Origin of the sequence: Treponema sp. OMZ 906, assembly GCF_024181185.1 — a bacterium.
In the GTDB taxonomy this organism is placed as follows: domain Bacteria; phylum Spirochaetota; class Spirochaetia; order Treponematales; family Treponemataceae; genus Treponema.
Window position 1 is genome coordinate 2,249,189 of record NZ_CP051196.1, and the last position, 57,671, is coordinate 2,306,859.

The following is a 57,671-nucleotide window of genomic DNA, read 5'->3' on the forward strand; positions in this document are numbered from 1 at the left end:
ATATACTATTCCGAAATCTGCTGTTTGTATAGGCCATCAACAGGAGTAAGAGAACGAATAGGATTCCTTAACAGATAATTTACTATCAATAAGTTTACCCCCAGCAGTATATGCGGGGGGGGTATCCCATAAAAATCAAACTTTTCATAATAACTTCTCCTTTTATTTTAGCATAACACTTGGATAAACCTTTGTCAAGTATCTTGTCTCATCGTAAAAAAATAACTATAATGCGTTTTTATTGTTGTGAACTATGTACAAAGAAACATCCCGTATTTATTTTGAAGATGATTACTGTGCGGTTGCGTATAAAGCAAGCGGCGAGCATTCCCAAACCTTTTTCGCGCCGCTTTTTCCGCATAAACCGTTTGTCACTCCAGTCAACCGGCTTGATACTCCCGTATCCGGTCTTCTACTGCTAGCTTTTTCTGCACAGGTACAAACGCTGTTTTCCCGCGCGTTTGAAGCCGGATCTGTGCAAAAAGAATATTGGGCAATATGCGAACGGTCTACAGTACACTCCGCAGCAGTATCGGAGCCGCAGCGGCTGGAGCATTGGCTCGGCTTTCATACCAAAACACAAAAAGCTTTTGTCGGCGCGGCTCCTATCGATATAACTCATGCAAATACAACTGCTGCCGATATCACAAAACCTAAAAAGCATAAGGAGCCGGCGCTTAAAAAAGCCGTTTTATATTGGACTTTATGCGGAGAAGGCGACCGGTACGACTTTATCCGTATCAGTCCGGAAACAGGGCGCACGCATCAGATTAGGGTACAGATGGCAGCCGCCGGACATCCCATCAAGGGAGATTTAAAATACGGAGCGCGGCGCAGTGAACCGAGCGGCGGCATACGGCTGCATTCCTACAAGCTCTCGTTTATCCATCCGGTTACGCACCAAAACATTACCGTTGAAGCGCCGCCGATGCAGCCCGATACCCTCTGGAAAGCTTGCATAGAGGCATGCACAAACAATACAGCGTTCACAAATAAAGGACACCATGAAGCAGGTACGGACACAACTGCCCCGGCTGCATTACCTACAAGCCATCAGATAGGCGCGGAGCGGCACCTGTGAAGCGGTCGAAGCAGGTAAGCGGGGCAGCCGCGTTTGAAGCTTACTACAACGCTCTTTTCGGCAACCGTTGGACGGCGCTTCGGGAAGCGCTCCTCCAAGAGACGCAGCCGGTGGCATTTTCGGTATGCGGCGGAAAGCCGTATTATCTTGACCGAGCGAGTATCTATGCGGCACAGGCGCTTCCGCCGATTGATGAGGGCAACTATTTGGATATGTGCGCCGCTCCGGGCGGCAAAACGCTGGTTCTCGCCTCCGGTATGGGACAGGAAGCGCAGATACAGGCAAACGAGTTGTCGCGGGCACGCCGAGCACGGCTGCTAACCGTAGTTGATGAACACCTGCCGCCGGACATAAGCGCCCGTATCGAAGTTACCGGCTATGACGCCGCTACCCTCCCCCGCTATCGGCAAGCCTATTACGACCGCATTTTGCTGGATGCGCCTTGTTCTTCGGAGCGCCATGTGATTACCGATGAAAAATACCTTGCCTGCTGGACACCTGCACGGATTAAAATGCTGGCACAGCGGCAATGGGCGCTCCTTTCGGCAGCTTTTCTGCTGCTTAAACCGGGCGGCTTTTTAGTATACGCCACCTGCGCGCTTGCCGATGAGGAAAACGACAGCGTTGTACAAAAGCTGTTAAAAAAATACGGAACCGAAGCTGCCATCCATAGCGGTACCGCAGCAATGGAATTTGGCGCGGCAAATCCCGAAACAATCGGCAAAAACAGTACACCGCCCATACTCGGCGAAAAAACGCTGTTTGGCAGCCGGTTTTTACCCGATACCTGCGGAGGAGCAGGCCCCTTGTATTTTTCGCTTATCGAAAAAGTGAATCACGAGAAGCTGTAAAAAACAGGTTCTTTTTAGGCCGCTCTCACAGCAAAGAAGGAATACCATGATAACAGAACAGACAGACCATAGTGAAAAAACCGGCATAGCCGATACGCCGCCGCAGGGACGCCCCATCAGAACCTTTGTACTGCGAAAGGGGCGGATTACTGAGGCTCAAAAAAAAGCGTATGCCGAATATGCGCCGCGCTGGTGCATCCCCTACAAAGCGCAGCAGCTTTCTTTTCCGGGGATTTTTGCGAATGAGCATCCGGTTATCATCGAAATAGGCTTCGGCATGGGGGTCGCAACAGCTGAAATCGCAGCACAGCATCCCGAAAACAACTATATCGGAATTGAAGTTTTTCAAGCAGGGGTCGGGAAGCTGTTAAACGAAATTGAACAGCGCGATCTTAAAAATATCCGCATTATCGAACACGACGCTATCGAAGTATTGGGAAATATGATTCCCGACGCCTCAATTGCAGGGTTCCATATCTTTTTTCCCGACCCGTGGCAAAAGAAAAAACATCACAAACGGCGGCTGCTCCATCGCCCGAGAACCGACCTGCTGGCTCAAAAACTGCAAGAAAACGGCTACCTTTACATGGTAACCGATTGGTACGACTATGCGGAGGACGCCTTTGCCGAACTTTCGGCCACCGAAGGGCTCCGTTCAAAATACGAAGGTTTCGCCCCTCCGCAGCCATGGCGTCCCAAAACCAAGTTTGAACAAAAAGGCCTCGATAAAGCGCACCCCATCACCGAGCTGATGTTTATCCGGACTAGGCAATGCGCACCCTTGCATGTTCCAATCGGACAAGTTATACTCGATCAATAATGGCATCTCCGATAATTAGAAAACACGTCACTATTCGTTTTTTGCATAGAACCGTACTTTTCCTCTTTACCGTTCTGATTGCCTTATTTGTTTTATTTATTTTGGGGAATGTTCAAAACTTTCTGGATTCAAGTCAGATTATTATTCTACGATTTCTGATAGCAGGCGGCATCTTACTGTTCTTAGTTGCTGTTTTTGCCTTTTTGTTTGAGATTAACTATAGTATTTATTTACGGAAACCCTACTACCTCGGTCGCTGCATTATCAGCGGTATCGCCTGCATATTCGGGCTGGCAATCGCAATCGTAGCTTCCGCTATTCTTCTACTTTCTAACGGTATCAATCAGGCATAAGGACATACAATGATTTTTCGGAAAAAACTGTACGCAGGAAGAGCAGCCGTATGCGCCCAAAATACACAGGAGCAGATCAAAACTGCCGTCGTTACCGCATACACACGCTTTTTGGAACTCAACAGATTGCATGAGAAAGACATCATTTCCCTACAATTTTCGATTACATCCGATATAACGGCAGCAAATCCTGCAACTTTATTGCGCTCCGCCGGTTATGCTTCTGCGACTGTGCTTTTTTGCAGTGCGGAACCGAATATCGACGGCAGTCCTCATGGTATAATCCGTTTTCTCTTTTATTACTATGGAAAAAAGAAAGCCGTACCGGTTTATTTGGGCGAGGCGGAAAAACTCAGGCCGGATCTGTTTAATCGCACAGTCTAGTGGATATTTCTGAAAACTATAGTTTTTTAGAAGTTCCCTTTACTTTCTTTAAGGACATTCTAGTTTTATGAGCATCAAGGAAAATAATACATCGATATGGGTTGTAAGCCGTGAATATGCCGGTTTTGCAGAAGCCGGAGGCGTAAAAAACGTTGTAAAATCGTTGGCAGAAGCAGCTGCCGATTCCGGTTTTGCGGTTACGGTATTTTTGCCCCATTACGGTAACAATAGCGAGGTCCTGGATAACTGTACAGGAGAAGTGAACATCCGTGTCGGCGACACATCGCATTTAGTGAGATATTTTGAACTTTTCAGGAAAAACATCCGTTTCATCTTTATCGACTCCGGCATTTTCACGGAAAAAAAAGATATTTATACCTACTGCACCGAAGAACTCGATTATTTTAGGGAAAAGCTGCACCGGCCCGATCTTAAAAAAGGAGACGGTTACGTAGACAGCCATGAAATGAATGTATTATTCCAAAAAGCAATCTATTGCTATGGGTTACGGCATCATATCGCTCCGCAGGTATTGCACTGCCATGATGCCCACACCGCTTTGCTGCCTGCGTTTATCTTCGCCCGCTGTACGGGTAGGCGGCTATTTAGGCATACACGCGCACTTATCACTATTCATAACGCAGGGGACGGCTACCGTCAAACCTTTTATTCATTTGAATATGCGGCACATTTAACCGACCTCCCCCGCAGAGTATTGGAATACGGCAAAATCGATTATACCGTCGAACCCTTTCTTGTCGGTTCCGACTTTGCCGATTTAACGACGGTTTCTCCGTGGTATGCGAAACAACTGATTTCGCCGGAACATTCGCCGTATTCCTATCTTTTTTCAAAAAGCCTTGCCGAAAGGCATATTCACATTACCGGTATCACCAACGGAATTGACTTTACAGCCTATAATCCTTGCAATACGGAATGTTCAGGGCTTCCCTTTGCATTCGACGTACAAAAAGAACAATTTGAAGGAAAATATGCCTGCCGTTCATTTTTATTGGATAAATTGCAGACGCAGACCTGTACAGCGCCACTGTATGATGGCATACAGCAATACGGCAGCATAGACCGACAGGAGAAAAATAAAACACTCTACCTGATGTATCACGGCCGGTTGGTTCGGCAAAAAGGCGTAGACGTATTACTCAAAGCAATTCCCCTTATACTGGAACACTCCCCTAGCCTGCGATTCATCGTAATGGGACAGGGAGACCCCGAGCTTGAAGCCGAAGCAATCGCTCTCGCTGCCGCGCTGCCCGGGAAATTTGTGTATTGCAAGGGATATAACCGGAAGGCTGCTCGGCTCATCACTGCCGCAGCGGACTTCATTGTTTTACCAAGCTTATTTGAACCATGCGGCTTGGAGGATCTTATCGCGCAAGTTTACGGCACTATCCCGATTGCAAACGCACAAGGGGGCTTACAGAAAATCATAGACGGAAAAACAGGCTTCTTATACAAGCTCCCGGACGGCGAAGAACAAAATACCGACATACATATTAAAATATTAACGGAGGCCATACTGAAACAAGCGGAACATTTTTTTACAAGCGATAAAACAAAACTCATCGATATTCCATATTTTAAAAATATTATTTTACAGGCATACACAGCACTCCATACGAAATTTTCTTGGAAGCATATTTTTGTCGAACAGTACCTAAAACTCTATTTCCCTAATAGGTGATTTTTTCTTGTTATTGAAAGCCCCTCATTTTATGCCGATATAGAAAGGGAGAACCAATCAACAAGGGAAAAAATGAAAAAAGAGATTATTATAAATTTTTTGAATAAGCATTGGGACGAGTTTACTACTTTATTATCCGGGATAACTAATGCGATGCCTAGCCGCACACTTATGGAGGAAATTCCCGATGACCTCTGCGAATTTACAAATTTACTTTCAAAAATACTTGCAGTGCGGCAAATGTACACAACTGATAAACAGAAGGGACTGTTAGAAAAAGCACAGCAATTTCGAAAAAATGACTCTTCCTATAACAGAGAAGAACACGCGTCAATTATCGTTAAAAACGGCCTTTTTATGGTACAGCCTCAGCAATACAATGAAACATTGGATAGCTCTTTTAAGACACTTGTCGATTCGGTTCTCTAGCAAAAAATAATAATTTATGAATAATAAAGTACCTCTAATAAGAAATATAACATTTAATAGGAAATGCAAAATATGAAAGACAAAAAAACTGAATTGGAACTTAAAAAAGTAGCTATGCCCATTCCAGCCAAACGACGATTCGGCGATAGAAAAGAAGGAAGACGTATCCGTTCGGTAGAGCCTATGACGGTAGTGGCTCCCTTTATTATGCCATCAAGAATAGGATCACAAAATTTATTTCAAGACAGCATCAATGTAGCGGCAATTGAACATTTCGTGCATAAAAAGAGGGCAGAAGGCCTTACCGGTTTCGGTATTATGCATGTAGTGATCGCTGCCTATGTACGAACTATATCTCAACGGCCGGGAATTAACCGATTTTTAAGTGGATTACGGCTTTATGCTCGCCATAATATAGAAGTTGTTATGGCTGTCAAGAAAGAGATGACGCTGGAAGCCGAAGAAACAATGATGAAGTTTTTCTTTGACCGAAGTGCAACCGTTACTGATGTATATAACGAGATGACCCATAAAATAGATGAATATCGAAATACGCGGAAAGAAAAAGAGAGTGCTTTTGATAAAATCGCACGTAAACTTGGATTTATGCCGAATTTTCAATTACGTGCAGCGATCGCGTTTCTGAACTGGCTCGATTTCCACAACTTGTTACCGGAAAGATTGAGACTGCTCAGTCCTTTTCACTGTTCTGTTGTATTCTCTTCTATGGGATCATTAGGTATCCGTCCTATATTTCACCATTTGTATAATTTCGGTAATGCCCCCGTATTTATTACTTTTAGTGCAATGCGGAGATCACAAGAAATTACGCGAGATGGCACGGTTACTAACATACGGAACCTCGACCTTACTGTTACAACCGATGAGCGCATCTGCGACGGATTTTACTATGCATCCGCTTTCCATGAATTGCATAAATATTTAGAGGAACCTGAATTGCTTGAACAGCCGCCCGAAAAGATTATCTACGATATAGAATAAAGCTGTACATGGATACTTGACACATGTAAAAAAATCGGATATAAGTTCTTTATTATTTTTGCCGTTGTAGCTCAGTCGGTAGAGCAAAGGACTGAAAATCCTTGTGTCGACAGTTCGATTCTGTCCGACGGCATTATTCTTTTCCTGTCTTTAGTTTGCTTTTAATAACTGCTTATTTTTAATCTCTATTCTTCAATATAAATAATACGGATATGTAAAAGCTGCTCGGTATTAGATCCTCAAAAGACTTCAGTTTTTTAGCGATTTTCACAAATGTGTATATGCTGTAAAAGAACGTGTGACAGATTACCGGCGTGATGAAGAAGCCGTCACTTCTGTTAAGGCGGCTTCTTCATCATATTATTTAATTACTATGATGCGCACGTCCGATAATAATCTTCCGTTGACTTTCAAGGCTCTGTTGAGGCCGCATATAAATTCTCGTCATAAAGATGATAAAGAATACCGCTGCAACGACAATACCGACGACATACGAAATCGTAATTCCCTGCATGCCGAGCCGAACCAGATTGAAACACTCCGGCGCATACATCAGATAGGTAACGGAAACAGCCGACATAAAGGTAGCAGGAATAACCGCGATCCAGCAGCGATTCCGGTTAGGATAGTTTGTCGCAAGGTAAGCGCCGCCCGTCCATAAAACAATCATCGCAAGCGTTTGATTTGACCATGAGAAATAGCGCCACACAACGTTGTAGTTGATAAGCGAAATGCAGTATCCGACCAGCAGTAGCGGCACCGCGATTGAAAGCCGTACCTTCAATTTCTTTTCGTCGAGTTTAAACCAGTCAAAAATAATCATACGAGCACTGCGGAACGCGGTATCGCCCGAAGTAATAGGACACGCAATAACGCCAACCATAGCGATTGCACCGCCGACCGTCCCAAGAAGGCCTGTACAGATGGAGTAAACCGATTTTGAATTACCACCGCCGATGTCGAGGAGAGCTTTAAGGCCGGTACCTGATCCGTCTTTGTTCCAAAAGAACGCGATTGCTGCCGACGCCCATACCATTGCGATGATACCTTCAGCAACCATTGCGCCGTAGAAAACCCAGCGTCCCTCTTTTTCATTCTTTAACGTACGCGAAACAATGGGAGACTGCGTTGCGTGGAAGCCTGAAATAGCGCCACACGCTACCGTAATAAACATCAACGGCCAAATAGGGCGCTGGTGTGCACTTGGGTAGAGGTTTTCGAGTGTCAGTTCCATCATAGGGCGGGTTCCGCTATTCAGCATTGTTGCAATCGAAACGCCGACAGCCATTAAAATAAGGAAAATGCCGAAAATCGGATAGAATCGTGCAATAACCTTATCGACTGGAAGAAGGGTCGCAAGGAAATAGTATACAAGGATGATAATTGTCCACACTTTTACATTCAGCCATTCCGGGGTCAGCAGCGCAAGCAATCCCGCCGGCCCCACCATAAATACGACACCGACCATAACGAGCAGCACCAAGCCGAATACACGCATGATATTCTGCATGGTATGACCTAAGTATTTACCGGTTATTTCGGTAATACTGGCGCCGTCATTACGTACTGAGAGCATACCGGAAAGATAATCGTGTACACCTCCGGCGAGCAACGTACCGCCGACAATCCAAAGATAAACGCTTGGTCCCCACAAAGCGCCGGAGATTGCGCCGAAGATCGGCCCTAAACCGGCAATATTCAAAAGCTGGATTAAAAAAGCTTTCGGTTTTGAAATCGGCACATAGTCTATTCCGTCAGGATTAGCCATAGCCGGAGTCCGATTGGCTTCATTCGGACTAAACACTTTTTCTACAAATGTACCGTACACTAAGTAACCGACAATGAGTGCTGCAATACACAGCAAAAACGTTACCATAAAGAGTACCCTCCTGTGAATTGGATTTATGAATGACCCGTGAGCTTGCATTACTATTGAGTCATTACATATAAAGTATAAATCCGTTTTTCTCGCTTGTAAATAAAAAAAGAAGAAAATATAATCCAAATATAAATCCCACACCGATCCGTTTTCATCCACCTTAATTCCTACACAGCTTCCACCATAATCCGCCGGCCTATATACAACACTGCTCCAATGTCGCTCTGTCGATCAAAGACGGAACAACCCCTACCCGCGTTGTCGAAAATCCGGCGGCATAAAGTGCATACGGCAATGCGTCAGACAAGCTTTTTTGTTCGGATAAAAAGACGGCCAATGCCGCAATAAAGGCATCGGCAGCTCCGGTTGTATCGATGGGTTTGAATATATCGACAGCTGGAAACCATCGCTCGTATTCGGAAGTTCGTACATAACAGCCATCGCTGTCGAGCGTTACGATAACCGTCTTGACGCCTTTTTTCAAAAACCATGCGGCTTTTTCTTCCAATGTTCCGGCAATGGGACACAGTCTGTATAATTCTTTACGGTTCGGAATAAAATAATCCAGTTCCGGTAAAAGTTCTTCCGCTATTTCTTTTACGGCGGAAGGTTTCAGCATAATTGCAACGTTATATTTTCGTGCGGTTTCAATCGTCTTTTTAACTGCTTCCATCGGTATTTCGGTTTGCAACAAACAAAAAACTGCATCGGTAAAGAGCTGTTCGCTGCGGTATATTGAATCTGCAGAAATCATTTCATTAGCACCGCCGTATAATACGATACCGCTTTCTCCATCACCTTGGATATGAATATAGGCTTTACCGGTAGAATGCTCTTCGTCTACATGCACAGCCGTTGCATCAACGCCGTTATCATGTAAGAGGTTCAAAATCATATCACCATCAAAGTCCCTTCCGACATTGCCGACCAGCGACACCTTGGCACCGAGCTTCGCCGCACCGACCGCTTGATTTATCCCCTTGCCGCCCGGTATTATCGAAACACTTTCAGCAGAAATGCTTTCTCCGGTCTGAGGATAATTGTTTACGGTAAGCAAGATATCCATATTGATACTGCCTACAACGATGATTCGTTTTTTACGCAAGGGTGCAGGCAGATCAATGCTTTTGTAATGATTACAAGTAAATGCTTCGGTATATGCCGGTATATCCGTTGCTTTCTTTTCGATTTTATCTATTAAATACCGGCATACAAAGACTCCGAAATGAAATAAGGAAAGCGGAATCGCCGATATGGGCGGAAAGGGTTTGATATATTCCGCATCGTCGATACAGATAACGGAAAGATCCTGCGGTATCCGGAATTTATGTACCGTTGCATACTCATACGCCGTTACCGCCGTATCCCAATCACAGCAAATAAGCGCAGAACAATTATGTACCGAAAGCGCTTCCTGAACATTTTTACATTCAACATATAAACAATGGTGATCGAATAGACACCGCTCAACGCCTTGCCGTATTGCATATTCTTGCATATCGGTTCCGTCATATACACAGCGTATTTTCGTATGTCCCAACCGTAGCAATATATCTGCTGCGGTATATCCCGCTTTTTGGTAGTCATAGAGCATACCGTTGAAACCGACGGCATCGGTATTCAGCGCTGCAAATGGAATACCGCTTTTATGCAGCACCGCTGCCGTTCCGACACTATCACCTTCTGCAACAATACCGGAAGTATCATTTTCTGCAGCAACTTCGACGGGTTCCCATAGAACCGCTTCTACCCTATTCTTACATAAGGCGGCGATGTGTTTTGATTCGCTTTCCGCAGAAGTAGAAAGACACACCTGCACTTGGTACCCTTGCCGCTCCGCTTCATGCAAAAAACCGTTTGAGATCGATTGCCGTTTTTTTATGCCCGACAGTACAAGCCCTAATAAAAAGCTTTTTGAATTCGTATTATTTTTAATAAAATCATAGGGAGTGTACCGGTATTCCTTAACGATCTTAAGCACTCGTTCGCGTGTTTCAAGCTTTATCCCTTTATCCTTTCCGTTGATAATTTTTGAAACCGTCGAAACTGAAACACCGGCAAGCTCGGCTATATCATTTATCGTCAAAGGGTACCTCTGCCGCCGAGGGGATTGAAGTTTGCGCTCCCTTACGGGTAACAACAATTGCTGCGACCTCAGTTGCATAACGGACGGCCTGCAGTAGCGAAGAACCGGACGCAAGTCGAACCGCAAGCGCAGCCGTAAAAGAATCACCGGCGGCTGTCGTATCGACAACGGGAACGGAACGAGCAGGTACAAGATGCTTTCCCTCCGATTCGGAATTTACAAAAGCACCTTTTTCGCCGAGTGTAACAATGACATTCTTTACACCTTTTGTACGCAGCATATCGGAAGCGCTTTCATAGTCCGAAACATCTTTACCTGTCAGTAATGAGAGTTCCGTCTCGTTCGGTTTGATAATATCAATGTATGCACAGAGTTCGGAGGGAAATACTTTCGGTGCAGGAGCGGGATCAAGAATAAATGTCTTGCCTAATTCTTTTGCCCTGCGGGCGGCGTACACTACCGTTTGTATCGGGATTTCCAGCTGACACAATATGATATCACAGCTGTGCAGCAAATCGTCGTTATCGGCGATATCTTTTTCGGACAGTGTTTTATTAGCACCGGGAACAACAACAATACTGTTATCGCCCGCATCGTTTACCGTTATCCACGCAAGTCCTGTTGCGCAATCGGTGCGTACTAAAAGACGGGAAACATCCACGCCTACAGACTGTAAGCTCTTCTTTTCGATTTCAGCATAGCGGTCTACGCCGACCGCTCCGAACATAACCGTTTGCGCACCTAACGAACCAGCTGCGTATGCTTGGTTTGCTCCTTTTCCGCCCGGTATCATATCGACAGTTTCCGCTAAAATCGTTTCGCCTGCTACCGGTATATGCGAAACACGAACTACCATATCGGCATTTAAACTGCCGATAACCAATATCTTTTTCATCTTCATGCTTCCTGTTATTTTATGTATACGCCATACAGCATTGCTCAAGCAGCCGGACAAAGCCTTCTCGATCGATATCCATACAAGCTGTAACATTCGGTTCTGGTCTGTTATTATTTACCCGCTTATCTGCAAGCGTCATACCGGCGGTATACTTTCCTTGCGTCTCGATAACAACATAGTAATCGCATACTTTAAACAACTCAGGTTTGATCAAATACGCAATAGTACACGCATCGTGGATAGGTGCGCCTTCAAATCCCAAATCAGAGTGAAAGCGGCCGAAGAAATCGAGCAACTCTGCAACCAGCACGGCAACCCGTTTTTCGGATTTACGCAGTCTTTCTATTTCTTCCGAAAAGATCATCGCTTTTTCGGTTACATCCAGTCCGCACATCACAATGGGAATACCGCACGAAAATACAATATGTGCCGCCTCGGGATCGACAAGGATATTAAATTCCGCTGCAGATGACCAATTACCGTGATCGATACCGCCGCCCATTAAACATATCTGCTTGAGATTTTTTTTCACATCGGGATATGCTAACAGCAAAATTGCAAGATTCGTCAACGGCCCTGTTACGACAAACGTTACCGGTTCGGAGCTTTCAGAGATAAGCCGGCGGTGCAGTTCCCATGCGGATTCAGGCACACCGGTATAATCCGTCTCCGGCAGAACCGGCCCATCCAACCCTGATTCACCGTGCACACTCGGTGCAACTTCCAATCTTCTGACGAGCGGATACGATGCCCCTTTTGCAAGCGGCGAAGCTTTTCCTAAAAACGAAATAATCTTGCGTGCATTAGTATATGTTTTTTCAATGGTTTGATTACCGGCGCTGACACTGACCCCCAACACTTTGAGCTTTTCGGATGCAAACGCCATGATCAATGCTATTGCATCATCATGCCCGGGATCGCAGTCAATTATAATCGGTATTTTATTGTCCATAGTTTTCTCCTTCAAGCAATTTGCGCTTTTCTACCGCGCTTCCGCCATGCTGAAAATACAATCAGTCCGATAACGGTTGAAATATAAGGAACGGTTTTTATGAATTCATCTGGGATGCTCATCGCCGCTAATACATTCGACAAGGCATCGGCAAAGCCGAAAAACAAGGCTGCAAACATCGTCGGCACCGGAGCCAACCGTCCCATTGCCGCAGCAGCCAACGCAATAAAACCGCGTCCCGCTACCATGCCCTTTGTAAAGGTGCTCATGTATGCCATCGAAAGGAATACACCGCCTAACGATGCCAACAATCCGCTGATAAGCAATGCGATAACTCTGGTCTTACGAATGGGTATCCCGACGGATTCAGCTGCATCGGGATTTTCGCCTACGCAGCGAATGTGCATGCCAAGCTTTGTTTTATACAGCAAAAACCAGACGGCAAATACCGTAAAGAACGCAATGTATGTCAACACGTTTTGCCCCGACAGAATGCTGCCTAACACGGGAATAGCGGCGATAACCGGTATAACCACTTTAGGAAACACCAATGAAACTAAGGAGGATGTACTGCCTTTATCGTGAATCAGCACATACATAATAAATACCGTTCCGCCTGCAGCCAATGTGTTTAACGCAATACCGGATAAAATGATGTCTGTTTTTAGATACAGCGCAAAGTAAGCCAGTAACACAGCAATTAATAAACCGCCGCCTAACGCAATTAAAAAGCCTATAAACAAACTGCCGGTTAAGCCGGTCCCCAGCGCTCCGAATGCCGCGGCAAAAAGCATAATGCCTTCCAATGCTATATTTGATGCACCTGAATTTTCCGCAACAACCGAAGCTTGTGCGGCAAACAATAGCGGAGTCGTAACACGCAAAACGGAATAAGCAAACTCCGCAGTTAAAATATAACTCAAAAAGTTATCCATCTAAGCCGCTCTCCTGTTGCATTTTAATGAGTGCTTTTTGTCGCCATTTACTTAAAAAGGCCTGAGCTGCGGCAAGCATTATAATAACACCTTGAATGATTGAAACCATTTCTGCAGTAACGTCCGTAGATGTCGCCATCTTATCGGCACCGATTTTTAAATACGCCAAAAAGAAAGCAGCAATCGGAATATAGTGCGGTTTATTTTTTGCAAGAATAGCGACAACGATACCGTCAAACCCATACCCCGGCAAGCTTTGCCATTGGAACCGGTCATACATTCCCAATACTTCAACCGAACCGCCGACGCCCGCAATAAAACCGCCGATAAGCTGTGAGTATGCGATAATTGCCGTCGTGTTTAAGCCGGCATAACGGGCAAAGCGGATATTCCTTCCGGTTTGCATCAGACGATACCCCCATGCCGTACGGCGGATAAACAATACGGTCAGCACTACTACGGCACACAATATCAACAGTCCGAAGTGCAATCGCATTCCGGGAATAAGACGTGCCAATTTTGCATTGGCAGGAATCAGGTACGTCGCCATAAATCCTGCCGACGGATCTTTAAAGGTCGTATTGGCAAAATATTTGGTTATGTAAAAGAATACATAATTCAACATTAAAGACGAAACCAACTCATTTGCATTCCATCGCTGCTTTAAAAAAGCCGGAACCCAGCAAACGACAGCGCCGCATAACCCGCCGATAATAATCGATACAAGCGGTGCAATAACAGGTGGCAGCGGTATAAGCAATGCGGTAAATACTGCAACGGCGCCACTCACATAAAACGCCCCTTCCGCACCCATATTAAACATATCTGCGCTGAACATAACGGCAACTGCAAGACCCGTAAAACTGAGCGGAATACATAACTCAAGTACGTTACCGAAACGGCGTGCCGATTCAAGCGGCCCTAAAAAGAGCTTTGAAAAAGCGAGCAGCGGTTCTTTACTGACAAATAAAATAATAAGAAACGATAAGAGCACCGCAATGCCGATCGCTGTAGCAAACCGTATCAATTCAAATCTTTTTTCAAATGAAAGGCGTCCTATTAATTTCATCGTAAACATCCTGCAAGTTCGTGTGCACCTTGCTTTTTTAAGCCGAGCATATACTCTCCCAACTCAGTTTCGCTAACCATACCGGCATCCGGAAAATATGCTGTAATTTCACCGCCGTACATTACAACCAAACTGTCGCTTATTTCCAGAATCTCCGCCAAATCTGCCGAATTCACCAAAATAGCAGCACCGTTATCGCGCATTTCAATAATCTTTTGATGAATAAACTTTGCAGCGCCGATATCAACACCTCTTGTCGGTTGATCTGCGATAATACATCCTGCCGAGGTTGAAAATTCGCGTGCAATAATAACCTTTTGCATATTTCCACCGCTCAGCATTTTTACCGGCACATCGGCACTTTTTGTTTTAATCATAAATTGATTGATAAGCGTATCAGCCCATTGTTTTATTTCATTCTCCTTTAGAATGCCCTTATGTACAAAGCGCTCATCTTCCGTAAAGACGGCAAATAAATTTTCTTGAATGGAAGCAGTTACCGCCGTTCCTACTTTTATTCTATCCTGCGGTATATAGGAGATACCTTCTTTTCTGATTGCAGCAATACTGCGCGATGTTATATCTTTACCGTTTAACATTACGCTTCCTTCAGTACAGTGCTGCAATCCGGTTATGGTATCGATCAACTCTTTTTGCCCGTTTCCTTCAACACCGACAATACCGAGAATTTTCCCCGCAGGTAAATCAAAACTCACATGCTTGAGTATGGGACGCCCGGCATCATCATCCATACATACATCCCGCAATTTTAAGACGGTCTCTCCGGGAACGCTTGGTTGTTTTTCTATTTCCCAATGTATATTTTTACCGACCATAAGGTTCGATATTTCTTTTTCAGAAATTTCTCCGGCGGAATACACGCCGACGGAAGTACCGTTACGCAATACGGTTATCCTTTCGCATATTTCTTTAACTTCATTTAATTTATGACTGATAAATATAATCGTACATCCCGAATTCCGCAGCTCTTTTAATTCAACAAATAATTCTTCCGTTTCTTGCGGAGTTAATACAGCGGTCGGTTCATCCAAAATTAAAATGCGCGCACCTTTATATAACGCCTTCAGAATTTCTACTTTCTGGCGCGTCCCTATGGGCAAATTTTTAATCTTTTCTTTCGGGTCAATAACAAAATGATATTGATTGATAATTTTTTGAGCCTGTTCGTTCATGAGTTTTTTATGAATCAACGGGCCTTTTCCGGGTTCCATTCCAAGGCAGATATTTTCTGCAACACTCATCGATTCGACAAGCATAAAGTGCTGATGTACCATACCGAATCCGTGACGAATAGCGTCAAGCGGGGATTTGATATGCAATTCGTTTCCATTATATAAAATCGTACCTTCAGTCGGTTGCTCAATACCGAATAATATTTTCATCAAGGTACTTTTACCGGCACCGTTCTCACCGACAAGCGCATGAATTTCTCCGGCACGAACCGAAAAATTGACATGCCTATTAGCCGTAACACCGTTAGGATATATTTTTGAAATATCCTTCATTACTAAAATATCATCTGCCGTACTTTCAACATTCATTCGGATAGTCTCCGCATAAGCACGGAAAGTGAGGCCGGGGATTCCCAAAAAGTTAGTTATGTTCGAGACATCCCCAGCTTCCGTGCAATGCTTTTTTAATTATGGGCGAGCGGAATCGATATATGCTGTTATATCGGCTTGCTCCATTCCGAATGCTGTCTTAACTGCAATCTTTCCATTTCTGATTTGGGTTTCATACTCGGAAATATGCTTGCGAACTTCGGCAGGAACTTTCGCCTGATACACTTCATTATCTGCAAGACCGACGCAACCTTCATTTATTCCCAATGCTACACGTTTTCCCCATACCAGTGTATTGCTTTGTATTTCTTTCATTGCAAGATACATGGACTTATCAACGCGTTTCAGCATCGAAGAAATAATGAGGTTTGATAAAACAGGATCGGTCTGCTTGTACAGCATAGCCTGATCGCTATCCACACCGATAATGAATTTATTCTTTTCCTTTGCAGCCTGCAGCGCGCCTTCTCCGGCATTCGATGCACACACAAAGATAATGTCGGCACCCATCTGATACTGTGTCAACGCAAGTTCTTTTGCTTTTGCAGAATCGCTGAAATTTCCGACAAAAGAAGAAATGATTTTAATATCGGGAGAAACGGTTTTTGCACCTTGTATAAAACCGACTAAGAAATCGAGAATAACGGTATTATCCATACCGCCGATAAACCCGATTTTCTTCCCCTTTGTCATTTCCGCGGCAAGTACGCCTGCAAGGAAGGAACCCTCATTCTGCTTGTATTCTATCGAATAGGTATTTTTAAACAGCCCCGCAGAATCGGAAGCATAATCCATTGCCGTATCGTAGACGATGATTTTTTGATTCGGATAATCTTTTGTTATCTTTGATACAAGCGCCTGCATTTGCCACGTTCCGCAAAAAATAATATCGTGCTTTTCATCACAAAGATCACGCAATGCAGGTTCCCATTTTGAGTCATCATACCCGACTTCAACCACCTTGGTTTTGCAATGCAGTTCATTTGCGATCATCTTCATACCGTTGTTTGCGGAATCATGGAAAGACTTATCTCCAAGGTTTCCATTGATAATCAGCGCGACACTCGGTTCCTTTGAACCGCTGTTCTCTTTTGCACCGAAAGCAAACATAGACATGCCTAACAGTACAAACAGACTGACAGAAAGAATCTTTTTCATACATCCTCCAATTGTTTTACGACCGATACGGTCTTGTTAATAAGTTCTTGCAAACTTACCGTTTTATTTCCCCGTAAATAGGTTATAATTTCATCGCCAAAAGGATCCGTCCAGTGATCTTCGATTCCCTTTGTGCCTAATTTTGCACCGAGCGCAGCTCCCAGCTGTGCAGCATTACAATCGACATCTTGACCGCACATTGCGATATAGTGCATGACATCGTTAAAATTATCTTTGCCGAAATACAACGCAACTACTTCTGCCGCTGCATTCGGATACGCATGGATCCAGTTATACCGCTTGTATTTTTCTTCGCATGCCGCCCATGCCTCATAAAAATCCTGCTTCTTCATACACTGCGCCAATGCAAAGTGAAGCACAGAGGCATATTCCGAATCCCGTGGAATGCAGGAAACGGCTTTTTCCAAACATCTCCGCATGGGGTCTGCGCCGTATGCAAGGCTGACCAAAACAGCGTTAAACACCTCTCCGAGAATTCCATTCCCGTGGTGCGAAATTTCCGCGTCGCGCCATGCAAGCAGTGCAGCCTTACGAGGATTCAACGGGGCTACCTGACCGCACACGGCACCCCGCATTTGTGCACCGATCCATTCACGGTAGGGATTCCTAAACAGACCGCTTTCCGGAGGATACATCCCTCTACGTAAATTATCCAATGCAACCTGTTCGGCAGACCAACCGCAGGGAATTAACTCCAGCCATTGATCGGCAATATCGGCACTTGTCGGCATTCCCTGTGCTTTAAAGCACGCCTCGAGAAATGCGATCTCGTACGTTATATCATCGTTGTAAGTATTCGGCTTACGCACATACGTATGGATTTCGCCGAATTTTTTCTTTAGCTGTGCCGTCGTATATCCTTCAAGCGCCGTTCCAAAACCACCACCGCATAAACGGCCAAGCCACGCGGCCTTTGTTTTATCGTACAATACTGCATTCGACAGTGTTTCCGTTTCTGCTGCGGGAAACGCAATTGCTTTTTCATATTCGTCGAAACTTTGATAGAGCGTACTTTTCCAATAGTCGCTTGCAGTATCGCTCGGGCACATAAAAAGGATATTAAATATGCGGGCAGTAATCCGCTGCAGCGCCTTCATATCATTCCGTTTTAGTGCATCAAGCCCTTCAGGAATCAAGTCCTCTGCGGCGCTTACGTCACAGCCCAACGCTTCTATAGACTGAACCGCCGCTATCACCACGCTTTCAGGGGCATGAGAGCCGGGCACATGACTTGCCCACTGCACACGGAGCAGATTATCCACCTGCTTTTCTGCGGCATTCGACGCCTCCCATGTTTGCTCGTCTTCCGATAGCACCACCGGAACGGCATTTTTTGTTAAATCGTAAATATATTCCCACGCTTTCATATCATCCTCGCATCGAATCTAATTTTATGAAAACGTTTTTAGAAAACATTTTCATAACTTTACATACAGGATACACCCCAAAATTCCATCTGTCAAATGTTTTTTTGTGTAAAAGAGGCTGTTATTTTTACACATGGTGGTAATATCAAAGCAAAGCTGCAGGGACATTCAATCTATGCGAAACGTTTAATCTTCTGATGCTTTCCGCTGTCGACGGGCTGTTGATTGACAGAGCATACAACATATCCTAAACTGTAAACATGAGCTTTCCACGGAAATTGCCGATCGGCATACAGAGTTTTAAGGTATTACGGGACGATCGCTTTCTCTATGTAGATAAAACAGCTTATATCTTTCAATTGGTAACAAGCGGCCGAGCCTATTTCCTCAGCCGTCCGCGACGATTTGGAAAAAGTCTTTTCCTTTCGACCTTGGCTGCATATTTCCGCGGTCAAAAAGAGCTATTCAAAGGACTATATCTTGAAAAGGCGGAAGAGGAGCAAGCGGTATGCGAAAACAGAGTTGCATGGCTTGAATATCCTGTGCTGTATTTTGATTTTAATGTCGGAAAATATACCGACACAGGAGCCCTAAATGAGCGGCTGCATGTTATGTTATCCGAAGCGGAGTCTGTATATGGTATTTTGGCATCGAAAGAAGAACAGCCGTTTTTTGCTTCACGCTTTGAAAAACTTCTGAAACGGGTATATCAACAGACCGGCAAGCAAGTAGTCATTCTCGTAGACGAGTACGATAAACCATTGCTGCAAACAATGGGCGTGAAAGAAGGACTGAGCGAAGAGTACCGCAATACGCTCAAGGCATTTTACTCGGTGATTAAAACTTGCGATGAATATATCCGCTTTGCCTTTTTAACAGGAGTAACTAAGTTCAGCAAGATCAGTATATTCAGCGATTTGAATAACCTCAAAGATATCAGCCTGAACGAAACCTATGCCGGTATCTGCGGCATCACGCAGAAAGAACTGGAAGGTAACTTTGAACCTGAAATAGGAGCACTCGCCCAAAAACAGCAGTTTGACTATGAGCAAGCTGTTGTCGCCTTAAAGCAATGGTATGACGGGTACCTGTTCCATCCTGCCGGAGAAGGAATGTACAATCCTTATAGCATACTCAATGCCTTTGATGATAAAGAGATCAAAAGCTATTGGTTTGGAACGGGAACACCGACATTTCTGGTTAATTACTTAAAAGAGGCTCGTTACTTTATTCCCGATTTGGACGGTCATGTTGAGCTGGATGAAGACGGGCTGCAAACCTATCGTGCCGTAGCTCAAGATGCACTGCCTATTTTGTTTCAAGCAGGATACTTAACCATAAAGAAATATATAGGTGATCTCAGACTTTATCGGCTCGGCTTCCCGAATGATGAAGTCCGGTATGGCTTTTTACATAATCTTTTACCCGCATATTCGGATGTACCGTTCGGTCAAACAGGGGTATGGGTAGGACGATTTGTACAAGACATCCGTGAGGGGAAAGTCGATAGCTTTATGGAACGGATGCAGTCGATTATAGCGGGGATACCCTATGATAATTTCAGTGAAGAGAACCTGAAGCTGCGTGAGCAGAACTATCAAACAGCGGTGTATTTGATCTTTGCGCTCATGGGACAGTTTGTACAGACTGAGGTACACTGTAATACCGGACGCTCCGATTGTATAGTACGCACAGCGGACAGCATGTACCTCTTCGAATTTAAGCTCTCCGGCAACGGCAGTGCAGAGGATGCGCTCAAGCAGATTAAAAACAATGGTTACGCTGAACAGTATAAGACTGACGGGAAGAAGATTATGCTGGTCAGGAGCAGCTTTACTGAAGATACACGGACTATCAAAGAGTGGAAAACCGAGGTGCTTGAAAAATAATCGCTAAGGCTGACAAGGCGCGGTTTTGTTATAATCCGATCCAATGTGAAGATACGGCAAGCTCTTTTGCATAACGTACTTACCGATGGTGTGACTTTCTAAAGGTATAGCATACGACAAAGGAAGAAAGTTGTGTTTGAGCGGAAGTCTTAAAAACGGTATATTTTACAAAGCCGCCAGAGCGGCAGGAATGCGGTAAAGATTAGAAAGGAAGGCAGCGCTGCAGAAGCGAATCGTCATTTCCACAGCGCCTAAAAAAATTATTTATTCATAAATTTGAGCAGGTCGATAACGCGGTTGGAATATCCCCATTCGTTATCATACCACGAAACTACTTTGAAGAAGCGCTTTTCGCCCGGGAGGTTATTCTGGAGCGTTGCCTTGCTGTCATAGATGGAAGATCGTTTGTCGTGAATAATATCGGTGGAAACGATGTCTTCGTTGCAATAGCCTAAAATCCCCTTCATATAGGTTTCGGAAGCTTTCTTGAATGCTGCATCCAACTCTTCAATAGAGGTATCTTTTGTTGCACGGAAGGTTAAATCGACAACCGAACCGGTGGGAGTCGGTACGCGGAATGACATACCGGTCAGCTTGCCCTTTGTTGAAGGTAATACTTCGCCGACAGCTTTAGCAGCGCCGGTCGTAGACGGGATAATATTGATAGCAGCTGCCCGTCCGCCGCGCCAGTCTTTCATCGAAACACCGTCAACGGTTTTCTGTGTTGCGGTATAAGAGTGGATCGTTGTCATCAATCCCGTTTCAATTCCGAAACCTTCTTTTAAAATGACATGAACAAGAGGTGCCAAACAGTTGGTGGTGCAGCTTGCATTGGAAACAACGTGATGTTTTGCAGGATCATATTCATTTTCGTTTACACCCATAACGATGGTTTTAATGGGCTTTGCGGCGTCAGCGCTTTTACCAGGCGCGGAAATAATAACCTTCTTTGCACCTGCTTCCAAATGGCCGTAGGCTTTTTCGTTTGTGTACAAGCCGGTGCTTTCGATAACGAGATCGATGCCTAATTCCTTCCACGGAAGCTGAGCAGGGGTTAAGCCCTTGCCGGAGACGCATTTGATTTCATGCCCGTTAATCACCAGTACATCATCGCCTTTTGTACCGATTTCGGCATTCATCTTGCCCTGTACGGAATCATATTTAAGCTGATAGGCAAAATACTTTGCATCGGTTGAAAGATCGACAACCGCAACGACATCAAATTTATCCTTTCCAAGCAAATTCTGTTCAACCAATGCCTGGAACACAAGCCGACCGATTCTGCCGAATCCGTTAATAGCTACTTTCATGTTTATCTCCTTAAAATAGTGGAACACACCGGAGAAAAGCCTTTAAATAATACTGCGGCTATTCTTTGTGTTCTATAACTCTTTTTTTAACTGTAAATAAAAAGAGTACGGTTGTCAATATTATCCATACGAGGGTTTAAGCTCCCGACACTTTGCGTCGGAGATGTCGATTGTGTTTACAGCCGCGGGTCGGTCGGCTCACTTTCCATAGCAAGCACGCCGAATGCACTTTCGTGAATACGCCGGAGCGGTTCTTTCCGTACAAAGCGTTCGAGCGCTTCGATACCGAGGGCGAACTCCTGGAGGGCAAGGCTCCGCTTTTTTGCAAGTCCCCGTTTTTTAAGCCGGGTAAGGTTTTCCGGCTTGCAATATTCCGGCCCGTAGATAATCCGGAGATATTCTTTCCCGCGGCATTTTACGGCAGGCTGTAAAAGCGTACCGTCTGTACCATAAGCGGTAAATTGATACGGCTTTACCACCATGCCTTCGCCGCCCTTACCCGTAAGCTCAAGCCACCACGCTACCGCATCGGTAATTTCCGCTTCGTTGTCCAAATGCACCATTTTATACGGCGTCAGTTTAAAAAGCGTGGAATCCGCACGGCAGATCTCGGCGATCTGTTCCATGTGCCATTGGTGGGTTTTATCGGCATGAACAGCACCCTCCGTTGCTAAAATATGGAACGGTGCAAGTTTGTAATCATCGATGCCGGTAACCTCCCAGCAATAGGCGCGGTATGCGGAAACAAATTTTTCCGCTGCATGCTTTTTCTCTGCAAAGGTATGCAGCATCTCATGAGCACCTTCTATACCGCGCTGTGCCGTTACACGCAGCACGGCTTCCACTTCCGAAAGTGCATTGAGCGCAGCGGATCCCGTTGCTGCATATTGCGCCTGAATAAGGCTTTGCGCCTTTACCGACCACGGCATCAGTTCTGCATCCAGACACACCCAATCGGTCTGATGCTTTCCCCAAAAGCCTGAGCGGGTAAGCCCATCCCGTACCCTTGTTAGAAACGCTTGTTCGGTTTCCGGTTCGTTAAAAAAGTTCCGCCCCGTGCGGGTATAACAGATACCGAATCCTTCCCCGGTAATACCGAAACGGTGCGCTGCGGTTTGTTCATCTTTACAGATAACGAGTACCGCGCGGGAACCCATGTGCTTTTCTTCGCAAACCACCGCTTGAACCCCGCGGTTTTTGTAATAGCCGATTGCTTCGGCGGGATATTCCAAGAAGCCGTCGAGTGTGCTTGTTTCGCAGGGAGACATGGTAGGCGGCAGGTAGATAAGCCACTTAGGGTTTACCGCGAACCTGCTCACTGCTTCCAGAGCGGCGATGGAGTTTTCTTGCCGAATTAAGATATTGTTTTTAAGCCGTGTTTGAACAATCCTCCGACCCGTTACGTCTTCTATATCGAGGACATCATCATCTTGATGCTGCAATGACATGATTGTATTGTGTGCAGTGTTGCTGCCAGCGGTGCGTGCTGCTGCTTTGTCCCCCGACGGCTGCGTTGTTCCGCTACCAACTGGAGGTACTGCCTCCTCGTTCATTGGCAGCAGGACTGCTTGGACTGCCGCGCTGCTGAGTTCTGCTACCTCCAGCGGCTTCACCGGTTCGCAGTACATTGTGTGAGCCGGTACCGAAACGAGTTCCTCTTCGGGGTAGCGCAGCGCGGTGAGGGAGCCGCCGAAGACGCAGCCTGTGTCAATATCAATGGTGTTATTCAGCCATTGTGCGGATGGCACAGGGGTGTGTCCGTATACAACCTTTGCACGTCCGCGGTATTCCGCTGCCCAGTTGTACCGCACCGGTAAGCCGAACTCATCCGTTTCTCCGGTGGTTTCTCCATACAGACAGAACGAGCGTACCGCTCCCGAACCGCGTCCCTGCATCTCCTCTTTGAGCCCCGCATGGGCAACCACGAGCTTTCCTGCATCCAACACATAGTGACTGACAAGCCCGTACAAAAATTCTTTTACATCGTTCTTGAATGCATCGGGTTCACCTTCAAGCTGCCGGAGTGTTTCAGCCAAGCCGTGTTTTTCCTGCACTGCCTTTCCGGTGAGTTTTTTGTGGAGCTTCATATCATGGTTGCCCGGAACACAGAGCGCTATACCGCTTCTGACCATGCTCATAACCAATTTCAGTACGGCGGGCGATGCGGGGCCTCGGTCGATCAAATCACCTAAAAAAATGACCGTACGGTTTTCAGGATGACTGACTTTTAACCCGTAGTTGGTACCGTCATCTGCTATTTCTTCTACTATATATCCGAGTTTTTGCAGCAGCTCAATCAACTCTTCGTAACAGCCGTGTACATCCCCGATAATATCGAAGGGGCCATGCAGTTCAGCCTTATCGTTATAGAGCTTCTCCCGCACAATCGCGGGCACGTTATTGACCTCTTCTTCCGACCGGAATGTGTAGAGTTTTTTAAAGCCTTCTTTTTTTATACTTTTGAGGGAACGCTTTAAATCCTGCAGCTGCCGCCGGATAACATGAGGCGGAACGTTCCGGTCTGTGCGTTGTTGATTTCTCGTTTCGCATAACTCCTGCGGCACATCAAAGACGATAGCAACAGGCAGTACGTGAAAGGAACGGGCAATGTTGATGAGTTTTTTCCGTGCATCAGGCTGAATATTCGTTGCATCCGCAACCGTGAGTAAGCCTTTTTTTAACCGCATTGAAATAATATAATAGAACAGTTCAAAGGCATCGTTTGAGGCTGCCTGATTATTTTCATCATTGGAAACGATACCGCGGCACGCATCCGACGAAACGGTTTCATACTGGGCGAAATGTTTTTTAGCAAAGCTGCTCTTGCCTGAGCCGGAAGCACCCACGAGCAGTACTAAGGCTGTTTTTGGTATTCTAATTTCCATACGTAAATACCGCCATCTGCGACGGCGCTCCTATGTTTTCTTCTTCTTCACCGACTGGGAAAAATGCAACCGTATAATTATTTTCACGCGCAACTCGTTCCGCCCATGCTTCAAATTCCGAGCGGGTCCATTCAAACCGGTGATCGCTGTGCCGCACTTTTCCTGCTGAAAGATTTTCGTAGCGCACATTGTATTCACGGTTCGGCGTGGTCAACACAATGATCTGAGGCTTTGCGTAGGTAAACAGGGATTTTTCCAGCGCAGGCAAGCGGTTGGGATCGAGGTGTTCTATTACCTCAACAACGGCTGCGGCATCGAACCCGCTGAACCGTTTATCCCGATAGGTCAGTGAACTTTGAAAAAGCGAAAGCCGCTCGCGCTGCTTTTCAGGCATTTCGTTCCAGTGGAGTTTGTCTTGGCTTTTTTCTAATTCCGAATACGAAACATCAGTGCCGGCAATCCGGGTAAACTGCTTTTCTTTTAAGAGTAGTCTGAGCAGCTTGCCGTCACCGCAGCCTAAATCAATAACGCTTGCAGCCCCGCTCTGCTTTAATTTTTCTGCGACAAGTTTGAGCCGTATGTCATGGAGCCGCTCTTTTTTTACTTTTTGCAGCTGAGTGTGAGCGGCAGCAGTATCTTCTATTTTCGTAAGTTCATCTTGCTCAGCCTCATTATCAGTGTCGGGTATGATGCCGTCTTCCACTGCCTGCAGTACTTCAAAGGCGGAACGCACCAGCGATTTTAGGTTGATTAAATACCGCGAAACAATAATTTCCCGTTCAGGGTGCTGCTCAAGCCAGCCCTTGCCCTTTTGCAGCAATTTTTCAACTTCATTCTGTGTGATAAAATAGTGCTTTTCGTTATCCAAAACAGGAATGAGTACATAGAGGTGGGAAAGCAATTCTTTTATCGTCAGTGTATTTTTAAGCGTAAGCGTAAAATACTTTCCGTAGCCCCATTCGGAAAATTGTGTGTCGAGCAGGTGCCGTTCCGCTTCAACTATGTACCCGAGCGGTTCAAAGAGCCGTTTAATCAACAGTTCACCGCCCCGCGGTGCCGGCAGCACGGAGATTTTGGCGGTTAAGGCAAGCGGCATATCGATAAATTCAGGATGCTCTTTACAGCTGCCGTTCATCGCACTCGAAAACGCCTTTGAAATTGCGCTGCTCATAAAAGAAGACGCAACATACGGCCGGTCGTTGACATACTGCCCCAGTAAAAAATCTTTCCCGGCAAAATTCTTTGCGTTACGTACCATGCCGATCGGATCAATATCCAAAAGGAGAGCCGCTGTCACTTTTTCTTTTTCACACTCCGGATAAAATATATATGCAGCACCGACTGACAGCTCAACCTGCTGTAATTTATCGGGATGCTTGTGCAGCAAAAAGCTTAAAGCTGCGGCATTTTCTCCTTCCGCCGTTATGGTTAATAACATAGACACTCCGTTTTATCGACATAGGAAAAAATTTTTTTCCTACGAATCTCTAGGACTCATGTGTATCCCACTGTCCTTGAGCAGTGGCTTTGATTTCGCCGTCGGCAAGCCTAATGCGTAGTGAGCAGGCAGCTACCGCATCCTGCGCACGGCGGAGCACAAGTCCCGTCTGCCGATTGTAGACGATAGAATATCCTCTGTTGAGGATCTCCTGCGGGTTTGCCCCTTCAATGGTTCGGATTAGTAAGGCGAGCCGGTGCTTTGTGTTAGTCAGCCGCGCCTGCATTGTGTACAGCAGATTTTCTTTCGCATCGTCAAGGCGCATTAAAAGCGGCTGCTCGATACGGCGGAATTTCATCTCAAGCGACTCCGGTGTAAACCCTTTAATCGTAAGCCGTATTCTTTCCAAAGCGCTGCCGATACTACGCAGCATATCGGACTGTATTTGAGTGATGGTATCGGTGATTTCATCTAAGACCGGTACGGCAAGCTCGGCGGCGGCAGACGGCGTGGGTGCGCGCACATCCGCTGCAAAATCGGTGAGTGCCCAGTCGATTTCGTGCCCGACTGCGCTGATAACCGGAATTTCCGAAGCGGCAACGGCGCGGACAACTGCTTCATCGGAGAAGGGGAGCAGGTCTTCCAAAGAGCCGCCGCCTCTTCCGATAATGATAAGCTCCCCGAGTTTATACCGATTGGCGGTTTCCAGCTGGCGTACCAGCACAGGCGCCGCCTCCGCTCCCTGCACGGGAGCGGGAAGCACGGTAACACTTACCGTGCGGTTCCTGCGCGAAAGTACAGTGAGGATATCGCGCAGGGCGGCGCCCGTTGGGCTGGTAATCACGGCGATACGGAGCGGAAAAAACGGCAACGGGCGCTTCCTGTCTCGGTCAAAAAGGCCTTCGCGCGCAAGTTTCTGCTTCCGCTCTTCCAGCATTTTCAGAATAGCGCCTTCTCCGGCAAGCTCCATCGTTTCGACGATTATCTGGTACGAACCACGCTGCTCATATACCGACAGCGAACCTGATACAATAACCTTGAGTCCGTCTTTCGGCTCAAAGCCGAGTGTCCATGTACGGCCTTTAAACATAACCGCTTGCAATGCGGCTTTTTCATCTTTTAGGGTAAAATAGAGGTGCCCGGTGCTTGAAGGGCGGCAGTTGGAAATCTCCCCCGCAATACGGAGGGAGGAAAAATTTTGCTCAAAAAGCGATTTGATAATGCCAGTAATCTCTTGTATCGAATATACGTGATCCATACCGGCATCATATCATAATATTATAAAAAATCTACGCTGTAAAAACCTACTTAAACAACGAGCGGGGAACAACAATTTCCGGCATACCGGAAGCATACGGCCCGACTTGGTATTGACTAAAGACAATGCGGACGGAATTTTTTTCAAGCTTAAAGACCGCAAAATTTTCTTTTGTAGGTTCCGTGCCTCTGTTAATCCAATCCTCGTCGGAGCTAAAGGTCTTCTTTTGAACTTGAGCATTCAGCTGTTTACGTGCCTCAGTTGAAAGAGCTGCAAGCCAGTCTTTTTTTGCCGGTTGCAAAGCTTCTTCCAATGAAAGCAGTTTCTTTGTTTGCTTGCTGTAGGTTATCGGAATAAGGGTGGTACTACCATGTGCTGCGCCGCCGACATATTGATAGACAGTTAAGAGAAAACTGATATGCTTCGAATCCTCATATACCGAGCTGCTGTCAATATCGAATTGAAAACCTTGCGGATAGGCGGGCGCTTCCGCAGAAAAGAATTCGCTGTTAAAGGCTTCAAGAGCCTTCTGAACAACATCGGAAACTTGGGCATTGAGAAGAGGTTCTTTTTCAAAAACGGGATAGTCGATGTCGGCCTCGTAGCTGATCCCCTGCTTCTTGTTTTTATCTTTATCCTTCGCATAGACAGCAAACGCCAAGCAGCATAGCACCAAAATAAAACCGACTGTTGCACTTATACGTAAAGTACGGTTAAAATTCTTCATATTATTCTCCTGTAAAAATATTTAGTCGTATGTATCGACAATTGATAAAACATTTACAAAGTCTGAAAGGTTACCATAAAGGCGATCTTGTGCTCTGCTGGTATTTAGAATAAGATACTGCCATGGCAGGAAATACATTCGGAACAATCTTTAGAGTTACTACGTTCGGCGAAAGCCATGGAGCCGCAATCGGCGTTGTCGTTGACGGGTGCCCCGCCGGTATTCCGCTGGAGCTTGAAGATTTTACCGCTGCGTTTAATACGGCACGGCCTTCGGGTACTTTTGAAACCGCGCGGCGGGAACCGAATATACCCGAAATCCTTTCCGGCGTATTTGAAGGCAAAACCCTCGGAACGCCGATTGCGGTGCTTCTGCGCAATACCGATGCGCGTCCGCATGACTACGAAGCACTAAAAGACCTATACCGTCCCGGTCATGCGGATTTTGCCTACGAGGCAAAATACCGCCGCCGCGACTGGCGCGGCGGCGGACGCGCATCGGGGCGTGAAGCCGCTGCACGGATTGCCGCCGGTGTTATCGCAAAAAAAATGTTGACACATTGTTCGACATCGTATCCTGCGCAGTATAGGGCGTGCAAGGCTGACGGTAAACCGCTGGACGGCACATCCGCTGACGGAGAAAACCGCCTGCAGTATGGCACTACCCTCCCGATCACTATCCAAACCTCAGCAATAGAAATTGCAGGCATCTCCTGCGCCCCGATCTCTGCAACGGATGAACTCCCATCGGAAATAAACAGTAAACTCGCTTCGATTAAGCAGGCCGGCGATTCCGCCGGAGCTATTGTGCAGTGCGCGGTACGGAATGTTCCTGCCGGTCTCGGCGAGCCGGTCTTTGATAAGCTTGAAGCGGAACTCGCAAAGGCGGTGCTTTCCATCGGCGGCGTTAAGGGCATTGCATTCGGTGCAGGCTTTCAGCTGGCGCGTATGTCCGGATCGGAAGCAAATGCTCTCGATAAAAATCATCACGGGGGAATTAGCGGCGGCATCTCCGACGGAAAAGACATTGTGTTTCAGGCAGTCATAAAACCGGTGCCTTCAATCGCTCAAGAACAGATAATGGAAACTGCAAGCGGAGACCGCATAAGTCATGCTATTACGGGACGGCATGATGTCTGCCTCTACCGGCGGGTTATGCCCGTTATCGACGCGATGGTTGCCATTGTGCTTGCGGATATGATGCTTCGGCAGGGCACAGCGCAAATCTTAAAAGTTTAATTAAATCGACATCGGATTGTAGCAATATTGAATTGTAGTATTGTAGTAAATGATGAGAAAGATAAAATGGACGATACTGGGTTTGAACCAGTGACTTCTACCGTGTGAAGGTAGCACTCTACCACTGAGTTAATCGTCCGTTTTTAAACAACGGAATGAATGTAGCATATTCGCCGATTTTAAGCAAGCTGACCATAAACAAATGCATCGGGAATATTTTAAGCGGCGGCTCCTTTCTGTACAAAAATAAAACTCTTGTAACGTATTTTGCATCTTGTTATAATATTTTACTTATGTATTTCACACGAAGGAGTTGCGTATGAAACCGCTATTACATATAGAAAATTTACATCTGTCGGTGAATGAAAAGCCGATTTTGCATAATTTGAACTTGACCGTCAACGCGGGCGAGATACACGTAGTTATGGGGCCGAACGGCGCCGGAAAATCTACGCTTGCTGCAGCGATTGTCGGTAATCCCGTCTTTCAAGTTGACCAAGGCTCAATTTTTTTTGAAGGGGAATTGATCAACGATTTGCCTGTTTTTGAGCGGGCACGGAAAGGAATCTTTCTTTCCTTCCAAAATCCCGAAGAAATTCCCGGCTTAAAGGTCGAAGAATTTCTCCGCGCGTCAAAGGAAGCCGTCACCGGTAAAAAAATACCGGCGCTTACCTTTCACAAAGAGCTGCTTCGGCTGATGGAATCGCTCAGTATCAATCCTGAGTATGCAGACCGCAGTTTGAACGTCGGCTTCTCCGGCGGCGAAAAAAAGAAAAACGAAATATTACAGCTCGCCGTGCTCCAACCCAAACTCGCTATTCTGGACGAAACGGATTCAGGACTGGATATCGATGCCACCAGAATTGTATTTGAGGGCGTTGCAAAACTCAAAACGCCGGATATGGGCATCTTAATCATCACTCACCACAGCAAGGTACTCGATTACTTAAAGCCCGATTATGTCCACGTGTTGATTAACGGATCACTGGTAAAGACTGGTGGCATCGAGCTGGTAGAGCATATTCAAAAGCACGGATACGCAGGGATGTAGGAGCGGCTATGAGTAATGATTTTAGAGATTCCCGTTCGCCCCTGTTCCAAACGCGGAAGCGTACATTCGTCTCCGATATTGAGCGGGGCATTTACGATATAAAGGACAAAATCGATTATCAGTATTCCACCGGTATGGGGCTGAATGAAGATGTAGTGCGAAAGATTTCCGCCCGCAAGTTGGAACCCAAGTGGATGCTCGACCTCAGACTGCAATCTTTGCAGTATTTTTTTGAACGGCCGATGCCGGACTGGGGCGCTGATATTTCCGACCTGAATATTCAAGAGATTATTCACTACATTGTTTCGGACGAAAAGCCGATGGCGACCGACTGGGATCAGGTACCGGAGGAGATTAAGCAGACCTTTGACCGGCTCGGTATTCCCAAGGCGGAGCAAACCTCGCTGGCGGGCGTCGGCGCGCAGTATGATTCCGAAGTGGTGTATCACAGCCTGCAGAAAAATCTTGCCGACCAAGGGGTCGTATATCTCGATATGGAATCGGCGGTGCTGCGTTACGGAGACATTGTCCGCGAGCATTTTATGAAGTTAATAAAGCCGAACGATCATAAGTTTGCGGCACTGCACGGTGCGGTATGGTCGGGCGGTTCGTTTGTGTATGTACCCAAGGGCGTCAAGGTAGAGCTGCCGCTGCAATCTTATTTCAGACTGAACGCGAACCAGTCAGGACAGTTTGAGCACACGCTGATTATCGTCGATGAGGGCGCCTATCTGCACTTTATCGAAGGATGCAGCGCACCTAAGTACTATAAAAATGCGCTCCACGCGGGCGCCGTCGAGCTGTATGTCGGCAAAAAGGCGACCATGCGCTATTCCACGATCGAAAACTGGTCGCGCAACCTTTACAACCTGAATACCAAGCGGGCAATCGTAGAAGAAGACGGCGCTATCGAATGGGTGTCCGGCTCGTTCGGCTCGCGCGTAACGATGCTCTATCCTATGAGTATTTTGAAAGGCGACCGCTCGCGCTCCGAGTTTACCGGTGTTACCTTCGCTTCCGCGGGGCAGTGTCTCGACACCGGTACTAAAACCGTCCATATCGGTAAGAACACCGTGTCCGAAATGCACTCGCGCTCCATTGCGAAAAACGGCGGTGAGTCGAACTACCGCGGTTTGCTGGTTATCGGTAAGGATGCAACCGGCGCAAAGGCGCTCGCCGAATGCGAATCCCTGATGCTGGATAACGAGTCCCGCACCGACACCATCCCGATTATCGAAAGCCATACCGATGATGCCGACATCGGACACGAAGCGAAGATCGGGCGTATCAGCGATTCGATGGTCTTTTATCTGATGCAGCGCGGCCTCGACGAAGCGACAGCTAAATCCTTGATTATCAAAGGCTTTGTCGAACCGATCTCCAAAGAGCTTCCGCTCGAATATGCCGTCGAGCTGAATAACCTTATTTCTATTGAGCTGGAGGGAACGATAGGCTGATGAGAAACGACAACTATTTTAAACGGCTCGATTATCATATACAGGATGTACCGACGGCTCCTTTTTCCGGTATCTTTTTTCATACGGAATCTAAGACCGCACAGTATCTACCGATTGAAGACTTCCTCAAAACATGCAGTGCGGAGCAGATTGCAAAAATATTCAACACCGAAAAGTCTCCGCGCGAGAAAAACTGCGGGCTGGGGAAGCGTTTTACCGATGAGGTGCAGGCAAAGCGGAACAGCGGCTTTTACCTCAAAATTGAAGCTGATAACGCTGCTGAATACGATAAGACCGAAAGCGGCAATACTCAAAGCGGTAAAGACAGCGGCAATCTTGCCGGCGTCGTCGGTGCTGCCGGTCAAGACTTTTTCGTGCACTTCACCGTTGACGCGGCTTATTCCGTGTTGTTTGACCAGAGCTATATCGACATAGCGGATAACGCTGCGGCGCGGCTCATTCTCTACTTCGATACCGACGAAAAATCCCCCGCGCTGCAATCGTATCGGAACGGACTTATCAGTATCCGTATTGGAAAACATGCCGCAGTCGAAATTATCAAAATTCAAAACTTTGCAGACACCGCGCTCAATTTTGAAACGGTGCGGATGGATGTCGGCGAAAGAGCACGGGTAACCGTTCACGACATACAGCTCGGTTCGCAAAAAAGCGGCGTGTCCTATTCTTCCTATATGCAGGAAGATTGGGCGGAAGTGTATATCTTCCCGCTGTACTTTGTCGATAAAACGCGCCGGATGGATCTTGAACATAATCTGATTATCAACGGCAAGAGCACGCTATCGGAGATAAAAGCCCGCGGCGCGCTCAAAAACGAGGCGCATAAGGTTTTCCGCGGCAATATTTTCTTGAATAAGGGCTGCTCAGCCTCCGTCGCTCGCTTTGCAGATAACAGCATCATGCTCGATAAAAATGCCGTCGGCGCGAGCATCCCGACTATCTTCTGCGATGAAGATGACGTTATCGGGGAGCATGCCGCGAGCTTTGCCGCCATCGACAAAGAAAAACTCTACTATTTAATGACCCGCGGCTTCGACGAACTCAGCGCCAAAAAGCTGATTATCGACGCTGCATTCCGCCCCGTCTTTAACAGTATTCCTGATGAAGCAATAAGGAACCGGCTGAACGCAGAATTTGATGCACGCCTATCAACGCAGATTCAGGCGCAAGCGGATAAAACGGCTGCAGCATCCAAAATAGGAACGGCGATATCCGGCACCGAAACAGCGGCGTCAGACAGTGCTCAAGGCAAAATGGGGGCGGCACATGTATAAGCAATACTTCCCGTTACTGCAAAATCGGAATATTCACTATTTGGATGCTGCCGCAACCGCGCAGCGTCCGCAGGCAGTGCTCGACGGCGTACAGGCGTACTACACCCGCAGCAACGGAAACGCAGGACGCGGTTCCCATACCCTTGCGATGGAATCCTCCGCACTGATTGAAGCCGCCCGCACTGCGGTAAGCGGTTTTATCGGCGCCGACGATTCCGGCGAGGTGGTGTTTACCAAGAATGCGACCGAATCGCTCAATATCATTGCATACTGCTACGGATTAGAGCAGCTTCATGCCGGCGATGAAATAATCATTTCGATTGCCAACCATCATGCAAACCTTATCCCGTGGCAGTTCGTTGCACGAAAAACCGGCGCCGCGCTGCGGTATGTCTACCTTGATGAACACGGCAACTTCGACATGGCAGGTTTTAAAGCCCTGCTCGGCAGCCGTACCAAGATTGTAGCGGTAACCGCCGCCGTCAATACCACCGGGGTTGTCTTTCCGGTACGGGAGATCATCACGGAAGCGCATAAGCACGGCGCCGTCGCCGTTATCGATGCGGCTCAGTCTATTGCGCATTTTCCGCATGATGTTGCGGCATGGGATTGCGACTTTCTCGCGTTTTCGGGACACAAGCTCTATGCGGAGTTCGGCGCCGGAGTGCTGTATGCCAAGCGCACACTTATCGAAAAAATGCCGCCCTTCCTCTACGGCGGCAGCATGATTGAATTCGTCGGTGAACAAACCAGCGAGTTTAAAGCGGGCGGTGCAAAGTACGAAGGCGGCACCTTAGATACCGCTGCGATTCATTCTTTACAGTTGAGTATCGACTTTTTGAAAAAGCTCGGGCTTGAAGAATTGCATAGCTATGTGGAAGGATTGCACCGCTCACTCTTAACCGCCTTAAAAAGCCTCGACTTTGTGGAAGCGTACTATACGGATGCGCAGCGGCGGGTACCGACCGTTGCCTTTAACGTCAAACACGTCCATTCGCACGACACTGCGTATATTCTGGATGAGCAAGGCGTTATGGTCAGGAGCGGACACCACTGCACGCAGCCGCTAATGGAATATATGGGCATCAACTCCTGCTGCCGCGCAAGCCTTGGTATCTACAACACGCAGGAAGACATCGATGCCCTCGCCGCCGCCCTCAAAAAAGTGTACGAAATCTTTAAGCGGTAGATTGCATAATGGGTGATGAACTGACTCTTTTTTTCGGCGGAGATATTTGCGGAACGCTGGGCGTCGATATTGCAGTACGGGTGATTCCGGAGCTGATTAAAGCTGAAAAACTTGATTTTATAATCGTAAACGGAGAAAATGCGGCGAAAGGCTCCGGCATAGAATTGGAACAAGCCAAGCGTTTATTTGCTGCCGGAGTTGATGTTATTACCGGCGGGAATCACAGTATGGAGCGGTTTGACTTGCGAGCCGGTTTCGGACAGGAACCACGGATACTGCGCCCCGCAAACTACCCGCTTGCGCCGGGCAGCGGTATCATCACCGTGCGTAAACCACAGGGTACGTTGACGGTACTGAATATACAAGGAAGGGAAAACATGCGCCCGATCGATTGTCCCTTCCAAACGGCTGACCGTTTATTAACGGAACAGGCTGACGGAATAGTTATGGTGGATTTCCATGCGGAATCGGTACAGGAAAAAGAAGCCCTCGCGTATTATCTTGACGGGCGTGTTTCCTGTGTGTTCGGCTCTCATACCCATACGCAAGCCGCCGATGAACGTATTCTCACAGGAGGTACCGGCTACATTAGCGATGCAGGTATGATAGGGGCATTCCATTCGATCATCGGCAGCTCTATTGAGGCTGCTGTAGCCCGAAGCCTCACGCTTGCCCCGCAAACCTTCAACATACCGGAAAGCGGAGAAGCGATATTCTGCGGCATTATTGCAAGGATATCATTGGAAACAAAAAAAACGCTTTCGTTAAAACGGGTATATAAGGCGGGTATCTAAAGACCGGCGGTTCCGTAAGATGAAACCGCTCAACCGGTCGGTATTTCCTAAAATATGTTCTTATTGATGCAGAGGGGGAAATACCCCGATACTTTGCCTCGGGGTAGAATGACTGTCTGCTTATTAGAGTAATGCCAGTATCTTGGCTTTATCAATAAATCCGAGAGAGCGTTTAATTTCTTTTCCGTTTTTGAAAAGGATGAGCGTCGGGATACTGGTAACGCCGAATCTTACTGCAAGGTCTTGCTGTTCATCTACATTAACCTTCGCAAGAACGGCTTTTCCGTTAACTTCCTTTTCCGCTTCTTCAAAAACGGGGCCAAGCATCTTACAAGGCCCGCACCACGGAGCCCAGAAATCTACCAATGCCGTTTCGGCACCGTTGATTGTCTTGTCAAAATTTTCCTGATTTAAATGTAGTATAGCCATACCAATTTCCTCCATAAAATATGAAATGCATCGTTTACCGATCATCCGGTGTACTTATCTCATTACACAGAGTGCAGCACAAGCCACAATATATAATACTCCGTATAAAGCCTTAACGCCCCTTTATTTTTTACTTTTGCCAAACCGGGCGTACTGACAATTGCATCCGCTAAATTACGAATACGGTCGGATGTCAGTTTGGTAAAAGACTGCGTTCTATGTGCTATCTTTACCTGATCTCTGATAAAGGAGTTAACATCATCGGTATTTTGCTTTCTAATTGCAGGATCGATAATTGTATTCCACAGATCAAGCTGCTCAATAATACAGTCCTGCAAACTTTTATTTGCAGGAATAAACTCAGCCTGCAATTCGCTCGCAATTTCCCGTGGTGAAATCTTTTTATTAGTGGTCCCCGGTTGTTGTGGCAAGGATTCGGCTTTAGAATTTCCCATCCGGGCGGAGCGACGCGTCTTCTTTGGTCGCATAAAGAAAGCGATAATAGAAGATATGATAGGAATCGTATACCAAAAAGGCAATAGAATTTTTGCATCCGTTAAAAGCTCTTGCCTGTTCATCATAAACAAGTCGGTATAGGATAATAACCGGTCGCGGGAAAATATTCTTCGAATCTCAGCCGCTTGATGTTCCGTAATACGCTTGTCAGCTGAAAGCATGGGAATAAACGGGGCACCCAGTAAGGCATACAATATCGGTACGTACTCCGCACATAAAGTTTTTAATAACTGGTTAAATGCCGAATCGGTGTGCATCGCATCGGATTGTTCAAACCGTATCAGCTGTTGATACCATTTCTTTAAACAAACATCCCGCAATTTTTTTCGGTTATCGTTTACCAGCGAGATAATTAATGGTACCGTTTTATCCAACATGATGTAATACCGCTCCCCATCAGGAGTTTTGAAACTGAGAAGATCGGGTAAATTAGCATCTCCATCCGAACCGGTTTTTTCCTGTATATATTCCTCAAGATCACTTTGACTATATTGCCCGAGCAACGGTACTCCACGGGAATCTTTAAAATTAACAATGGCAGCCTTATTAAAATAATATGGAGGTTTCTGAAGTGCCAAATCGAGATTCTTTAGGGCAGTTTCTCGTTGAAGCGACTGCTGCGTCTTATTCCGATAATAGTTATTCAGATATTCGATAATAAAGATAGCCTGCAAAATGGTGATTTCATCGCTCATTTTTTCGGTTTTCTTCGAAAATTCTTGTTTTACAACGGAACAAAGATAGCTCCAGTACAAATATACATCACCCGATTTTTTTAATGTGTACATTGCTTCGGACGAGTGGGCCTGAATCGTAAGGATAAACTTTCTAATTGAATACTCTTTTCCGGGGTTTGCCGTTATCAATTTTTTTTGAATAAAATCTCGTAATTCATCCTTCTGAAAGAAGAACCGTAATTTTGCGATTGCAAGATCAAGCATTTGATCGGTAGAAAAATTTCCCGGGAAAATAAGCGGAGGGGTGTCGTCAGGAAACATAAGCTGATACAGAAAGGTATCGTTTTCCGGTTCCGGCTGCAACTCGGTAAAATCGGTATTGATTCTAATATAACGGAGAAAACGCTTGGAAAAATTCTGCGGTATTGCGCTGGCAAGCGGAAAAGGTAATTCAGGTTTTTCACGAATCATCTCGTATTGACGTGTCACCTTATCGAGAAAATAGAATGGGACAAAGACAACTTTACCTTTCCGTTTGTCGTCGATAAGCTCTACTTTCCCTTCCGATTCAAGAGCTTCCAGCTCCGTTAACAATCTTGTTTCCGATATATCAATGAAAGAAGCAACATCAGGCTTTTCGGCTATGTTTCTTTGAGCATACTTTCGTAAATAATCGGTTAATTCGCTAATCCCAACAAATGGACTATTAAAGCGCAGAGCATAAGTGCGCAAAATATCCGGGAGTCTTACACTAACAGCCATTTGTTTCTTATTATTGCATACTTTTCCTAATTGAACAAGAGGAAAACTAAAGTTTGTGGGTATCCGATTTTAGTACCCGGTTAATTCAGTTTTAAATGCAAAATAATGGTTCTTCCCCCATCGTCACATACTTTCATCGCGATACGGGTATACAGTTTTAATTTACGCTTCAGCATCTTCCGCGCAGTGGTATAAAAGGTACGTTGCTCCATCAGTTCCATATCGCATTTTCGGGCAAAAGCAGAACCGTCATCCACATAAAAGTACATCTGCGCCGAAGTATTGCCTGTTTTTTGTACATATTTATTGGCATATTTTATACCAATTGCGTTTGTCGCATCAAAAATCAATTCACCCTTCGGAAAACGTTTTTTTAGCTCCGATAAAAAAGTTACTATCTTTTCTTCTCGAAAATATTGAAATACACCGGATACGACCAATAAAGACGGAAGAGAAGTGTCTATACCCTCTACCCACTCAAGTTTAAAGATATCCGCACCGATAAGCGTTTCGTTTTCTTTTGCTCCCAAGATATTTTTACGCAGCTCTATCACTTCCGGTAAATCGATTTCGTAAAAAGGAACATTGATGGCAGGCAATCTAAACGCAGCCGTTTCCAACCCGGCTCCGAGGTTAATGATATTACATTTTTCATGCTTGTCATAAAAACCTTTTATCATCTCGTCAAAATTATAATAGCGGGCGACTGAAGCCAGCATCGTATATTGGGATGATGATTTCCAAATCCGCTCAAATGCTCCTGCCGGAATTTTTGATTCCAACGACAAAGCCGTTCCATCATAAAAATATTCGGGAAAATGTTTAGACGCATAAATCCGCGCAGCCATCGGTATAAGCATCGTATCAGCCACACCGTTAAACTCATTCATAACCGCCTCCGTTAAGACTTGTACAGGGAATACTGAAAAATCCAAAAACTTCTATTTTTTAACGGCCTAAAGAATCTATTCCTGTTTGCTATACATAATACAATTAAATTAGGACTTTAAGTCAAGAGAAGACACATTTTTGTCATCCGTAAACAGTGGAAAATCGATAAGAAATGAAAACCGGCGAACCTCAGCTGGTATATTCGCCTTTATTTTTTTTGAAATAAAAATGGGGAGACAAGGATTCGAACCTTGGAAGGCGGAGCCAACAGATTTACAGTCTGCCCCCTTTGACCGCTCGGGAATCTCCCCATATCGATGAGCCAACTTAGGGATTCGAACCCTAGACCCCGAGATTACAAATCACGTGCTCTGGCCAGCTGAGCTAAGTTGGCATAAATATGAGATGCATCATATCGGTTTCCGTATTATCTGTCAAGTGTAAAACAAGAAAATAGATTTTTCTTGACAAATCGAAATTCACGGGTGATACTATAGTAAACGCTGCTAAAGCTATACTGCGGATTTTGCGTTGCAAAACCCAATTTCGCTTTTAGGCGGACAATAAATATTTTGTTGGAGGAGTGTTTTATGAAAAAATTCACGGCTGTGATGCTTGCCGGTGTTTTACTCGCGGCATTTTCTCCCGTTTTTGCAAACGGTGCAAATGAAGGGGGCGGAGGAGAGAAAGTTACGCTGACGATGGGTTCTTGGCGTACCGATGACGTTGCACAGATCAGCGCGCTGCTTAAAGAGTACAAAAAGGTAAAGCCGAATGTAACAATCGAATTTAAACCGACTATCAATGTCGATTACAATGCGACGTTGCGGCTGCAACTTGAAAGCGGCACCGGCCCCGATCTGATGTATGCTCGTTCGTATGCAACCGGTGAAAAATTGCTTATGGATGGCTATTTTGCCGATGTATCGGACATTCCCGGTTTAAAATCGAACTTTACCGCAGGGAATCGTGCTCCATGGACTGCCGCCGACGGACGTAACTTTGCCGTCCCGTTTAATGCAATTGTACAAGTTGTCTACTATAATAAGGACATATTCAAGAAGGCCGGAGTTGCGGTTCCACAGACATGGGAAGATTTTTTAGCTGTCTGCGATAAGCTGAAAAAGGCCGGTATTACACCGATCGCCAACGGACTTGCCGACGAATGGGACATTAATGAATGCTTTATGATGGGTATTTTACCGGGCTTTGTCGGTGGAGCCGAAGGTCGTATGGCATATCAGTCGGGCAAGGTACCTTTGAACGATGCTAAAATGGTAAGCGCTTTTCAGGCAATGGCCGATGTAGCAAAATATTGCCCCAACGGTTTTGCCGCTCTTACCTACAACGATTCAATTGCATTGTTTGCTACCGGACAGGCTGCCATGTGGGTAGACGGATCGTGGAATGTCGGGGCATTTAAAGACGTTTCATTCAATTGGGGAACGTTTATACCGCCCGCTCCTGCCGGTAAAAAAGCAGCCGTTTGTTTCCATCCCGACACAGGTATGGCGTATAATAAGGCAAGTAAGCATGTTCAGGAATGTAGAGACTTTTTAGCATGGCTATGTACGGTACAGGGCGCAACCGTTTGCGCCGAATTTATGCCGACCGGCTTTTTCCCGATGATTAATGCCCCCATCAAAATCAAAGATGCTCACGCAAATGAAATTCTCGCGCTTACCGCAGGAAAACTGCAGGATGCACGCTTTGTATGGGAACGCTGGATGGATGGATCCCCCAGCGGCTATGTACTGATGAATCAGGGCGTTATCGCTGTTATGAAAGGTGAAAAAACCGCTAAGCAAGCTGCCGATGCATTGGCTGCAGGGGTTGCAAAATCGTATAAACCTTAAGGTTTAGTTTCTTATCCGATACGGACGGGATGAGTTGCCGAAACGGTAAATCAACACCCCCGACGCAAGCGTCGGGGTACAATGCTCAACGTTTCGCATTGTATGTTCTATAAGGTGGTTGCAGTCGGCTTTAATACCCTTTGTTACGACGCAGAGCGTTGCCGAGGACGGCGGGTATTAAACCCTCCGCACGAATAACCTTTAAGGCAACCCATCCTCCGTTCATGTTGCTTTGAGCGACGGAGTTGCAAATATGCATATTAAAAAAAGTGATAAGTACGGATGGCTTATATATCTTTTGCCTGCTTTTGTCGTGTACACTGTCTTTATGGCTTTTCCACTGGCGGATTCAATCAGGCTTAGTTTTTTTTCCGGTTCTTCGGTCTCCGGTAAAAATGTCTTTGTCGGCTTAGATAACTATAAAGCTCTTTTTGGTGATGCCGAAAATGCCCGCCGGTACTGGGGTGCATTCAGCAATACGTGGTATTTTTTCTTTATTCACATGCTGGTTCAAAACGTTTTAGGCCTTACATTTTCGCTCATGCTCACCGCGAAGGGTATGAAGTGGACACGTTTTTATCAAACGATTATTTTTATTCCGGTTACGTTGGCTATTTTGGTTACCGGATATTTATGGAAGCTTATACTCAACCCCCAGTGGGGTGCCTTGCCGCTCCTGTTAAAAAATATCGGCCTTGAAACGCTCATAAAACCGTGGCTCGGTGAACAGCAATATGCGTTGACAGCTATTTCGTTGGTATCATCGTGGCAGTGGGTGGGTATCCCCGCTATGATGATTCTAGCCGGTTTACAAACCATTCCGGACGATTTGTTGGAGGCTGCCGACATTGCAGGCTGTAACGGCTGGCAAAAAATTCGATATATAAAACTCCCGTTAATAAAACCGGTGCTCGGCATGGTTGCAATTTTAACATTCGTAAATAACTTCAATGCGTTCGACGTTGTTTTTGCGATGGAAAATGTAAACGGTGCGCCGCAATATGCGACCGATCTGATCGGTACGCTTTTTTATCGCGTAGGAATTGCAGGGCAGCACCCCGTAGGTATCCCCAATCCCGGTATGGGAGCCGCAATTGCAACGGTAACGTTTATTATGCTGATGATCGGCGTCGGTATTATGCTACGCTTGACGCAAGGCGACAAGAATTAAAGTAAAGGGGAAATAGGATGAAAGCTTCTCTTTCACGTGACAGAATGCATCTCGGTTCTCATGTTGTACTTATTTTTTGGACGTTTTTAGTGCTTTTCCCTTTGTGGACGATGATTGTCAATTCGTTTAAGTTTAAATTCGACATTTATACCGACCCTTTCGGATTGCCTAAAAAATGGAATTTCGAAAGTTATGTGTCGGTTATAACGGACGGCGACTTCTTTTTATATTTCCGCAACAGCCTTTTTGTAACGCTCGGTTCGATTTTTCTTGTGTTATTATTCGGCGCTATGGCGTCTTATGCGTTAGTAAACTGGAAACATAAAGCTTCCCGTTTTTTATATCTGTTTTTTATCGCGGGGATGATGCTTCCGATCAAAATCGGTAGTATCCGCCTTTTGCAGCTGATTAAAGGACTGGGGCTTTTAAATACGCTCTGGGGCTTGTTCCCCGTATATACGGCGATGGGGCTACCGATAGCCGTATTCGTCTTAACTGAATTTATCCGTCAAATTCCTGCTGAACTGACCGAGGCTGCCGTTATTGATGGCGCGACACGTAACAAAGTCTTTACCATTATTATCCTGCCGCTTTTGCGTCCCGCGCTTGCAACCGTTGCCATCTATAATCTTATTCCGTTCTGGAATGACTTATGGTTCCCGCTTATCTTTATCAACCAAGATGCACACAAGACATTGCTGCTCGGCGTAACACGCTTGTTTGGACAGTATATGACCGATTGGTCTCGGATTTTAGCTGTGCTTACCTTGTCGGCCATTCCCGTTTTGGTATTATACCTCACGATGTCTAAAAACTTTATTAGGGGATTAACTGCCGGCGCCGTAAAAGGATAAATAGAAAGCAAACGCAAGCAGCGATGCCTGCACCGCTGCTCTTTTTCGCGTTAGGATAGGCTATACATTTAAAACCTGAGGTTTTTGGACAGCCCCGTTTCTTACAGCTTGTGCATTTTCTTAGGCTGCGTCATATTCTCCGGTTTCAGAATTTCGTCGAGCGCCTCCTTCGATAATAAACCGCGTTCCAACACAAGGTCATAAACACTGCGGTTGTCTTTGAGAGCGGTTTTGGCAATATCGCTTGAGGTTTCGTAGCCGAGTACCGGATTAAGCGCTGTTACCAAGCCGATACTCCTGTAGGTAAGCTCCTTGCACCGCTCGACATTCGCTTCGATGCCATCAATACAGCGCTGCCGAAGCGTAGACATACCGTTGTTTAAAATCGAAATCGATTCCAAAATACTGTAAATGATGACCGGTTCAAAGACATTCAGCTCCAACTGTCCCGCTTCGGATGCCATCATCACTGCCGTATCATTTCCGATAACGCGGAAGCATACCTGATTCATCACTTCGGGGATAACGGGATTGACCTTACCGGGCATAATCGATGAACCGGGCTGCATTGCCGGAAGATGAATTTCGTTCAACCCGGCGCGCGGCCCCGATCCAAGCAAACGCAGGTCGTTGCATATCTTAGAAATTTTTACCGCAAGTCGTTTCAGCTGTCCTGAATAGGACACAAAGCAGGAGGTATCATTCGTTGCGGCAATCAAATTCGCCGCTTTTTTAACGGGATAGCCTGAAATTTCCGCAAGCCGCTTGGTTACCAAATCCGCATAAGCGGGATCGCTGTTGATGCCGGTGCCGATAGCGGTAGCACCCATGTTTATTTCGAGTAAGCCCGAAACAGCTTGCCGGATATGCGGCACTTCGCCCTCCAAACTCGCTGCATACGATTCAAATTCCTGACCGAGCGTCATCGGCACTGCATCCTGTAGCTGGGTACGTCCCATCTTGATATGGCTGCCGAACTCCTTTCCTTTTTTGCGGAAAGAGGCAACCAAGTTTTCAAGCTCGGTAATCAGACTTTCCGTGTGTAAGCAGATACCGAGTTTACCTGCCGTCGGGTACGCATCGTTGGTGGACTGCGCAAGGTTGATGTGATTATTCGGATGGCAGAATGTATATTCGCCTTTTTTATGCCCCAACAATTCAAGCGCACGATTTGCAATCACCTCATTTGCGTTCATATTGGTTGATGTTCCCGCTCCGCCTTGAATCATATCTACAGGGAACTGTTCATGCAGCTTACCTGCAATAATTTCTTTACAGGCGGCGATAATTGCTTCCGCCATCGGTTTGTCCAATAAACCTAATTCATAATTTGCCTGTGCCGCCGCCTGTTTCACCATCGCAAGGGCTTTTATAAAACCCGGATAAGCGGAGAGATGCACGCCGGTAATATTGAAGTTTTCCGTACAGCGGAGTGTTTGTACGCCGTAATACGCCTCGTCGGGAACGTCCCGATAACCTAACAAATCATGTTCTTGCCGCATTATTTCCTCCTTTTTTGGCAATTGAAAAACCCAAAAGGCTGAGTTTTTAGAGCATCTCAGCTCAATTTTTTTATCAGCAGATAAATTTTCTTATTTTTGTTGCAGCTCGTGGAGTGAATCGAAGGGATAGACTCCGCCTACGGTTGTCTCGATTCTATTACCGGCGGATGACCCGAAAACAACCGGGGCATCCGGCTGCATAAACTCTGAAATAACCTGCCGACACGCACCGCACGGTCCGACCGGATAATCCGCATCGGGAGTGGCAATTGCAATAGCGGTAAAATTTTTTTTACCCATTGCGATGGCACGGAAAATAGCAGTACGCTCGGCACAGTTGGTCAATCCGTAAGAACGGTTTTCGACATTCACACCGGTAACAACGCTGCCATCATCAAGCAGCAGCGCAGCACCTACTCTAAAATGAGAATAGGGAGCATACGCATTTTTTGCCGCCTCCATAGCTTGTTCAAAGAGATGATCATACTTACTTGAATCTTTCATACTACTATTATACCATATAGACTATGAAAATTACAGCTTTCGATAATCGTTTTATTATCTTTCCCATCCTTTTTTTATTCATATATATCTTCGCAGCAGCGATACCGCTTGGTTCCGATATCTATCTAAAACCCGTATGGGTACGCGCCATTACACCAGATAGCGCTCAAACAGAATTGGAAGGGATGGGCAGCGATGCCAAAAATGCAAACCAACAGGAAGCAGCGGAACAATTCGTCGGCAAAACACCAAAAGTTTTTTTGACGGAGAACCGATTCGGTTACTTTACCGCCAACGGCGAATTGCTCCGTTCATCCCCCGTTACACAGCGCATTTCAGCTTCTTCTGCAGCGTGGACGGAATACGGCAGCGATGCCTATAAAACGCCGATTTATCGCCCCGACGGTTCACTGATAACTGTCATTGAAGAACAGGGCTTTGTATACATCGACGAAGGCCGTTTCTACCTGTTTGAGCCGGGTGGAAATGCTGTCAAACAATATGATACCGATGGAAAACCGCGCTGGCGTTACCTGCATACCGCACCGATTACCGCCTTTCATAGCACAGAAAGCGGCGTCATCATCGGGTTTTCAGACGGCAAACTGGTCGCCCTCGATTCTGCAGGCAATGTGCTGTCCGACTTTTATCCGGGTGGCAGCGACTATCAGGTCATACTGGGAGCAGCACTCTCTACCGATGGAAAACTCGCTGCCTGTGTGTGCGGAATTGACAGCCAGCGGGCGCTGCTTATACGGATAGACGGCAATAAATATAAAATCATACATCACCGAAAATTAGAAGGAAATCTTCGCAAGCAGGTCTTTGTAGATTTCGATATAAACGGGAAAAATGCTGTCTTTGAGTGTGCCGAAGGTATCGGTTTTATCGACTGCGATCGGTTAATCTCAGGTATTATACCTCAACGCGGTACGATTATCTCCGCTGGTCAAAATCCATATAAGAATATTATGGCGATTATAAGCAAGCAGGAGCAAAGCTCAACATTATCGTTTATAGAAGCGCCTTTCTATGTCGTCGGCCGAACCTCTTTTCCTTCAAAAAATATCTTTCTTATGCAGGAGCAAGGAACGATATTCCTCGCAACCGACACAAAATTAGCGCGTATCGATATAAAATAAATTGATAAATAGGATACTGATATGAAAAGATTTTTCTTTTGCATTTTAGCTGCAGCGGTATGTGTTGCTGGATTGTCCGCATTGGAATGGCCTGCTGACACACAAAAATTCTTAAGGCTTTTCGGACAGCGCATCGGTGAAAATACTTTTGAACAAGGTTTAACCTTTGAGGATGTAACAGCGGTACGCGCTGCCGATGACGGAATACTCTTGATCGCTCTGGATAAAAAATACGGAACCGGTTCATTTCCTTCCACACTCGGAAATGCACTAATATTTTTACACGATGACGGACTCCAAACGGTTTACGGAAATCTGGACGACACCACAATGTTCCGAACCAGAGTAACCACCGAAGCAGCTACGGTTATCGGAAGAACGGGAAACAGCGGATGGGGGGAACCTAATGCCCTTATCTTTCAAGTCAGTGATAATCAAAAAAAAGTGTATATCAATCCATTGCTCTTGCTCCCATCGGTTAACGATAAAATAGCACCGCAGATACAAAATATCGTTTTGATAAATGAACAGGACACCGCGTTTCAAGTAAGCGGGCAAAAAAACGTACGGCAGGGAAGCTATGAATTATATGCGGATATCTCTGACACGGTTGTGCAAGGCGGCCATAGCTTTAGCCCCTTCCGTATTACGATTTTTGTAAACGGAACAAATATTCGAACCATTCCATTTGAAATCATTACGCAGAAAGACGGCAGTTCTTATTTAGGTAATACCGCTATTACCGATACGCTGCTGTACCGGCGGAAAGGCGAACTCTATTTAGGGAAAATTATCTTAAACCGCGGAAAATCCGATATATTAATTACAGCCCGGGACATTACCGGCAATGAAAAATCGGAACGGTTTACCATCCAAGTCGACTAGCTGAGAGAAGCAGGGTAATCGTATCAGGTACTTTTAGGGTATCCCCGCAGAATAATTAAGGCCGTTCAACCTTTCCTTTTAAAAATATGCGGGCATCTGCGTTGTCGCTACGCCGAAATAAATACTCGCCGTATACCCGATACGTCTCCGTTTTATTTCGGCTAGGCTCCTAGCATCTGCTCCGCCTATTTTTAAAAGGCTTACGGAAAGATTATCTTCCTGATCCATTGTTTTGCGGCATTGGATATATCCGTCTGATATGTTTGCCTTTCCCTTGGAAAAGCTGTGCAAAATTTTAGGCAAAATTTTGCACAGCTTATTTTAGAAGAAGGAGAAATGATGAAAAAATATGAACTGATACAAGCGCTGATTGAGGCGGGGGCGGTTGCCGTTATTCGGGCGGAAAATAAAGCGCAGGGGCTTAAAATCGTGGAGGCGGTGCGTGCCGGAGGAATCACGGCAATCGAAATTACGATGACGGTACCGCATGCCGACGAAATTATCCGTGAGTTAAACGAAGCATTCGGTGCGGATGTATTGCTGGGAGCCGGTACGGTACTCGATGCGGAAACCGCGCGGGTGTGTATCCTTGCCGGTGCGCAATACATTGTCGGGCCGTCTTTTAACGAGGACTGTGCCCGCCTCTGCAATCGGTATGCGGTGCCGTACATTCCCGGCGTGATGACGCCGCAGGAAGCGGTGCGGGCGCTTGAGTTCGGAGCAGACATTCTCAAGCTGTTTCCGGCGGAGCTTTTCGGGCCTAAAATCATCAGCGCCTTTAAAGGGCCGCTTCCGCAGGGAATTTATATGCCGACCGGCGGCATTACCGTCGAAAATGCAGCCGAATGGATTAAAGCCGGCGCTGCAGTGCTCGGTATTGGCGGATCGCTGACAAAGGGAGCTAAAACCGGCGACTTTGGATCGGTTACCCGCACCGCCCGTCAATTAAAGGAAGTAATCGCCGCTGCACGCGGTTTACAGTTGTAATCTAAAGGAAGCGGGAACATCTTAATAGTCGATGATCTTTTTTCAACCCCGTTAGGATGGAATCCTCAAGAATTATTATGAATACCAATTCGGAAACAGGCACATTGCTGAAAAAAAGGCAAGAGAATAAATGGCTTTTAGTGTTTGAAAGCCTCTTAACCGGCTTATTGACGGGGCTGGTTATTACGGGTTTTCGTCTTTCGATCGCCCATATTAAGAATATCCGTGTTGCATTATACGGTGTCATTCGGACAGTTGGTGCTCCCGGCGTTGTTCTTGCGCTGGCAGGGTTGGCGCTGGTAGGATTATTTATCGGTTTTATTATTACGAAATGGCCGATGATTAAAGGCGGCGGAGTAGCACAGATCGAAGGCGTCTTTATGAAAAAATTGCAGTTCTCCCCGCTTTCGGAACTTCCCCTCAAATTTATCGGTGGTGTCCTCGGAATTGGACTGGGGCTTTCAATGGGTCGCGAAGGTCCTTCCGTGCAGCTTGGCGCTTATGTCGGGGATGCCGTCGAGCGGCTGGGAAAACGATCGTTTACCGAACGGATATGTCTAATCACTGCGGGCGCCGCCGCCGGCCTTTCGGCAACCTTTAATGCCCCTTTTGCTGCAATTGTTTTTGCTCTGGAAGATATTCATCATCATTTAACGCCGTTACTCTTAGCTTGCGTTATGGCAGGGTCTTTCGCCGGCGATTTTGCCGGAAGTGCCTTTTTAGGATCCGGCCCGATTTTCCGATTTTTTACAACCGTAGAATTTCCACTTTCTCAATTTGCATGGCTGATAGGACTTGGGATGTTTGGTGCGCTTGTCGGACATGGGTTTAAGCAGTCGATCTATTTTTTCCAACGATGCTATAAAACACTCCATATTCCGCCGGTTCTGCGGCCGGTTGTTCCATTCCTGTTGTCACTGCCGGTCGGGTTGTGGCTAAGTTATTCCTCCGGCGGCGGAGACGGGCTGATAAAGGCACTGACTGAACAGTCCTTCCCACTTACAACGCTGCTGATGTTTTTAGCCGTTAAGCTGCTTTTTACCGGCATTTCTGCGGGATCAGGCGCGATCGGCGGTATTTTCGTACCGCTCCTTGCGTGCGGCGCAACCGGCGGCGCATTGTATGCAACGGCGCTCGTGCATCTCGGTTTATTGGCACCGGAGCATGTGAATACTATGATTCTCTTTGGGATGGCAGCCTGTTTTACTACCGTTATTAAAGCGCCGCTTACGGCTTGCGTTATCGTGTTTGAAACGAGTGGGGCACTCCATCAGCTAAGCGGCTTGGTACTTACCTGTCTAACAGCCTATTTGACGGCAAGCTTTATCGGTTCGCAGGCGCATGACCACATCTTATTGGAGCAAATACTCGAAGCCGAGCAAGGCGACATACAATCTTCAAGCAATAAACACAGAACATATCGCCCGCAACTTTATGAATTGCCGATCGGCTTGCACTCAATTGCTGCATTAAAGAAAGTCCGTGAAACGGACTGGCCTCAAAAATGCCGCATCATCGGCGTTATGCACGGCGAACATGAGTCTGTCCCCGACGGCAATACCATACTGTACCCCGGCGATAAATTGATTATCCTTGCGGAAGATGATACCGGCTCTCTGCTAGAACAACTCACCGGTTTGACCGATGAACGAGCTAAATAATTTTTAGGTTATCTCATAAATTTTTCTTGCTATTTACCGTATTCAGGGCTATACTGATAGAATGAGTAAGCATTCGCATCTCTATCATTACTATGGTGAGATTGAGCGGGTGACAATTTAAGTTAAAGAGGAGATTATGAGTATTTCAAAAGAAAATATTTATAAGCTTGAAGGCCGTGTTCCGCTAAAAACCGCAATCCCTCTCGGTATGCAGCATGTTTTGGCTATGTATGCCGGAAACCTCGCACCGATTTTGGTTATATCGGGTGTACTTAATATCCCGGCGGATATCAAAGTTTCGTTGCTGCAAAGCGCTATGTTTGTTGCCGGCGCCGTTACGTTCGTCCAGTTGCGGCCTATCTGGAAAATCGGTTCGGGACTCCCCACCGTTATGGGAACCAGTTCAGGATTTATCCCCGTTGCTATCGGCGTAGGAGTGCAATATGCCGCAATGGGCGACTGGTCAAACGGATATGCTGCCATTCTCGGTGCATCCCTTATCGGCGGTTTAATGGAGTTTATGCTCGGGTTTATTGTTAAACCGCTCCGCAAGTTCTTACCGCATGTTGTTACGGGAACCGTTGTTACCACGTTGGGTATTTCGCTTATTCCCGTCGGTATTAAATTTGTCGGCGGTGGAGTCGGTCTTGAAAAAACTCCCGGATTCGGTTCGATAAAGAATCTGTTAGTCGCACTCTTCGTCTTTTTAACGATTATCTTTATCCGGCAAATGTTTACCGGTTTTTTGAGTATTTCCTCCATCCTGGTCGGACTTATCGCAGGGTATATTGTCGCGATCTTTGCCGGTATGGTTGATTTTACGCCGATAAGAAATGCCGCATGGATTTCCGCTCCGTTGCCGTTCTTTGCCGTAGGACACCTGAACCTCGCCTTCCATTGGGATGCCATCGTTCCATTTCTGCTTGTCTACCTGGCAACAACCGTAGAAACAATCGGTGATAACACCGGCATTGCAGTCGGCGGTCTCGGACGCGATATAACCGACAAGGAATTGCAGGGCGCAGTTCATGCAGACGGCTTCGGCAGTATGTTTGCAGCCATCTTCGGCGTTATGCCGAACACCTCGTTCAGCCAGAACGTCGGGCTTATCGGTATGACAAAGGTTGTCAACCGCTTTACCATCGGTATCGGCGCAGGCTTCTTGGTATTGTGCGGTTTCTTCCCCAAACTCGGAGCAATCGTTTCGACTATCCCAAACCCGGTATTGGGCGGCGGTGTATTGCTGATGTTCAGTATGATCACGATGAGCGGCTTAAACCTAATTTACCAGAGCGGAAAGATTGCAGAACGTGATGTTGTCATTATTGCGGCTTCACTTGGCGTTGCATTCGGTCTGAGTAATGTACAAGAAGTTATGCAGCACTTACCGATGTGGTTCCAGAATATCTTTAAACAGGCTATCGTCGGTGCCTTTGTTACCGCGCTTATTCTGAACCTCCTGCTGCCGAAATCAAAAGAGGATTAACCGATTTGAGCATATTGCCGCACAAGAATAAACCTTCCAATGATCCTGACAATTTCGACGCCGGTAGGCCGATCGTTTCGGAACTTGGAAAACGGATATTCTTTGTTACCGGCGAACGGGGCTGCGGAAAATCTACGTTTCTTGCAGCCCTTATACAAAAGTTCAACCTGCAGCCATCAGGCTTTATTACAAAAAGAGAAGCGCCGCCGGAGTGTGCAGTGTATATGCATCAGGTTGTCACCGGTACCGCAAGATACCGGTATACAACCGGCAACAAAGTCGGAATATGTCCCCAGCAAAAACCGGTCGGTTTTGCCCCGGTATTTGATACATTCGGGGTTATGTGTTTGAAGCAAGCGGAGGAGGTAATACTTTCTTCGATTGGCGGCGAACATTCCGACGCCGATTGCGATGCAGCGTCACTGTCCCCTACCCTGCCGGTAATCTTAATGGATGAACTCGGCTTTATGGAAGCGGAGGCGGAGCTTTTTTTCCGAGCCGTATGCGATCTGCTTTCCGACTCCCGCTATTATATCATCGGCGTCGTAAAGCCGCATAGGACGCGCTTTTTGCCGGTCTTGGAACGTATGCAGGAAACCGTAGTATTCCATCTGACTATGCAAAATAGAGCAGAACTGTATGAACGGCTTGGGCGAGCGCAAAGTTTTGCATCATTTTTAGATACTGCGGAAATCGGAGTTCCAAACGATAACAAATGATGCCGAGTAATATGCAAACAATCTCGACAGTGTCCGAAAACAACAATACCGGCAGCCCCATCAAACTCCCCACTGCAATTCTCCTTGCAGGAGGACTGTCAACCCGCATGGGCTGCTGTAAACAGCTGCTTCCGCTTTGCGGAAAACCCTTAATCGGATACGTCATTGAAACACTGCTTGAAGCAGGTATTACCCATCTGGTGATTACGGTAAATGCCGAAACACAGCAGCCCATAACAGAAATGATAGCGCAGCTGACACAAATCAAATCTACGCAAAAACCACCTGTGCACAACGGATGCCAAAAGAGCCTTGACGCCGGCAACGCAACCCGCCAATCATTCCACTGTGATATTGCCTTTAATCCGGATCCGGCGCGGGGACAGGGACATTCGGCGGCTCTTGCAGTACAAGCTGCGTGCCGCGGCTATACGGAAGCTCTTGCAGTAAACACAGCCGCTCTCCTTCATCACCCAAGCGGCTTTTTATTCTGCACCGCCGATCAGCCTTTTTTGCAAGCCGACAGTATCCGCGACCTCTGCGCCGTCTTTCAGAATAATCCCAACCGCATCGTTTCTGCTGCCTTTAACGGCAAGCACTGTTCTCCGGTTATCTTTCCGGCGGCACTAGCCGGTGAGCTCAGCCGCTTGGACGGAAGTGTCGGTGGCAGAACCGTGATGAACGCTCACCCTGATCTGATCCTACACTCCCCGCTCCGCTCCGAAATGGAAGCCTTCGACATCGATACACCTGAAGACTTTAAACGGGCGGAAGAGCATGTGCATCAGCACACACAGGGCAACTGCAGCGAAATATAGAAGGTTTATTTTTAGCGGTACAAATGGTACCGCTGAAAAACACGTCGAGTTTGCTTACGCAAACATCGCGTATTGACGTATGCGCGTTACGCGCACCAATGCAACAGTTTCCAAAGTTGAAACTTTGTTCAACTGTTGCATTTTATGGAAGGTTTATTTTCAGCCGCTTACATCGCGCGGCTAAAAAACACTGCGAGTTTGCTTACGCAAACATCGCAGATTGTATGTACGCTATCGCGTACTAATTGAACAACTTCCAAAGTTGATACTTTGTTCAGTTGTTCAATTTTAAGGAAGGTATACCTTCGACGTTCCTTTACCGTCCTAACCGGAACATGAGTGTTTTACCCCGGATCATAACCAGTGAAATACTTTCCATGCCGGGAACACTTTCTGCTGCCGAGTAGACGATATTTTCCATATCTTCCACTCTGCCGAAATATTGTACTGCGTACTTTGTTTGAGCGGTAGATTGATACACAACCCGTATTGTTTCGACTTTAGTGTTCAATACATTTCGGAACTTGTTCATCAGTTTACTGTCGGAACTATTGTTAATAGTAATTTCATACCGAATACCTTGTGCATAATCCCGCACCAATGCTTTTTTCGCTTGATCAACGGCAACACTCATTGCTTTAAAGACCGTTGACTTTATCGCGTTCTGTGCCGCAGCTTCGGTACTTCCGCGGTCGAACGTCTTAGGACTGCTATAGGGTACAGCGCCGAGTAATTCTCCCGTAGACGGATTGTACATTTTCAAGTTAACTTCAGCTTGAGCATAGTAACCGCCTGTTTCTCGACCGCCCTGCACAAAACCGTCCACTTCAATATAAACATCAGCGCCAAGTTTTTGTGCAATCCACTGTACAACCGAAAGATCAGCCGTATCAGGTTCTTGAGTAAACAGCGTAGCACTATCTGATTTTAATGCTTCTACCGCGGCATAATCAACGGCACGGTACCCGTTGTCAAGCAGGTATTTATTCGCCATGTTAACGGCAGACTTGGAAAATGTACTCCCATCTTTTGCCTTTTGATTTGGAACAACCATATACAGCATACTATCGACATACTGTGTGATAAATCCGACATTATTTCCTTGCAATTCGCTCTTGATTCTTGCCTCATGTACTTCAGGACTCGATAGAATATTGCCGCCCTTTGCAGAATAGGTACCGATCATATCGAGTGTACGGCGTAATTCATCCATTTTTACCGGTACGGTGATCTCACAATAGTATCCACGGTACGTTTGATCGCGCCGCAAAATACGCATATAGTCGGTTTCAAGGTAAGCATTCGGTCTTGTCCCGGCGTAAAAAGCGGAATGTAACTTACTACGATTCTGCATTTCTTCCGTCTCTCCGATAAGGTCGATAACGGCAAGCCGCAGGGTATTCGCTTTTGCCTGAGTCAGTGCCTCCAAAAACGTATATCCCTCTCCGGAACCGGCATAATAAGGGTTGTTGCCTGTGTACTGCGGAATCCGCGGCATAACGGTACATGATGTCAAAAGCACCGGCAGCAGTGCATATAATACAATGTTTCTTTTCATAGTTTTCTCCTTATCGTGTGAGTTATATCGGGCAGCTGTCTAAAAACTTCAGTTTTTGACAGTTTCCTTAGCTTGAGGTGCATGCCTAGAACCTGCGGGTTATTCCTATAAAAACATGAAAGTTCATGTGTGATGATAGAACATCCCATGCATAATTATTAACCTTATCGAGTTCCGGCGGGGGAAATAGGCTTTCTTTTTTCAATTTTTCAGCCGCCTGCGCGGGACTCAGTAAATTATGCATATAGCCGAATCCGGCACTCCCGCCTATCGTCCAATTCCGCGAAATAAAGTAATCTGCCGATACAAGCACCCTCCCGCCGAGTTGAGTTGCAGTAACGGTATAAGTCTTTGCTGAATTTGATTGCGCGGCAACGGATGTACCCGAAAAGCAAAATTGTAATTCCGGTGTAATCTTAAAACGGGATGTATAGAAATTATAAACCCCGATACCTAAATATCCTGTTCCGAAAGGAGTAAGCCGCATCGGTTTTGCACTCAATACAGCGGAGGATCCAATCGGTTGTTGTATGGCATACTCATATCCGACCGATATACTGAGATGAAAATTTGCCTTGTATACAGCCCGTATACCGAAAGTCGGCTGAACACGCAAAAACTCCTTTGAGTCTTTTGTCATTACGCCGGTAATGGGAACCGTTATACCTGCATATCCTTGCAGTAGAATACGGGATCCTAAAAGCTCTTTAACAGAATCCCCTTCGACAATCGGCTGGTCTGCATAAATCACTTTTGCAACTGAGAAAGTATCGTGTACTTCCGAAATAATTAACAAACCGGTTTCTTTTACCGACTGCTTTCCGGCAACTGAGATGGATTTTTGCAGGATATATTCATCTCCTGCATTTATACCGATATCCTTTCCCAGCTCGATTGTAACGGTATTGTTTTCATGGTCAACGGCAAGTACTCCGCTTGCCAATGCAAACTCCGGTTCAAATTTAATTGCCGTATAAACCGAACTTATTAAAGAACTGATTGCTTCGTCAACCGCATCGGAACGCCGTTTTGCGACTTTTTTAACGGATAGCGGTATAACCCGCTCACTCGCGGAACCGGAAACGTCAAGGATAGATATAGCCCCTTCTATTCTGACTATCCAATACTTTTTTATAACTTTTTTGCCCTCAACTACAGTTTCTTCAAACATAAGACGTTCATCATAGTCGGTAATCCGGGGAGCAAATACCAAAAAGGCTCCGGTAAGCCGTTCCCAATCGGCACGTGTAAAAGCCTCTTCTCCTGATAACACGGTTTCGGAAATTTCCGACTGCTGTTCTTTCATCCTTTTGATTTGATCGATAAAGGACACAATATTGTTTGAGTTGAGCCGGTACTCCATACCGATTACGTTAAACCGTTTAAAAGAAGTAACAACATCGATAATCCGTTGATCTATTCTTGCGGCAACTTCGGAGGGGACATATCCCGAATGAGAAAGTCTAAAGACTGCAATATCTTTTTTACCGCTTACCGTTTGAGCGGAGAGCAGCGTTGCTAAGATCACATACACTATAACGAATATGTATCTTTTAGGACATTTAACCATGGCCGTATACTAGCATAATCGATAATTTCGGCGCAAGAGGAAGACCATGCTACTGAACCGCATAAAACATTACCGGATATATTCCTGCATAAAAATTGAGGCTGCTCAACCAGAGTTGAACCTCTTCGCGGTTCAAATGGTCTCACAGCCTTAATTTTTATGCGGTGTTTAAGCTATCTGTCTTATGCGTTTATCCTTCTGCTAAAATACTAACTAATACAGAAGATATTTCTTGCGGATGTTGCTAAACAGCTTTGTCTCTTTTTCAATGCGGGTAAAATAATCCTGCGTAGTTTGCAAAGGATTGGTGAGCTGTGTACAACCTGTTAATAAATGGAGGCCGCAATATTTTTTGCCCACATTGTTTATCGTAAACTTGTCGGGGTAGAGGTGCTTGAGTTCGTAGAACATGGCAATTGCCGTCTTAACGGGCGAAAAACTGCGGCGGTCGGTAACGGCAATTTGTACTCCCCCGCAGAGCTGCCCCGTATAGAGCGAAATCGATGGGGTAAAAAATGCGGGCAAAAAACGCACGCCGTCCAAGCCCAACCGATTCAGCTGATCAGCTAGACGGTAAGCATCGATATAAGGCGCTCCAAGGTACTGAAACGGCATCGTTGTTCCCCGTCCTACCGAAAGGTTGGTTCCTTCAAATAAACAGACACCGGCATATACGAGCGCGGTGAGGGGCGACGGAATATTGGGAGACGGCGGCACCCATATCAGAGGCAGCTCGTCAAAGTAGGTCTCTCTATCCCAGCCTGTCATCGGGATTACCGTCAAATCACAATGAATACCGTATTCGGTGTTGAAGAGCAAGGCAAGTTCCCCGACCGTCATACCGTGCCGTTGCACTATGGGAAAATATCCCGTAAAGGAACGGTATTCAAGCTCCAGCATATTCCCCTCGACGGTGCCACCAATCGGATTTGGGCGGTCAAACACGACAAATTGTTTTTTATACCGCGCACATTCTTCCATCACGTATGCCATGGTGGAAATATAGGTATAGAAACGAGCTCCGACATCTTGAATATCAAAGCAGAGAATGTCGATATCTTTTAACATTTCCGGCGTCGGCCGTTTGGTATTTCCGTAAAGGCTGTATACCGGCAGCCCCGTTCGCGGATCGGCGCTGTGTCCGATGGATGCCCCCTCCCGTTCGTTGCCCTGTATACCGTGTTCGGGCGAAAAAAGCGCCGTAAGCTGCACCGACCGGCTCAACAGCACCGCAGAGGGCGTTCCCGCGGAATCGATACCGGTTTGATTGGTAATCAGTCCTACTCGCTTTCCGGCAAAAATGGCACGATATTGCGGCAACTGTTCAATTCCCAATTTTAACCGATTTTCTGCAACGGCTTCTTGGCATACAATACAAAACAAGAAGAACAATACCGCCGCTGTCTTTAGTTGGCGTAAATGGCATACAGACATTTTCATAAGGAGATTCGACCCAAATATATTTCTCATTGGGAGCATTATAGAGTACCTATACATTTTTTTAAACCGGTATAGCAGAAACCGGCCATTTTAAGTATACTAGGACTTAACTATGGAAGATAAGACGCAGGAAATGGAGCGGATTCAAGAGCTGCTCGACAATAGGCACTACGTGGCATTAATTGCGGAACTCGCCGAGATGAACGCGGTTGATGTCGCTGAAATATTGGATAAAGAAAATGCGGCAAATGCAGTATTCCTCTTTAGAATGCTTCCCAAGGATCTTGCAGCCGAAGTATTCGCACTCCTTTCGAGTGAACAGCAAAGCGCATTTATCTCATCGATTACCGATAAAGAGCTCGGTCCTATTTTGGACGAACTTGCGTTTGATGACGTCGTAGACCTTGTAGAGGAGATGCCGGCAAACGCAGTACGGAAAATATTAGCGAACTCCGGCGAAGAAGAACGCAAGCTCATCAATCAATTCCTCAAATATCCTCCCGATTCCGCAGGAAGCCTGATGACGATTGAGTACGTCAGCCTTAAAAAGACGATGACGGTAAAACAGGCGTTGGACTACATCAGAGAGACGGGACTTAAAAAAGAAACGATCTATACCTGTTATGTAACCGATGCTAACAGGGTACTTGAGGGCATCGTTTCATTAAAAGAACTCGTGTTGGCGCCCGAACAGGAGCTTATTGAAAATATCTTTGAAAGCGAATGTATCTATGTGAACACGCACGATGATCAAGAAAGCGTTATCGCGGTTTTTAAGAAGTACGCCTTTCTTGCCCTGCCCGTTGTCGATGCGGAAAAACGGCTGATCGGTATTATCACCGTTGACGACGTCATGGATGTTATGGAGCAGGAAGCTACCGAAGACTTCCAGATTATGGCCGCTATGCAACCGTCCGAAGACGCATACCTGAACACCGGCGTTTTTACACTCGCCAAGCACCGTATCGGCTGGCTGATGCTCCTGATGGTTTCGGAAACCTTTACCGGCAAGATTATCGAACACTACACCGAACTGCTGGCAACACTTACCATACTCACCTCATTTATTCCTATGTTGATGGATACCGGCGGAAATTCGGGCAGCCAGTCATCGACATTGATTATCCGCGGTCTTGCTACCGGCG

At 46.3% G+C, this 57,671-nt stretch carries 49 protein-coding genes and 4 tRNA genes (1 of these 53 cut by a window edge); 27 read left to right on the forward strand and 26 right to left on the reverse strand.

The window, feature by feature from the left end:
• The first annotated feature begins 253 nt into the window (after window positions 1–253).
• The 9 genes from E4N69_RS10130 (at window position 254) to E4N69_RS10170 (ending at window position 6,755) form a co-directional block, all read left to right on the forward strand.
• Window positions 254–1,081, forward strand: coding sequence for an RluA family pseudouridine synthase (locus tag E4N69_RS10130; RefSeq protein WP_253714275.1), 828 nt, complete (start codon window positions 254–256; stop codon window positions 1,079–1,081).
• A complete protein-coding gene (locus tag E4N69_RS10135) occupies window positions 1,078–1,932 on the forward strand; it encodes an RsmB/NOP family class I SAM-dependent RNA methyltransferase (RefSeq protein WP_253823744.1) in 855 nt (284 codons plus the stop codon). Before E4N69_RS10130 ends, E4N69_RS10135 begins: the two co-directional genes overlap by 4 nt.
• 46 nt (window positions 1,933–1,978) lie before the next feature.
• A complete protein-coding gene (gene trmB / locus E4N69_RS10140; protein WP_253714277.1) occupies window positions 1,979–2,752 on the forward strand; it encodes a tRNA (guanosine(46)-N7)-methyltransferase TrmB in 774 nt (257 codons plus the stop codon).
• Entirely contained in the window at window positions 2,752–3,105 is a 354-nt protein-coding gene (locus E4N69_RS10145; protein ID WP_162664188.1) for a hypothetical protein, read from the forward strand. Before trmB ends, E4N69_RS10145 begins: the two co-directional genes overlap by 1 nt.
• Before the next feature lie 9 nt (window positions 3,106–3,114).
• A complete protein-coding gene (locus E4N69_RS10150) occupies window positions 3,115–3,489 on the forward strand; it encodes a chorismate mutase (RefSeq protein WP_253714278.1) in 375 nt (124 codons plus the stop codon).
• A 67-nt stretch (window positions 3,490–3,556) separates the two neighbouring features.
• Window positions 3,557–5,191 carry a glycogen synthase gene (locus E4N69_RS10155; protein ID WP_253823745.1) on the forward strand — a complete coding sequence of 545 codons (1,635 nt, stop codon included), beginning with the start codon at window positions 3,557–3,559 and terminating at the stop codon, window positions 5,189–5,191.
• A gap of 72 nt (window positions 5,192–5,263) precedes the next feature.
• A complete protein-coding gene (locus tag E4N69_RS10160) occupies window positions 5,264–5,620 on the forward strand; it encodes a hypothetical protein (protein WP_162664190.1) in 357 nt (118 codons plus the stop codon).
• 72 nt (window positions 5,621–5,692) lie between these two features.
• The gene (locus tag E4N69_RS10165) at window positions 5,693–6,622 is read left to right on the forward strand and encodes a hypothetical protein (protein WP_162664191.1); all 930 of its coding nucleotides are present in this window, start codon (window positions 5,693–5,695) and stop codon (window positions 6,620–6,622) included.
• Between the two features lie 60 nt (window positions 6,623–6,682).
• Window positions 6,683–6,755: transfer RNA gene (locus tag E4N69_RS10170), tRNA-Phe, on the forward strand.
• 231 nt (window positions 6,756–6,986) lie between these two features.
• Here the strand turns inward: E4N69_RS10170 and E4N69_RS10175 are convergent.
• The 9 genes from E4N69_RS10175 to E4N69_RS10215 form a co-directional block, all read right to left on the reverse strand.
• Entirely contained in the window at window positions 6,987–8,498 is a 1,512-nt protein-coding gene (locus E4N69_RS10175) for a carbon starvation CstA family protein (RefSeq protein ID WP_253714281.1), read from the reverse strand.
• Window positions 8,499–8,697: 199 nt separating this feature from the next.
• Window positions 8,698–10,587, reverse strand: coding sequence for a PfkB family carbohydrate kinase (locus E4N69_RS10180; RefSeq protein ID WP_253823746.1), 1,890 nt, complete (start codon window positions 10,585–10,587; stop codon window positions 8,698–8,700).
• Window positions 10,574–11,482: a ribokinase gene (rbsK, locus tag E4N69_RS10185; RefSeq protein WP_253823747.1), complete on the reverse strand. Its 909-nt coding sequence runs from the start codon at window positions 11,480–11,482 to the stop codon at window positions 10,574–10,576. Before rbsK ends, E4N69_RS10180 begins: the two co-directional genes overlap by 14 nt.
• A gap of 19 nt (window positions 11,483–11,501) precedes the next feature.
• Window positions 11,502–12,437, reverse strand: a complete 936-nt coding sequence (locus E4N69_RS10190) for a nucleoside hydrolase (RefSeq protein ID WP_253823748.1) — start codon at window positions 12,435–12,437, stop codon at window positions 11,502–11,504.
• A gap of 11 nt (window positions 12,438–12,448) precedes the next feature.
• Window positions 12,449–13,372 (reverse strand): ABC transporter permease, encoded by a 924-nt coding sequence (locus tag E4N69_RS10195; RefSeq protein WP_253823749.1) that lies wholly within the window; start codon window positions 13,370–13,372, stop codon window positions 12,449–12,451.
• On the reverse strand, window positions 13,365–14,441 hold the full coding sequence (locus E4N69_RS10200) for an ABC transporter permease (RefSeq protein WP_253823750.1): 1,077 nt from the start codon (window positions 14,439–14,441) through the stop codon (window positions 13,365–13,367). The genes E4N69_RS10195 and E4N69_RS10200 overlap by 8 nt, the downstream gene beginning before the upstream one ends.
• Window positions 14,438–16,003 (reverse strand): ABC transporter ATP-binding protein, encoded by a 1,566-nt coding sequence (locus E4N69_RS10205; protein ID WP_253823751.1) that lies wholly within the window; start codon window positions 16,001–16,003, stop codon window positions 14,438–14,440. Before E4N69_RS10205 ends, E4N69_RS10200 begins: the two co-directional genes overlap by 4 nt.
• A 99-nt stretch (window positions 16,004–16,102) precedes the next feature.
• Window positions 16,103–17,182, reverse strand: a complete 1,080-nt coding sequence (locus E4N69_RS10210) for a BMP family ABC transporter substrate-binding protein (RefSeq protein WP_253823752.1) — start codon at window positions 17,180–17,182, stop codon at window positions 16,103–16,105.
• Window positions 17,179–18,570 (reverse strand): ADP-ribosylglycohydrolase family protein, encoded by a 1,392-nt coding sequence (locus E4N69_RS10215; protein ID WP_253823753.1) that lies wholly within the window; start codon window positions 18,568–18,570, stop codon window positions 17,179–17,181. Before E4N69_RS10215 ends, E4N69_RS10210 begins: the two co-directional genes overlap by 4 nt.
• A gap of 260 nt (window positions 18,571–18,830) precedes the next feature.
• Here E4N69_RS10215 and E4N69_RS10220 point away from each other — a divergent pair, with 260 nt between their 5' ends.
• On the forward strand, window positions 18,831–20,459 hold the full coding sequence (locus E4N69_RS10220) for an ATP-binding protein (protein ID WP_253823754.1): 1,629 nt from the start codon (window positions 18,831–18,833) through the stop codon (window positions 20,457–20,459).
• A gap of 260 nt (window positions 20,460–20,719) precedes the next feature.
• Here the strand turns inward: E4N69_RS10220 and gap are convergent, their stop codons facing one another.
• The 5 genes from gap to E4N69_RS10245 all read right to left on the reverse strand — a co-directional run bounded on the left by gap (window position 20,720) and on the right by E4N69_RS10245 (window position 28,077).
• Complete coding sequence (gene gap, locus E4N69_RS10225) at window positions 20,720–21,769, reverse strand: type I glyceraldehyde-3-phosphate dehydrogenase (RefSeq protein WP_253714290.1); 1,050 nt, start codon at window positions 21,767–21,769, stop codon at window positions 20,720–20,722.
• A 176-nt stretch (window positions 21,770–21,945) separates the two neighbouring features.
• A complete protein-coding gene (locus E4N69_RS10230; RefSeq protein WP_253823755.1) occupies window positions 21,946–24,654 on the reverse strand; it encodes a polynucleotide kinase-phosphatase in 2,709 nt (902 codons plus the stop codon).
• The gene (locus E4N69_RS10235) at window positions 24,644–26,092 is read right to left on the reverse strand and encodes a 3' terminal RNA ribose 2'-O-methyltransferase Hen1 (RefSeq protein WP_253823756.1); all 1,449 of its coding nucleotides are present in this window, start codon (window positions 26,090–26,092) and stop codon (window positions 24,644–24,646) included. The genes E4N69_RS10230 and E4N69_RS10235 overlap by 11 nt, the downstream gene beginning before the upstream one ends.
• Window positions 26,093–26,141: 49 nt before the next feature.
• Window positions 26,142–27,350 (reverse strand): exodeoxyribonuclease VII large subunit, encoded by a 1,209-nt coding sequence (gene xseA, locus E4N69_RS10240; RefSeq protein ID WP_162664202.1) that lies wholly within the window; start codon window positions 27,348–27,350, stop codon window positions 26,142–26,144.
• A gap of 46 nt (window positions 27,351–27,396) precedes the next feature.
• Window positions 27,397–28,077, reverse strand: a complete 681-nt coding sequence (locus tag E4N69_RS10245; RefSeq protein ID WP_253714294.1) for a DUF3298 and DUF4163 domain-containing protein — start codon at window positions 28,075–28,077, stop codon at window positions 27,397–27,399.
• A gap of 122 nt (window positions 28,078–28,199) precedes the next feature.
• On the opposite strand from E4N69_RS10245, the gene aroC reads away from it, so the two are divergent.
• Window positions 28,200–29,315: a chorismate synthase gene (aroC, locus tag E4N69_RS10250; protein WP_253823757.1), complete on the forward strand. Its 1,116-nt coding sequence runs from the start codon at window positions 28,200–28,202 to the stop codon at window positions 29,313–29,315.
• 67 nt (window positions 29,316–29,382) lie between these two features.
• Here the strand turns inward: aroC and E4N69_RS10255 are convergent.
• Window positions 29,383–29,454, reverse strand: a tRNA-Val gene (locus E4N69_RS10255).
• A gap of 180 nt (window positions 29,455–29,634) precedes the next feature.
• Between E4N69_RS10255 and sufC the strand changes: the two genes are divergently transcribed.
• Genes sufC through E4N69_RS10280 form a run of 5 tightly spaced genes read left to right on the forward strand, consistent with a single transcriptional unit; the run spans window position 29,635 to window position 35,098 of the window.
• Complete coding sequence (gene sufC, locus E4N69_RS10260; protein WP_253714296.1) at window positions 29,635–30,366, forward strand: Fe-S cluster assembly ATPase SufC; 732 nt, start codon at window positions 29,635–29,637, stop codon at window positions 30,364–30,366.
• 8 nt (window positions 30,367–30,374) lie between these two features.
• Window positions 30,375–31,823 carry a Fe-S cluster assembly protein SufB gene (gene sufB, locus E4N69_RS10265; protein ID WP_253823758.1) on the forward strand — a complete coding sequence of 483 codons (1,449 nt, stop codon included), beginning with the start codon at window positions 30,375–30,377 and terminating at the stop codon, window positions 31,821–31,823.
• The gene (gene sufD, locus E4N69_RS10270; RefSeq protein WP_253823759.1) at window positions 31,823–33,115 is read left to right on the forward strand and encodes a Fe-S cluster assembly protein SufD; all 1,293 of its coding nucleotides are present in this window, start codon (window positions 31,823–31,825) and stop codon (window positions 33,113–33,115) included. Before sufB ends, sufD begins: the two co-directional genes overlap by 1 nt.
• A complete protein-coding gene (locus E4N69_RS10275) occupies window positions 33,108–34,304 on the forward strand; it encodes a SufS family cysteine desulfurase (RefSeq protein ID WP_253823760.1) in 1,197 nt (398 codons plus the stop codon). Before sufD ends, E4N69_RS10275 begins: the two co-directional genes overlap by 8 nt.
• 8 nt (window positions 34,305–34,312) lie before the next feature.
• A complete protein-coding gene (locus tag E4N69_RS10280; protein WP_253823761.1) occupies window positions 34,313–35,098 on the forward strand; it encodes a TIGR00282 family metallophosphoesterase in 786 nt (261 codons plus the stop codon).
• Between the two features lie 123 nt (window positions 35,099–35,221).
• Here E4N69_RS10280 and trxA read toward each other — a convergent pair whose 3' ends face one another.
• From trxA to E4N69_RS10305, 5 genes are all read right to left on the reverse strand, one after another.
• On the reverse strand, window positions 35,222–35,527 hold the full coding sequence (gene trxA / locus E4N69_RS10285) for a thioredoxin (protein WP_253823762.1): 306 nt from the start codon (window positions 35,525–35,527) through the stop codon (window positions 35,222–35,224).
• A gap of 62 nt (window positions 35,528–35,589) precedes the next feature.
• Window positions 35,590–37,482 (reverse strand): hypothetical protein, encoded by a 1,893-nt coding sequence (locus tag E4N69_RS10290; RefSeq protein ID WP_253714301.1) that lies wholly within the window; start codon window positions 37,480–37,482, stop codon window positions 35,590–35,592.
• 80 nt (window positions 37,483–37,562) lie between these two features.
• Entirely contained in the window at window positions 37,563–38,372 is an 810-nt protein-coding gene (locus E4N69_RS10295; RefSeq protein ID WP_162664213.1) for a class I SAM-dependent methyltransferase, read from the reverse strand.
• Between the two features lie 230 nt (window positions 38,373–38,602).
• Window positions 38,603–38,684 (reverse strand) — tRNA-Tyr (locus E4N69_RS10300).
• A gap of 9 nt (window positions 38,685–38,693) precedes the next feature.
• Window positions 38,694–38,767: transfer RNA gene (locus E4N69_RS10305), tRNA-Thr, on the reverse strand.
• Window positions 38,768–38,963: 196 nt separating this feature from the next.
• Here E4N69_RS10305 and E4N69_RS10310 point away from each other — a divergent pair.
• The 3 genes from E4N69_RS10310 to E4N69_RS10320 all read left to right on the forward strand — a co-directional run bounded on the left by E4N69_RS10310 (window position 38,964) and on the right by E4N69_RS10320 (window position 42,254).
• Window positions 38,964–40,229: an ABC transporter substrate-binding protein gene (locus tag E4N69_RS10310; RefSeq protein WP_162664214.1), complete on the forward strand. Its 1,266-nt coding sequence runs from the start codon at window positions 38,964–38,966 to the stop codon at window positions 40,227–40,229.
• 253 nt (window positions 40,230–40,482) lie between these two features.
• Window positions 40,483–41,400: a carbohydrate ABC transporter permease gene (locus tag E4N69_RS10315; RefSeq protein ID WP_162664215.1), complete on the forward strand. Its 918-nt coding sequence runs from the start codon at window positions 40,483–40,485 to the stop codon at window positions 41,398–41,400.
• A gap of 17 nt (window positions 41,401–41,417) precedes the next feature.
• Window positions 41,418–42,254: a carbohydrate ABC transporter permease gene (locus E4N69_RS10320; RefSeq protein ID WP_162664216.1), complete on the forward strand. Its 837-nt coding sequence runs from the start codon at window positions 41,418–41,420 to the stop codon at window positions 42,252–42,254.
• A gap of 101 nt (window positions 42,255–42,355) precedes the next feature.
• Here E4N69_RS10320 and aspA read toward each other — a convergent pair whose 3' ends face one another.
• Entirely contained in the window at window positions 42,356–43,756 is a 1,401-nt protein-coding gene (gene aspA, locus E4N69_RS10325; RefSeq protein ID WP_253823763.1) for an aspartate ammonia-lyase, read from the reverse strand.
• Between the two features lie 90 nt (window positions 43,757–43,846).
• Window positions 43,847–44,260 (reverse strand): cytidine deaminase, encoded by a 414-nt coding sequence (locus E4N69_RS10330; RefSeq protein ID WP_162664217.1) that lies wholly within the window; start codon window positions 44,258–44,260, stop codon window positions 43,847–43,849.
• Window positions 44,261–44,283: 23 nt separating this feature from the next.
• Here E4N69_RS10330 and E4N69_RS10335 point away from each other — a divergent pair, with 23 nt between their 5' ends.
• Window positions 44,284–45,402 (forward strand): PQQ-like beta-propeller repeat protein, encoded by a 1,119-nt coding sequence (locus tag E4N69_RS10335; RefSeq protein ID WP_253823764.1) that lies wholly within the window; start codon window positions 44,284–44,286, stop codon window positions 45,400–45,402.
• A gap of 21 nt (window positions 45,403–45,423) precedes the next feature.
• On the forward strand, window positions 45,424–46,287 hold the full coding sequence (locus E4N69_RS10340) for a peptidoglycan DD-metalloendopeptidase family protein (protein ID WP_253823765.1): 864 nt from the start codon (window positions 45,424–45,426) through the stop codon (window positions 46,285–46,287).
• A 78-nt stretch (window positions 46,288–46,365) separates the two neighbouring features.
• Here the strand turns inward: E4N69_RS10340 and E4N69_RS10345 are convergent, their stop codons facing one another.
• Window positions 46,366–46,590, reverse strand: coding sequence for a hypothetical protein (locus E4N69_RS10345; RefSeq protein ID WP_253823766.1), 225 nt, complete (start codon window positions 46,588–46,590; stop codon window positions 46,366–46,368).
• 36 nt (window positions 46,591–46,626) lie between these two features.
• Between E4N69_RS10345 and E4N69_RS10350 the strand changes: the two genes are divergently transcribed.
• The 5 genes from E4N69_RS10350 to E4N69_RS10370 all read left to right on the forward strand — a co-directional run bounded on the left by E4N69_RS10350 (window position 46,627) and on the right by E4N69_RS10370 (window position 51,958).
• On the forward strand, window positions 46,627–47,274 hold the full coding sequence (locus E4N69_RS10350; protein WP_162664220.1) for a bifunctional 2-keto-4-hydroxyglutarate aldolase/2-keto-3-deoxy-6-phosphogluconate aldolase: 648 nt from the start codon (window positions 46,627–46,629) through the stop codon (window positions 47,272–47,274).
• A gap of 77 nt (window positions 47,275–47,351) precedes the next feature.
• Complete coding sequence (locus E4N69_RS10355; protein ID WP_253823767.1) at window positions 47,352–48,935, forward strand: ClC family H(+)/Cl(-) exchange transporter; 1,584 nt, start codon at window positions 47,352–47,354, stop codon at window positions 48,933–48,935.
• A gap of 136 nt (window positions 48,936–49,071) precedes the next feature.
• Window positions 49,072–50,421: a uracil-xanthine permease family protein gene (locus E4N69_RS10360; protein ID WP_253823768.1), complete on the forward strand. Its 1,350-nt coding sequence runs from the start codon at window positions 49,072–49,074 to the stop codon at window positions 50,419–50,421.
• Window positions 50,422–50,426: 5 nt separating this feature from the next.
• On the forward strand, window positions 50,427–51,140 hold the full coding sequence (locus E4N69_RS10365) for a nucleoside-triphosphatase (RefSeq protein WP_253823769.1): 714 nt from the start codon (window positions 50,427–50,429) through the stop codon (window positions 51,138–51,140).
• A gap of 11 nt (window positions 51,141–51,151) precedes the next feature.
• The gene (locus E4N69_RS10370; protein WP_253823770.1) at window positions 51,152–51,958 is read left to right on the forward strand and encodes a nucleotidyltransferase family protein; all 807 of its coding nucleotides are present in this window, start codon (window positions 51,152–51,154) and stop codon (window positions 51,956–51,958) included.
• Window positions 51,959–52,274: 316 nt separating this feature from the next.
• Here the strand turns inward: E4N69_RS10370 and E4N69_RS10375 are convergent, their stop codons facing one another.
• The 3 genes from E4N69_RS10375 to E4N69_RS10385 all read right to left on the reverse strand — a co-directional run bounded on the left by E4N69_RS10375 (window position 52,275) and on the right by E4N69_RS10385 (window position 56,526).
• Entirely contained in the window at window positions 52,275–53,516 is a 1,242-nt protein-coding gene (locus E4N69_RS10375; RefSeq protein ID WP_253823771.1) for a hypothetical protein, read from the reverse strand.
• A gap of 85 nt (window positions 53,517–53,601) precedes the next feature.
• Entirely contained in the window at window positions 53,602–55,050 is a 1,449-nt protein-coding gene (locus tag E4N69_RS10380; RefSeq protein ID WP_253823772.1) for a hypothetical protein, read from the reverse strand.
• Window positions 55,051–55,299: 249 nt separating this feature from the next.
• A complete protein-coding gene (locus tag E4N69_RS10385; RefSeq protein WP_253823773.1) occupies window positions 55,300–56,526 on the reverse strand; it encodes an exo-beta-N-acetylmuramidase NamZ family protein in 1,227 nt (408 codons plus the stop codon).
• A 112-nt stretch (window positions 56,527–56,638) separates the two neighbouring features.
• Here E4N69_RS10385 and mgtE point away from each other — a divergent pair, with 112 nt between their 5' ends.
• On the forward strand, window positions 56,639–57,671 hold the 5' portion of the coding sequence (gene mgtE / locus E4N69_RS10390) for a magnesium transporter (protein WP_162664227.1). 317 nt of this gene lie beyond the right edge of the window; 1,033 of the gene's 1,350 nt are visible here — the first part of the coding sequence; it begins with the start codon at window positions 56,639–56,641; its stop codon lies beyond the right edge, outside the window.

Excerpts from the sequence above, each read along its gene's own strand:
- E4N69_RS10130 (WP_253714275.1), top strand. The coding sequence starts at position 254 with ATGTACAAAGAAACATCCCGTATTTATTTTGAAGATGATTACTGTGCG.
- trmB (WP_253714277.1), top strand. The coding sequence starts at position 1,979 with ATGATAACAGAACAGACAGACCATAGTGAAAAAACCGGCATAGCCGAT.
- E4N69_RS10145 (WP_162664188.1), top strand. The coding sequence starts at position 2,752 with ATGGCATCTCCGATAATTAGAAAACACGTCACTATTCGTTTTTTGCAT.
- E4N69_RS10150 (WP_253714278.1), top strand. The coding sequence starts at position 3,115 with ATGATTTTTCGGAAAAAACTGTACGCAGGAAGAGCAGCCGTATGCGCC.
- E4N69_RS10155 (WP_253823745.1), top strand. The coding sequence starts at position 3,557 with ATGAGCATCAAGGAAAATAATACATCGATATGGGTTGTAAGCCGTGAA.
- E4N69_RS10160 (WP_162664190.1), top strand. The coding sequence starts at position 5,264 with ATGAAAAAAGAGATTATTATAAATTTTTTGAATAAGCATTGGGACGAG.
- E4N69_RS10165 (WP_162664191.1), top strand. The coding sequence starts at position 5,693 with ATGAAAGACAAAAAAACTGAATTGGAACTTAAAAAAGTAGCTATGCCC.
- E4N69_RS10175 (WP_253714281.1), bottom strand. The coding sequence starts at position 8,498 with ATGGTAACGTTTTTGCTGTGTATTGCAGCACTCATTGTCGGTTACTTA.
- rbsK (WP_253823747.1), bottom strand. The coding sequence starts at position 11,482 with ATGAAAAAGATATTGGTTATCGGCAGTTTAAATGCCGATATGGTAGTT.
- E4N69_RS10190 (WP_253823748.1), bottom strand. The coding sequence starts at position 12,437 with ATGGACAATAAAATACCGATTATAATTGACTGCGATCCCGGGCATGAT.
- E4N69_RS10195 (WP_253823749.1), bottom strand. The coding sequence starts at position 13,372 with ATGGATAACTTTTTGAGTTATATTTTAACTGCGGAGTTTGCTTATTCC.
- E4N69_RS10200 (WP_253823750.1), bottom strand. The coding sequence starts at position 14,441 with ATGAAATTAATAGGACGCCTTTCATTTGAAAAAAGATTTGAATTGATA.
- E4N69_RS10205 (WP_253823751.1), bottom strand. The coding sequence starts at position 16,003 with ATGAATGTTGAAAGTACGGCAGATGATATTTTAGTAATGAAGGATATT.
- E4N69_RS10210 (WP_253823752.1), bottom strand. The coding sequence starts at position 17,182 with ATGAAAAAGATTCTTTCTGTCAGTCTGTTTGTACTGTTAGGCATGTCT.
- E4N69_RS10215 (WP_253823753.1), bottom strand. The coding sequence starts at position 18,570 with ATGAAAGCGTGGGAATATATTTACGATTTAACAAAAAATGCCGTTCCG.
- E4N69_RS10220 (WP_253823754.1), top strand. The coding sequence starts at position 18,831 with ATGAGCTTTCCACGGAAATTGCCGATCGGCATACAGAGTTTTAAGGTA.
- gap (WP_253714290.1), bottom strand. The coding sequence starts at position 21,769 with ATGAAAGTAGCTATTAACGGATTCGGCAGAATCGGTCGGCTTGTGTTC.
- E4N69_RS10230 (WP_253823755.1), bottom strand. The coding sequence starts at position 24,654 with ATGGAAATTAGAATACCAAAAACAGCCTTAGTACTGCTCGTGGGTGCT.
- E4N69_RS10235 (WP_253823756.1), bottom strand. The coding sequence starts at position 26,092 with ATGTTATTAACCATAACGGCGGAAGGAGAAAATGCCGCAGCTTTAAGC.
- xseA (WP_162664202.1), bottom strand. The coding sequence starts at position 27,350 with ATGGATCACGTATATTCGATACAAGAGATTACTGGCATTATCAAATCG.
- E4N69_RS10245 (WP_253714294.1), bottom strand. The coding sequence starts at position 28,077 with ATGAAGAATTTTAACCGTACTTTACGTATAAGTGCAACAGTCGGTTTT.
- aroC (WP_253823757.1), top strand. The coding sequence starts at position 28,200 with ATGGCAGGAAATACATTCGGAACAATCTTTAGAGTTACTACGTTCGGC.
- sufC (WP_253714296.1), top strand. The coding sequence starts at position 29,635 with ATGAAACCGCTATTACATATAGAAAATTTACATCTGTCGGTGAATGAA.
- sufB (WP_253823758.1), top strand. The coding sequence starts at position 30,375 with ATGAGTAATGATTTTAGAGATTCCCGTTCGCCCCTGTTCCAAACGCGG.
- sufD (WP_253823759.1), top strand. The coding sequence starts at position 31,823 with ATGAGAAACGACAACTATTTTAAACGGCTCGATTATCATATACAGGAT.
- E4N69_RS10275 (WP_253823760.1), top strand. The coding sequence starts at position 33,108 with ATGTATAAGCAATACTTCCCGTTACTGCAAAATCGGAATATTCACTAT.
- E4N69_RS10280 (WP_253823761.1), top strand. The coding sequence starts at position 34,313 with ATGGGTGATGAACTGACTCTTTTTTTCGGCGGAGATATTTGCGGAACG.
- trxA (WP_253823762.1), bottom strand. The coding sequence starts at position 35,527 with ATGGCTATACTACATTTAAATCAGGAAAATTTTGACAAGACAATCAAC.
- E4N69_RS10290 (WP_253714301.1), bottom strand. The coding sequence starts at position 37,482 with ATGGCTGTTAGTGTAAGACTCCCGGATATTTTGCGCACTTATGCTCTG.
- E4N69_RS10295 (WP_162664213.1), bottom strand. The coding sequence starts at position 38,372 with ATGAATGAGTTTAACGGTGTGGCTGATACGATGCTTATACCGATGGCT.
- E4N69_RS10310 (WP_162664214.1), top strand. The coding sequence starts at position 38,964 with ATGAAAAAATTCACGGCTGTGATGCTTGCCGGTGTTTTACTCGCGGCA.
- E4N69_RS10315 (WP_162664215.1), top strand. The coding sequence starts at position 40,483 with ATGCATATTAAAAAAAGTGATAAGTACGGATGGCTTATATATCTTTTG.
- E4N69_RS10320 (WP_162664216.1), top strand. The coding sequence starts at position 41,418 with ATGAAAGCTTCTCTTTCACGTGACAGAATGCATCTCGGTTCTCATGTT.
- aspA (WP_253823763.1), bottom strand. The coding sequence starts at position 43,756 with ATGCGGCAAGAACATGATTTGTTAGGTTATCGGGACGTTCCCGACGAG.
- E4N69_RS10330 (WP_162664217.1), bottom strand. The coding sequence starts at position 44,260 with ATGAAAGATTCAAGTAAGTATGATCATCTCTTTGAACAAGCTATGGAG.
- E4N69_RS10335 (WP_253823764.1), top strand. The coding sequence starts at position 44,284 with ATGAAAATTACAGCTTTCGATAATCGTTTTATTATCTTTCCCATCCTT.
- E4N69_RS10340 (WP_253823765.1), top strand. The coding sequence starts at position 45,424 with ATGAAAAGATTTTTCTTTTGCATTTTAGCTGCAGCGGTATGTGTTGCT.
- E4N69_RS10350 (WP_162664220.1), top strand. The coding sequence starts at position 46,627 with ATGAAAAAATATGAACTGATACAAGCGCTGATTGAGGCGGGGGCGGTT.
- E4N69_RS10355 (WP_253823767.1), top strand. The coding sequence starts at position 47,352 with ATGAATACCAATTCGGAAACAGGCACATTGCTGAAAAAAAGGCAAGAG.
- E4N69_RS10360 (WP_253823768.1), top strand. The coding sequence starts at position 49,072 with ATGAGTATTTCAAAAGAAAATATTTATAAGCTTGAAGGCCGTGTTCCG.
- E4N69_RS10370 (WP_253823770.1), top strand. The coding sequence starts at position 51,152 with ATGCAAACAATCTCGACAGTGTCCGAAAACAACAATACCGGCAGCCCC.
- E4N69_RS10375 (WP_253823771.1), bottom strand. The coding sequence starts at position 53,516 with ATGAAAAGAAACATTGTATTATATGCACTGCTGCCGGTGCTTTTGACA.
- E4N69_RS10385 (WP_253823773.1), bottom strand. The coding sequence starts at position 56,526 with ATGAAAATGTCTGTATGCCATTTACGCCAACTAAAGACAGCGGCGGTA.